This is a genomic window from Chitinophaga rhizophila (assembly GCF_019492185.1).
Taxonomy (GTDB): domain Bacteria; phylum Bacteroidota; class Bacteroidia; order Chitinophagales; family Chitinophagaceae; genus Chitinophaga; species Chitinophaga rhizophila.
The window spans coordinates 346,030-403,700 of record NZ_JAICCF010000002.1 but is presented as its reverse complement, the minus strand read 5'-3'; the positions used below and the strand labels follow the sequence as shown (position 1 = coordinate 403,700).

Here is a 57,671-nt window from a genome sequence, read left to right as displayed (position 1 = left end):
TGGTCTGGGACAACTCATTGCTACGCGGGATTGGAACGGCAATTATCAGAAGATATATGATATAAAGCTCCAGGTGCCCGTCAACCAATAACCCCTAACTAACAAGTTCTCTGTATGATCAAAGTAATACTAGGCAGCATACTAGCCGGACTGTTTTACATCCCGGTTTGTAATGCACAACATATACCACGTACAAAAGCAAGACAGCAGGCTACCCCTGTCGCATTGCCACCTAACTACACCAATACAACTATCAACTTTATCCGTATCTGGGAGCCTAACATCGCCAGTAATGATACTTCCTATATCAGATCATCCGCGAGAACGCCTGCTGAAGTAAGGCAGACAACTGAATACCAGGATGGCTTAGGCAGAAAGCTACAGGTAGTGGAGAAAGGTATTACCCCCGATGGCAGGGACTTTGTCACGCCCTTTTTGTATCACAGATCCGGTATGGAATACTTACGTTACCTGCCCTATGCGCACACCACCGGGAACGCCAGCAACGGCAGTTTCAAAGCGGATGCCTTTGCTGCACAGCGGACCTTCTACCAGGATACTATCTTGAATCCATCTGCAGCAGGGGAACAGATCTACTACAGCCGTATGCAATTTGAGCAGGCTCCCGGCGGCCGCCCGCTCAAATCTTTCGCTCAGGGAAACAATTGGGCGCTGGAAGGCGGCAACCGGCCTATCGCTACCAGATACCAGGTCAATACTGCCAATGACTCTGTGCGCTTGTATGTAATAGGTGATGGCGCACTACTACCTGTATCTACGACCGTATATCCTCCAGGAGCACTGTTCAAGGATGTATTAATCGGGGAAGATGGTATGCAGACAGTAGAGTTCAAAGATAAGATGGGCCGGGTTATACTTAAGAAAACACAAAGCAGTTATACGCCCGGTACAGCACACATGGGCTGGCATTGTACCTATCAGGTGTTCAACAGAAACGGAAAACTTGCCTTTATTATACCTCCGAGACTGGTAGAGATTATCCGTGGCAGCTGGGTGATCAGTCCCGTGATGGCGCAGGAACTGGCCTTCATATTCCGGTATGATCACCGCGAGCGGCTCATTATCAGCAAAGATCCTGGCGCAGACTCTATAGAGATGATATATGACCGCCGGGACCGTATGGTCGTTAGCAGAACGGGAAATCTCAAGAGAATGGGTATGGCCAAGGCGTATCTCTACGACTCCATTAACCGGCCTGCCGGCATCAATATGTGCTATTACGGAGGTACCAGAGAGCAGATGCAGGCGCTGATGGATACCTCTATGGTACGAGATCCGGATAATGCTACTCCCTGGATTCCGGCGGCTAACCTGCTGCCCCAACACAAGATCTATTATGATAACTACAATTTCCCGGGTAAAAGCAATTATGTAACCACCGATCTGGCTAATACAAGAATCGGAAACAATCCTTATGGTGAAGCTATGCCCCTCAGTCCCAGTTCACGTACCAAAGGCAAAATGACCGGTCAAAGCGTGTGGCTGGCTACTAAAGGTATCTGGTTAACTACCACCTACTATTATAATGATCGCGGTAGAGAGATCCAGACAATTGAAGAAAACTATGGTGGAGGCAAGGACATACTGAACAAAGTATATGACTTCTCAGGCAAGCTGCTGGCTACCTATCTCAGGCATACCAATCCAGGATCTGTTACAACGCCACAAACAACTGTACATCGCCTGTTCCACTATGACGGAGCAGGTAAACTGGATTCGCTGGTGATCACCCTGAATAATAACTGGGCACAACGTAGGGCTATTGCAGTGATTGATTATAATGAGACTGGTCAGCGGCTGAAGGAAAGGTTAAACCCATCTGTAACGTCACAATTAGAGACCCTTCATTTCGAGTATAACATCCGTGGCTGGAACCGGGGTATCAACCGGGGCTATGCAAATACTGCAGGTAGCAGTTCCAACTGGTTCGGTATGGACATCAGCTATGAACAAGGCTTTGATAGTTCAGTATACACCGGCAATATATCCGGTATTAAGTGGAAGGGGAGAGGAGATGGGCTCGGACGTGCTTACGGCTTTAGTTATGATCCGTCTCAACGTCTTTCTGGCGCTTATTTCAGTCAACAGAACGCAGGTACCGTTAACTGGGCGCAGGATAAAATGGACTTCTCCGTTAGCGGCATAAGCTATGATGCTAACGGAAATATGCTCACTATGAAACAACGGGGTATGGATGGACTGGCCAAAAAGACGATCGATAGTCTGAAATACGGATACATCGGTAACAGTAACCGCTTGTACTACGTCACAGACAAAGTCAACGATCCCAGTTTGGCATTGGGAGACTTCAAGGAGATCGTGAACAATGAGACGCAGGACTACTGGCAGGATCCTAACGGAAATATGGCCAGAGATCGTAACAAGGACATTGATACCATTACCTATGACCATAACAACCTCATTACCTACATGCGGGTAAAACATCGCGGTGATATCTATTGGGTACGTGGAGGAGACGGGAGACTGTTGGCCAAGGTCGTTGTAGATACCAGTAATACAGCGCGTACCGTTGTTACTCATTATGCAAATGGCTTTACCTATTACAATGGTACGCCCATTGGTGGATCAGATACGCTGCAGGAGATCACCCATGACAGAGGTAGAATCAGAGCGATTTACAAGGTCAATCAACCGGTACAATTCGCGTATGATTATTTCATCAAAGACCATCTAGGTAACACACGTATGGTCCTGACGACAAGAAGTGATACTGGTATATACGTTGCTACTATGGAAACTGCTGCAAGTATACAGGAAAATGCATTGTTCAGTAATATCGACAATACACGCAGTGCTAAACCATCTTCATACCCGGCCGATAACACCACCAATCCAAACGCTTATGTAGCCAGAACAAATGGCTCCACAGGACAGAAGATCGGCCCTTCCAAGATATTACGGTTAATGGCAGGCGATACTGTAGCTATTTCCTGTAAAGGATACTACGAGAACAGTGCCGCTACGCAATCGGTGAATAACGCACAGTCCATCGTTACTTCTTTCCTTCAAGCCATGACTGGTGTATCTCTGATGGACGGTGTACATGAAGCCACGGGAAGTACAAGTCCGTTGTCGGTATTTGATGGTAACATATACAATGCTGTGAAGAATCTTAATCCCGCACAGAACCAGTCAGTACAGCCGAAAGCCTACTTGAACTATGTCTTTTTTGATGATCAGTTTAATATGGTTCCTGAAAACTCTGGCGTCAGGCAGGTGCAGGGTTCTACAGGTCAGTTGATAAACCTGGTACTGAATAAACAGGCCGTGAAGAAAACAGGGTGGCTCTATATTTACACCAGTAATGAAAGCGCTGTGGATGTGTATTTTGATAATCTCGTCATTACCCATACCAGTGGTCCGCTGACGGAGGAACACCACTATTATCCGCATGGTGTAGAGATGGCTGCCATTAGTGCCAGCGCATTACGAAACAGCTATATTAAGAACAAGCATCTGTTCAACGGCAAAGAGTTGCACAGTGAAGAGTTCAATGATGGATGGTCCAGTCAGATATATGATTTCGGAGCCAGGATCTATGATCCGCAGATTGGCCGCTTCCACAGTATTGATCCGCATGCGGGTAGGTACGGCGCTATCTCTCCATATAACTTTGCTTTTAATAATCCTATCTCTTATGTAGATCCTGATGGCAAAGATGGTAAGCTATCCGGTAGCGGTACAAAGGAAGATCCTTATGTCATTACTGCCAACTATTATTACTATGACCTGTCTGGCGAAGAGGCCGATGCATTGCAGTCTGTCCTTACCATCTTCAACAATGCAGGGAATGCACGTGTTGTAGAAATTGACGGCAAGCAGGTATATGTAAAGTTCAATCTCTCTGCGAAGCAAACCAATGACCTGGAAGCGGCTAACGCAAAATCGAAGGAAGACCAGTTTCTCGATCTCAACTCTGTATGGGTATCAATGGGCAATACAGTGAAAAATGATAAAGACTACCAGATGCCGGATGGGTACAAGTTCAGACTCGCAGATTCTGACGCTAATATGATAAGGCTGAAAAAAAATGTTACTAACTATATTGCTGCTAACGGATACCCGACACCTAATGGGCATGTGAGACTGGATAACAAAAAGTTCCTCATGACAAACTGGATGCATGAGATTGGACATAACCTGGGACTGATCCATGGAGACCGTGGGATTATGCTCAACTTCAATATCAACAGTGGTGAAATTCAGTATGGTGGGGAGCTTACCAATGAGAATATCATCACATTGATTCAACGTGCTAACAAGCCTTATGGTACAGATAAAGACAAGGACATTGACGTTCGTGGAGGTGACAATCAACATGGGGAGGGTGGTACAAATGGTCGGATTGCAAATGAACTACCCTGATATAAAAAGAACAATCACATTCCAGCTTGTATGCATCCCATTTTTGGACATTGTAAAGGATTGCTCACAAAGTTTAAGGAAAAGTGGATGCGTAGTAACCTGTCATTCCAGGTTAAGTAATACTCCCGTTCATACTAATTGTTAAAACATGTCACATGAAGATATTAATCATTTATCTCTTTCTTAGTCTTCCGATGCTGGCCTACGCACAGCCCTGCCCGCAAATAGTTCAGAAAAGCGGATTCGTAGTGATCTCTCAATCTAAAGAGCAGGATACAGAGCGTCCTTATATACGTGATGGTGTAGTAGAATATCCTCCGGTGGAGCCGGATATCAACCGGATTATGTTTTTCATTCCATCAGACAGTGTTACTACTGACCGGCCACTGTCTTACTGGATTAAACGGAGAGAAGTATTTCCGGCTGCTTATGTGCTTTATTATGAGCGTGCGCTCAGAAGGGTGGTAAAAGAAAAATGCGGGCTGATTTTCGAATCTATAGACTTGCATCATGATCCGGCAAGACCTAAAGTGGGAAAAAATGGCGTGCCCTTGTATGAGATGGCAGGGGTAAAAAAGGGAAGAGTGTACTACAGAATATACTACCTCGATGCACTATGGTATAAAATATTGCTGACAGCGCAGGACAAAAAACAAATGATGTTCGGCATGTCCCCGCCGCTGCCAAAGGAAGGCGACAGTCCTTTCTTCTCGCTGCTAAAGATACTGGACTACCAGGCCGATGCTCAATTGAACGACAAAAGTCTGATTGAGTATAAGCTCCCGTAATGTTCCGGATATCATCATGCGGTATGGACGCACTGTGAAGTGTTAATAAGGTGTATATTAAAACACGTGACATGAAAATATTCATCATTTATCTCTGTATTAGTCTTCCGATGCTGGCCTTTGCACAGCCCTGCCCACAAATCGTTCAGAAAAGCGGATTCGTAGTGATCCGTCAATCTAAAACGTACGATACAGAACCCCCTTATATACGCAATGGGGTGGTGGAATATCCTCCGGTGGAGCCAAATGTCCACCGGATTATAGATTTTATTCCATCAGACAGTGTCACTACTGACCGCCCACTGTCTTACTGGATTGAGCGGGGGGAGACGTTTCCGGCTGCCTATGTGCTTTACCATGAGTATGCGGTCAGGTGGTTGGTACAACGAAAATGCGGATTGCGTTTCGATGCTATAGACCTGGACGATAATCCGATAAGGCCTAAAGTGGGAAAAAATGGCGTGCCCTTATATGAGATTGCAGGGGTAAAAAATGACAGGTTGTACTACATAATATATTACCTCGACGCGCTATGGTATAAAATATTGCTGACACCGCAGGACAAAAAGCACATGATGTTCCAAAAGTACTCGATGCTGCCGCAGGAAGGCGACAGCCCTTGCTTCTCGCTGTTAAAGATATTGGACTACCACGCCGATGCTCAATTCCATGACAAAAGACTGATTGAGTATAAGCTCCCGTAACGCCCCGGATACCATCATGCGGTATGGACGCACTGTAAGGCGGTAACCAGGTATAGGGTAATAGGTATACCGGTCTGGTTGCGGCGCGAGGGGTCTTATAATTGTCCTTGTTAACAGGCTTTTTTATATGCCTGTATTTTATATTATTTCGTCATCACGCCTTCGCTAAAAGGTCACTAGAAGGTCACTTCAATATCCCCGGGATATTGAGGTGACCTTCTAGTGACCTCTTGGTGATGTATTGGACTGGATATCAAAGCGATATCAGGTTGAGGCCTATTCAATGATTTTTAACCTGAGCGGCGCTTCAATTTGCCTGTTACCTGTTGATGTGGATAGCGACGGAAAAACAGGTATTATCCAGTTGGTGGATAACGGTTTTTCAGGCTAACAGTGTGTGGATAACGTGAGTTACTTATAAATGTGTTAAAGTTTGGAACACCCGCTGATTGTTCCAGGCATGTTGGATTTAAATGATTAAATTTATACTAAACCCCATCCATATGAAGTTTTTTGTTAATCAAAATGACATTGTACATGAGTTCTGGAGTAGAAAAGCTTATAACCCCGCTCCTTACCCGGAATTTAAATCGTTCTTCTTTACAGAGGAAGAAGAAGCTAACAATTTTGATGGTTTATTGCTCTTCAATCATCTGCTTGATCTGGCTCAGCGAGATGGTTATCTGGTCTATTCATCTCATGAATACACAAATCCTGACGGCAGTCCTATGAAGATTTATTCATTGACGCCATTAGGAAGAGAGTTAGGCAAGAGATTAGTGGAAAGAAAAGATTATGTTTAACGTTTAGATGCATTGAACGAATTAAAGCAGGTGTCGCAAATACTTTTGTGACACCTGCTTTGTTTTAAGCTGGCTGCTATCTCGTCCTGGATAGACAGTCACGTAAAAGTTTGTTTATCCGTAGCGATAACGCATATATGTTTTTTGATAAATGATTAAAAGACGTGATGCAGGATAGAGCAAGATGGCCAGATATGGTATATACACCCGGAATTATTTTTTTAAATTTCTCAGATCGCATTGAACAATCCCAGGAAAACCGGTGTTTAAAAGCATGATTGCAGTGAATGAGAGCCCTTCAGCATAACGACACCATATTCATTATACCAAAACAACATTCCACAACAAGTATCCTCTGAGTAACCAGACTCCAAAACTCCATCATATGACAACACAACAATTGGCGCAGGCAACGCGCCAGACCAGTGAGGATGTGATCGAACATGCATTCGACCAGACTACACGCTGGACACGCGACTATGTATTTGACATCCTGAAAGATCTCGGTATCCACTACATATTTGGTGTGCCGGGAACAAACGAAATCCCTATTATAGATGGTACATCATATCCGGAGAATGAGGTACGCTACATTGAATGTCTCCACGAGAACATTGCCATCGGAGCAGCCATGGGATCTGCCCGTATGACCGGTAAACCAGGTGTGATGGTTGTTCATGTTACGCCAGGTATTGCCCACAGCATTGGTAACCTGTTTAATGCATGCCGTTCCCAGGTACCTTTGGTAATTCTTTGTTGTCAGCAACAGAATGAGCTGGTTACACAAGAGCCTTTGCTGGCATCTAACCTGGTGGACCTTGCCAGGCAATATACCAAATGGGCGCATGAAGTGCGTACACCGGATGAGATTCCCATGGTATTACAACGTGCCTTCAAGGAAGCAATGGCACCACCGAATGGCCCGGTGTTTATATCCATACCCTGGGACTTTACGATGGTGGCTATTGAGGATGAGGACAAGATCAAAGGGGTGACCCGTATATCTCCACATTTTACAGGGGATGATGCGGCTATCAGGCAGGCAGCAAGTATCCTTTCAGCAGCAGAAAGGCCTATTATAGTGGCTGGCGACGCTGTAGGGTATGCGGATGCATGGACGGAATTGCAGGAGCTGGCAGCATTGCTGGGCGCACCCGTCGTATTACAAAGCTTCAGTAGTTTAGCTAACTTTCCTAATAACGATTATCATTGGCAGGGAGAATTGCCCGGTAGCCAGGCAGGTGTACAAGGCGTGTTTAAAGATCATGATGCGGCATTCCTGGTCGGATTTGGCGCACAGGCCCAACTGGCAGTCTATAAGTATTCCGATGGGCCGTTGTTCCCGCCTGAGTTGAAGCAGGTATATCTCACTAACAACACCTGGGATATTGCAAAGAACTATTACGGAGAAGCAGCCATCTTCGGCGATATTAAGGCTACATTGCCATTACTGAACGGCTATATCAAAGCTACGCCGCCCGCAGGGGCTGCAGCCAGAAATGAACAGATGCAGTTGTTGTCCAAACAGAGAACGGCAGACTGGGACGCTTATCTGCTTGAGGCTATGGAGCAGGAAGAAATATGGTCAGTGGTTATCGCAAAGGCATTGAAAGATGAGATTGAGGAAAGAAAGCTGGTTGACAACTTCGTATATGTTCATGAAGCAGTATCCGATGGCGCTCCATTCCAATATTATCTGCCATTCAGTACAAATGGTGCTAAACCGGTCAGCTATTATTGCGTGGCAGGAGGCTCACTGGGATGGTCAATGCCGGCATCACTGGGTATCAAACTGGAGAATGTCTCGGCACAAGGTACTGGTACGAAGCTGGTGGTAAATGCAGTTGGAGACGGATCTTCGCTGTTCTATCCACAAACATACTGGACGGCTGCCCATGAGCAACTGCCTATACTTTATATCATCACTAACAACCAGGAATATCATACCCTGCAACTTGGCTTACAACAGGTAGTAGATGCCTATGGCAGTGCCCCGGGATATGGCTGGAAGCCTAAATCTCTTGATCCTCCGTATCTGCGTCTGGAAAGGCCAAAACTGGACTTTGTGACCCTTGCAAAAGCATTTGGCGGAGAGCATGGAGAAGTTGTAGAAACGCCCGGTGCGGTAAAGGCAGCTATCAAACGAGGTATTGATCATGTACTTACTCAAACCACTTCTTATATATTGGACATGAGGATCGCCGGTAGTACCCCTGCAGCTCCATCTACATCAGACTGCATTCCTGCCCAATACAGCAAGCAACCTGTGTTGGATTATGTACACGAGGATACAGTGAAGGCGACCACATTATCCGCAGGTAACGCATATATACCAACCAACATTCCTTCTATATTCTAAAACCCTTATCATTATGGAAAACGAACAAATTGATATTGCCATCATCGGTGGCGGTGTTTCCGGGGTATATAGTGCCTGGAAACTAAAGAAGCAGTTCCCTGATCAGCGGATCGTGGTATTTGAGGGCAGCGATCATATTGGTGGACGTTTACTGTCAGTAAAACCACCCGAAATTCCTAATATGACAGCAGAGCTGGGAGGCATGCGGATACTGGAAAACAACCAGAAACTGATTGTCAGCCTTATTGAGACCTTGAATGCAGCATTACCACCTGCAGAGCAGATCCTGCTTTATGATTTTCCGGTAGATGAACCGCAGAACCTGGCTTATCTGCGAGGCGAATACCTGCGCCTGGTTGACTTTGTGACCAGTCCGGATAAAGTACCCTATAATATGTCATTCCTGGAAAAGGGGAATGGTCCGGGGGCCATTATTGTCAATGCAATAGAGCAAATTGTACCTGGTATTACCAATCCCGGGCTGACAGAGGAAGAGCGTCGTGAGATGACCAGAGAGGCTTATTTTGACGGAGTACCGCTATATCAATGGGGGTTCTGGAACCTGCTGTACAGGGTAATCAGCAGCGAAGGATACCAGTTCAGTATGGATGCCGGAGGCTATGATTCGACACTGATCAACTGGAACGCGAGCGATGCCATTCCCTGGTACCTGTCTGACTTCGGCATTTCTCCGAAGTACAAAGGTTTTACCAATGGTTTCCAGCAGGTACCTATTGCCCTGGCAGAACTATTTGAGAAGGACGGAGGGGATGTGAGGCTGGAGCATCAGCTACGTAATTTTGAGTACACGGACGGGCAGTTTACGCTCAACTTCAATACCGGACAGACTATTACAGCAGCAAAACTGATCCTGGCAATGCCCCGTAGGGCGTTGGATCTGATTACGCCTGGTAGTCCGCAGTTACAACAGATTCAGCCACTGATCAGCAGTGTAACGCCGCGGCCGTTGTTTAAGCTGTTCACAACATATGCTAATCCCTGGTGGAGAATAGCTGGTTTTACAAGCGCAGACGGGCAATTTGTGCCGGTACAATCAGGACGTTCAGTTACTGATCTGCCGGTAAGGCAAACTTACTATTGGCCTAACAGCGATGGTACGCCGGCTGTAAATGGCAGAGCGATGTTGCTGGCCAGTTATGATGATGGCAGTAATATCGGCTTCTGGGATGGGCTGAGACCTAAACGTACGGAAGCCTGGAAGACAGGGCGGTCACATGCAAAGATCAGTGATCCCTTTATAGGGGATGACGATCAACAAAACAATAGCAGGTATACAGCAGCACCAGACGATCAGCTGAACCAGACATGGGATGAATACCAGGCACCTCGCCGTATGGTAACCGAAGTGGCTCGTCAGCTGCAACAGATGCATGGTCTGGATTATACACCGTTGGTGAAGAGTGCTGCTTTCCGTGATTGGGGAGAAGATCCCTATGGCGGTGGATGGAATAGCTGGAATATTGGCGTGAAGAGTTGGGAAGTTAGAGACCAGATTACTTATCCTATATCCGGTGTACCACTATATATCTGCGGAGAAGCCTATTCAGATGCCCAGGGATGGGTAGAAGGAGCTTTGCAGACAGCCGAGATTATGTTAGGCAAGTTCTTACAGACACCATTAACGGAGGCCAGGCAAAACAATCATGTTAATCAACTACAACCCAGCTGATAACTGATGATGATAGTCTAATTCCTGACGGCAAAGCAGCTTGACTGTTTTGCCGTCTTTCTTTTTAGCAGGGGGGAAAGTTACATTTCGTATAGGTGATATCTTGTCCGAATTGGGTCAGGTGGTATTATTTTGCTTTTAAAAATCGGTTCTGTCATGTATATTTAGGGTATCAGCCAACATCTCTGTATCACAACCCAAATCAATGAAAAGAACCGTTATCTTAATTCTGATTCCATTAGTAGCAGTTGCCGCTTTATGGGCTTTGGTCCGTTTTATCAGAATGGACAGTTTATCATTTGCCTGGGTACTTAATTTCTTGTTGATGTTACTGGTGATGGCATTTACGGAGACACTGAGAGGTCCGTTTACATCACCCTATTACAATGCGAAACAATGGGAGCGGGGTGGGAAGGTATATGAAGCTTTAGGTGTAAATGTATTCCGGAAGCTATTAGTACTGGTAGGGTGGGAAAAACTCAATAAAAAGTCTAATCCGGTAGAAAAGGGTGCTGAAGCTTTAGCGAAGTTGCATAATCAGACGAAGAAGTCTGAGTTGGGCCATATTATTATCCTGTTTATAGTAGCAGGGTTTAATGTTTTTGTAGCTTTCCGGTTCGGGGTGCTGCACTCGATGTGGCTGCTTGTACTGAATATACTATTCAACTTCTATCCTATTGTCCTTCAACGATATAACAGGCCACGGATACAGCGAGCGCTTAGTCTGAGTAAAAGGGGGTGATATAGAGGGATGATGAGAGTAAGAAACCGGCGGAATTGACTTCCACCGGTTTGGAGGTAATACCTTATTTCTGGGCAAAGTTATCCAGGGAGCCCATTGCCGGAAGCTCGTTTAAAGAGGCTGCATCTGCCAATGTCATTTCAGTAACAAAAGCTTCTTTTGGCGTACGCACTTTTTTCATATTCACTAACCAGTCATTTTCAGACTCACGGTAGCCCAGCGGCAACAAAACGGTGCTCTTATACCCTGTGCCTTTTAATTGCAGCAATTCGTCCAGTTTGTCGGGCAGGAAGCCTTCTATAGGGGTAGCATCTACTTTTTGTTCTGCTGCCGCGGCAATAGCCAGTCCGAAGGAAATATAGCTTTGTTTGGCCGCATGATGTGCCTGCCATTCCTTGCCTAACGGACCATAAAGATTTAAGATCGTGTTTTTATAATCGTTCATGGTACTATGTGGAAGTCCGCGCTCGTCCATCATATGATTGAATACCTCGCTTACGCGTTCTTCGGTATAGCCGTCCCAGGCTACAAATACCAGCAGGTGTGAACAATCAGTTATCTGACTTTGATTGTAAGCAAGTGCTTGTATTTTTTCGAGTAAGGCTTTATCACTTATTACTATGACTTTGTATTGTTGTAAACCGGAAGAGGAGGGTGCCATCCGGGCCGCTTCTAATATGTAATCCAGTTTTTCCTTGGGTACGGTGGCTCCGTTCATCTTCTTGGTGGCGTAGCGCCATTGTAAATCGTCCAGTAAGCTCATTTTGTGCTAATTTTTGACAAAGCTAACCAAGGTTTGAGCAATTTAGTAAATTCGTGGGCAAAACTATCGGTGACATTCAAGTCACCTAAATGACAAAAAGGTAACCTGAAAGTGTATGCAGAAGTCAAATATCACATATCCCGGCGATAGCGATTGTGCAAAAAGAGTGAGAGCTATTGATGACACCATACATATCCTCAGTGGCAAATGGAAGGTGGCTATTATCTCGCATCTTTGTTTTAAGCAGATGCGGTATTCTGAGTTGCTGAAAGATATCAATGGCATAGCGGGCAAAGTGCTCAGCAGAGAGCTGAAAGACCTGGAGATGAATGGTCTTATTGTAAGAGAAGTAACCACAGGAACGCCTGTTGCGGTATCGTATGCGTTGTCTGAATATGGTAAGACATTGAAAGATTTAACGGATGCGATGGCAGAATGGGGGCAGCGGCACCGGGAAAGGATATTTGGAAAGCAGCTTACGGAATAGCAGTCTGTAAGCCTTTTTTATGTCCTTACACCTTTAATGCTTATATATGCCAGCCGTCATTATGCATTGGAGCGGCCCTGGCTATATAGAAATGTCATTTTGACATTGATATCTAACCGGATAGGGGATAGGTGCCACTGGCAATCACTTATGTATGTTTGCGAAAATTATTTGCATAAACCCTTTTGCATTTCATAGATTCTTCGCTATCTTACATAAAATGTTTCCCTCATGAACCCTGAATTTGTAACCCGTATTTCCACTCCTATACAGGTATTCACATATAAATTTGAGACAATGCTATTCCGCAAAGTGTAATGCTGTAGATTATCTGTTGTAATGTGTCTCACTTATAGTTACCGGCAGCTCAGATGATGCGCCGGCAGGGACAGTGTGCCATGTCCTGATTAGATATACTATTATGGTAACCGTAGTTATTACACGGTATTACCCGCCATATTTGAAAACCCAATTACAAATCAATATGAAATCACGCTCCCCTCCGGATGCTATTGTTTCTGACTTTAAGACAAATTTTATTTATCAGTTAACCATTTATTGTATGCGCAAACTTCATTATCTATTTTACTTAGCACTAATTATCTCATTAGCTATCGGTTGTTCTAAAGAGAACGCGACGGAAACAACTACCCCTGTTGCAAATTCCAGCAATGACCCCGTTCTGAAAAGGATTCTGGCAGAAGGTTATGAACTTTCTGATGTGGAAGAGTTTCCTGACCGTTATATCGTGCAGCACGATCTGATTTTCTACAAAAAAGAACCCGGACAGCAGCCCGGTAAGCCTACGACAGAACAGGCCCGTTCCCCTTATCTTGTTGCTCCTGCCTACCGTAACATTAATGTATATCTTGATGGCTCATTCAGCACGATTAACCTGAATGGTATACTGGATAATGTGATTGCTGCTTACAATGCAGTAGGATCTGGCTTACGTTTGAATAGAGTATACTCCTCCGGAAGCGCGAATATTACCATTACACAGAACAGTTTACAGTTGGGTATCTGCGGACAAGCAGGATTCCCGTTTTCTAATGGTCAGCCGTTTAACGTAGTCTACATCTCTGAATATACATTAAACTACTACGGCCTGACAAGTACAGCACAATTAACCATGCTGCTGGCACATGAGCTGGGACATTGTATTGGTCTGCGTCATACTAACTGGAGACCAAGCGGTGAAACTGCTGCTATTCCTATTCCAAGTACGCCTGCAACTGATGGTTCTTCTATCATGAATGGTGGTACCTGTGGCGCGAACTGGGCAGGCCTGTCATATTATGACCAGGTGGCATTATTATCCCTGTATCCTGCTACTTTAGGCGGTACTAACAACTTGCAGCCAGGTCAGCAGCTTGCACAGGGAGAATTGCTCCGTTCTGTCGATGGCCGCTTTGTACTGGTAATGCAGACAGATGGTAACCTGGTACTCTATTACTACAACGTTGCACTCTGGAGCTCCTCTACTGGAGGTAATCCGGCTATTAATCGTGCTATCATGCAGGGAGATGGTAACTTCGTACTGTATGATACAAATAATGCCCCTCGTTGGAGCTCAGGGACTGCAAGTTTTCCTGGCGGCGTCCTGGTGCTACAGGATGATGGTAATGCGGTGATCTACCAGAATGGAGCTGCTCGTTGGAGTTCATCTACCGGTGGTTACTAAATACAAATCACTATAAAAGGGAAGGTGTCTCATCATTAGCTGAGACGCCTTCTCTGTTTCTGTACGGTTTTATCCCTGTTACATTGCCAGCTGTATATGATTTAGAATGGAAGTCCAATTGCTGACCTGCTGTAATCTATCTTTAATCTGTCCCTTTTTAGTTAGCTCATAATGTGTTATCCCGACTCCTGAAAGAGTCATTGCAATAAGTTATTTCATTGTTTAACCCCTGATCAGATATGATCTGTATAATTATCCGTAATGAAAAATCATGAAGAGAAAATACATGTAATTTTAATAGGTTGTGGCCCGCATGCAAGGCGTGTTTACCTTCCCGCCCTGCGAACACTCAAAAATGTAAACCTGGCTTTAGTGATTGACCTGGAAAGTGAACAGTCAGTTGTGCAACATGCGCTAGGTAATGACCACGACACAGCACTATGGTTGATTCAGCCTTTTAACAGCCAATTGCCCCCGGAGCTTAGCACCAGGCTATCACAGTTTGTCAGAGAAAAGCAGATTAAAGGGGTAATTATTGCCACTGAGCCTTTGGTGCATCGCGCATACGCTGAATGGGCTTTGGCCAACAGCCTGAGTATATTAATGGATAAACCGATAACCACCCGGGTGAATGTTACAAGTAATATAGAGAATGCCAAAGGAATTGTTGATGACTACCAGACGTTGTATGCTGCTTATCAGGAATTGCAGAGAAAGGCAGAGACTGTATTTATGGTCAATTCCCATCGCCGGTTTCATAAGGGCTTTCAGTTTGTAAAAGAGCAGATTCATGAAGTGGCCATGCGTACGAACTGCCCTGTTAACTTTATTCAGGCTTATCATTCTGATGGCCAGTGGCGTCTGCCAAATGAAATTATCTCACAGAAATACCATCCTTACTGCTTCGGATATGGCAAGGCTTCCCATAGCGGATACCATATTTTCGATACGATATATCAATTTTATAAAGCTTCTGCATTGCGGGAGAAGCTGGCAGATGAAATGGAGGTTATAAGCTCTTTCATCAAACCTAATGGGTTTTTTACACAATTGAATGAGCATGACTACCGCAATATCTTTGGCGATGCGTATAAGCAGGAGAATACCTGGACAGAGGAACAGCTAAGGGAAACCTGCAAGGATTTCGGTGAGATTGATCTGTCTGCAATTATTGCCCTTAAGAAGTACGGGAATGTCATTGCTAACTTCAATGTGAATCTGGTACATAATGGATTTGCCGGAAGAACCTGGCTCAAACCTGGTAAAGATCTGTACAAAGGGAATGGAAGGATTAAACATGAGAGTTATCATATACAGCAGGGACCATTTCAAAGTATCCAGATACATGCCTATCAGGCATATGACAAACATGATCAGAATAATGGCAAAGAGGAGTTTTTAGGAGGAAAGAATCATTTTGACATATATGTGTTTCGTAATCCCTTCATAGCTGAAGGTAGCCCTCAACCAGCCGTGTATAAGTATTCTGATCTGGCAGATAGCCATACAGGAGAAACCGACGCTGCTATTACAATGGAGAAGGTGAAGTTTACTGTTGTAGCACAATTTGTCGATTATCTGACGGGGAAGATAACTAAAAAGGAAGTTGTTTCTCAGATAGAGGACCATCTTATGCCCGTGACAATGATGAGTGGTGTATATTGCTCAAACATCACTAAACAAAGAGCTTATTACGGTTTTAATGTGCCCGCGGCAGAGCAGGAGGTGGATATTTGTAGTTATTATGGTAGTTCTGATGCGATAGTATAGATATACCAGCGATAACCCCGCTTTTGAGGTGGGGTTATCGTTTAATACAGCTTTGAATTATTGTTTCGAGCCAATACTCAGATTGGCTTTTCTGCTTTCAGCAGCGATGGATGATGTTGCTTTACAGATACACTTGCAGTAACAGATAATTGCACGTTAGGAGCGCCAAGTAATGTAAGATATGTATTGTGATCATGCTGGTGCTCCATATTGGCAAACCAGGAGCTGTTTGGTAGTACTGTACCAGGCAATGCATTGCCAGCGGCATTTGTTTGAGCATAGGTGGCATCACTCACATACAGCCAATCCTGCACCAGCGATATCAGATCTTTCAATGCCCAGGGACAGGCAGGCCCGCCAGGAAACAACGCTTTTATACCATTCAGATTGTTCCATGCCATTGGTATAGCATCAATAGAATTGTAATAGCGATATGTAGGCGCAGGAAACGCCTGATTATACCAGGTTGCAAACGCCTGATTGCCAGCTGTAGGGGCAGCAAAAGAGCAGGGTACCACCAGCTGCCTGATATTATATTGTTCAAATTGATAGGCCAGCCAGGGTGCCAACACAGTTGTGAGACAACCGCCCAGGCTATGCCCTGTTACACAAACAGCGCTTCCTGGCTGGGAGGAGAGGAACTGCAGCAGTGTTTGTCCGGTATTATAATCCCGCATATCAGTAAGAATGTCCAACCCGGTTAGCGTACCATTAGCTACCAGCGCACCTGGTACATTGGGGTAGGTCCATGCATCCATAACAGAGACATCCAGATCCTCAAAAAGATCTACCAGGGTGCTCAGATCATAACTCAGTACTGTTCCCCTGATCACTACGGCGAAAATGTTACTATTGGGGCTATTGTATTTTACGACATACAGGAGGTTGTCCACATCCAGTCCGTCGAGGGTATATACCGGCCCCCATACTAAATTCCATTGGTTTTGGGTTGCATACTCCGGTACGGCAAGCTGTTGTGATATCTCGGAAGGGTTGGGGGTATATGCGATCGCGGCAAGCGTCATCATTACCTGTTCAAATGTGTACTTGGCGTCAAGTGTGAATGGTGTCATTGGGATTGTTATTAAGCGTTAGAGATAAGAAAATCGAGGGATGATAAATAGGCGTTAAGTCCTGTATAGCAAAGATGCCAGAAATTTAAGGTACGGTACAATTGCGACTACCTGTTTATTTCAAAAGAGGTATTTATACTTAATTTATCAAATTAGGTAAAGAATAGGGGTGTAGAAGGTGAATGGCGCTTTACTTCAAAGACAGGAGCGGTCCGGAGATTAGTCCGGACCTGCACTTAACAGGTATGAAAGAGGAATGATATAAAGACCTGTATATGGCTAACATATCATTAATAATCTTTTTTGTCCTGATTTCTCTATGGGGGCACGATGTAGACATGGTAGAACCTTACTTCCGGGATGATCTACCGCTAAGCGCCATAGGTGGCCCAGTCCCAGCGTGACGGGGTGCGCATCCGGTTCAGCCTGATAGTGTAAATCGAAAAAGTGTTCGCTGAGGAATGTTTCAAAATCTTCCGCTGCTCCGTCGAATAACTTCTTTAATTCATTACGTATTTCGGGGATAAGTACTTTCTTCCTGCCTTGTGAATTAGGCAATATTTCGCTTGAATCACCATGATAGGTGCACAGGAAGGTGTCTACCGGCACGGGCGATCGATCTACATGAAATGAGTAAACATCAGTTGGGAAAAACGGATAACTGTTATCACGGTCATAGTAATTGATCACATTAAGCATTGGCGATGCACCATGTGCTTTCAACAGTTGAAAGTCATTCAGCAGGATCTCACGGGCGAGTTCTCCTTGCTCAGTCAACTGAAGTGCGCAAAGTTCTTCCGGTTCAAGTGTTGTGATATTTCCTGTTACAGTTACCTTATCTACAATCTCTGAGAAATTACCTGCTAGTTGACGACTCCAGCAGATGGCATTGATTCTTCCTGAAAAAGGAGTGGAGACAAGGTCGTGAAAACTACCGACACATTGAATTTGACCCTCCGCATGAGATAGATCTATCATGATATTGATTATAATATTTAATCATTGGCAAGGGATGTTATCAGCAGCGGCCTGTATGGCGCTTACAAATAACGCTTGACCAGCTTGGGTGAAGATAGTAACAAAAGCTAACAAACATAACGCGCATACTTGATAAGGTGGGTAATATGGAAGAACTGTTGCTTAATTAACAATGGTTGCAAATTTAATAGCATGCAGGATTAAAGATCAGTTCGGAGTGCTGCTTTAAAGCAGGTAGCTAATGGACCAGGTAGATATATGCTGTTATGATCAGCCTTAAATTATTTGCAAAACTCAGAATAAAATATTTAAATTTGGTGGATATCACGTAAACCCAAACCCAAACATACCATAAGTAAAACTTCAGATTTCCCTAAGCACTAATTGGTCACATTAATATCCTATATGTAGCAATATATTGCCGTCAGGTGATCAGTATTACATATTGTAACAAATCCTCCGATAATAACCTATAGTTTTCACCCTATCAACAATCCCTCATGCAATTCAGACATGTAGTTAAACTTGCAACTTTTGCAGGTCTCTTGGCAACTGCCAGTTGCTCCAAGAACGAACAGGTATCCAAACCAGAACGCGTAGACCGGCCTGTTACCCAGCTTTCAGCTGGAGACGGGAAAAACGATCTTTTAGGGTATGGTTACGATGCAACCGGAGAATACGCCAACTCCAGCGCATCTAAGTTTTCAGTAATTAATGTAGACGCATTAAAAAATGCCGAACCGCTCAGGGTGGAGTGGGATCTTTCCAGTACACAGGAAGGTTTAATGACCTCTGGTGAGAATGCAAAGTCTTACCTGGAAAAACGATCTACAAAAGTTAAAGCCGGTGTAGATATGCCACTATTTAAAGCTTCAGTGGAGACATCGTTTAGCGGAACGGACGCGTTTAACACAAAGTTTATTTACAGCAGTTATGACCTGGTGATTAAACAAAAAAGAGTAAAAGTAAATGCTGATATAGCGCTGTTGAAGCAATATCTGCAGCCGACTTTTGTAGCGGATGTTCAGAGTAAGACGCCGGCTCAGATAGTGGCTGCTTATGGTACCCATGTGTTGACTGACATTATACTCGGAGCTAAACTGGAAGTAAAGTATCAATCTGAGTCAATAGCCAGTGAAAGAACAAGATCTTCGGAAATAGGTCTTGATGTCGGCTTGAAAAAGCTGTTTAATATAACCGCCGGACTTAACTACAGCTATAGTGAAGAAGAGAAAAATTCAAACATGAACCAGCGGCTTCATTTCAGAACAGTTGGTGGTGAACCTTCAAAAGCTATTCTCGGAACAGTTAATCTCACTACCGGAACACCAACTATTGATATTACGGGTTGGCAGGGCAGCTCAACACTGGACAATGCAGAATTAATTGACTTTGGAGAAAATGGCCTGTTACCGCTGTATGAGATGATAGAAGATCCCGTGAAGAAAGAGGCACTCAGGAGCTATATTATGCAGTATTTAAACGACCGTTCTGCAGTATTAGTACCTCAGAAAATTTACGTAAAGATTGAAGCTAATAATATTGTACCACATTTTTATTTCGACTCCTATTGGAATGACGTGAAAATAGGGGATCAGTACCTGGTATTCTACGGTGAAGATAGGGTTACACCTGCTGTATTCAGAGGTAATGTTAGTTTCCGGTACAATATAGTACACGAAGACGGCACAGATATCTGGAGACTCGGGGAGATACAAACCTGGTGGATTCAGAATCAGCACAGGGTATTTATTTCAAGAGCATTTATTTCAGCTGCCGGAAACAGAAGGCATCCTTGGGCTGAGATGATGTTTGAGATATTACCGGGAAATGGTTATGAGCCAATTAATATCCAGTTGGACCCTCGTCCTTAATATAGTTCTGGCAGTAAGCATGCAAAGCGATAAAGCGTCTAAGTCGTGCTTTGTGAGTGATATCAATAAAGCAGGGGATTCGTTATAACGGATCCCCTGCTTTATATTTTATGCTCGTGTATTAGCAGTGATAGCAGCTTCTGCTATTCTTCCAGGTAATGTGTGATAATCTTACTGATTGTATCTGCCTTATTAAATACCATCAGGTGTCCGCCACCCTTAATGCGGTAATCAGCATGTACAAGCCTGCCGGTTATTACTCTGTCAGCCGTGCCGTGAATTTGAATAGTTCTTTCCGGTGCAACTTTGTTATCCCAGTAGGCGATACTTTTCAGCGCCCAGCGGAAAAAAGATACGTCTGTATTCTCCAGTAGATGAGTTAATGTTTTTTTATCTTTTGGTGATTGTGCGCCAAAATACTTATAGGTGAGAAAGTTAGTTCTTTGTATCAATACACCAGGGATGATTCGATATAAGCCTAATTTCATGAAGAAGAACTGTGCTTTATTTAACTCGCTTTTTGTTCTGACAGAGGAGATCAGCACCATCTTATCCACCTTTATTTGCTTCGATACTTCGACAGCCACGATCCCTCCGAATGACAGCCCGATAATGGATGGTTTTTCAGCTGTGATCTGGCTTTTAATTCTACCAGCATACTGTCTTATTGATTCATTACGTAAGGCGGGGATCCAATTGATATAAACCTTTTGGTATCCCGGGAGTTCAAGATTATTGAATACACTTGAGTCTGCTCCTAAGCCACTAAACAGGTAAACTGTCCGCTGTTCTTTTTTTACTGTATCCTTCGTAGTTTGAGCGCCAACCACGAGGCTACTGAACATACATAAAATCCCAAAAATCACTTTCACGCTTTGCGTCATAAATTCTTCACATCCTGCCCGACAGGCATTTTTTACAATAGTTTAAGATATCTCACCCAATCCGCAACCTGGCTGTTGAACACTTTTGCTATATAGGTTTAGACCATTTGCTAAGGTGATTCGGTTTTTCTCAGACAAGAAGCACTGAGCACCGGCCAGCAGGCATGTGTATGGCAAGTTTAATACCACTTCTCTTTTCTGAGGCCGGAGAATCTGCAAAAGTAAGGCTGAAACTGCAATCAGGCATATTTTATATTGAAAATCTGTTATTTACATGGGTATACAAGGTATGCGACTCCAATATTCATAGCCGCATATATATCACAAATAGCTGGCGGTAACCGGGTTGTTATAGTTGCATTTTTGCCTGAAATATGTACCTTTATAGCGTATTCCTGCCGGTTATCAAACGTTAACCGTCCGGCAGGATACAAATCCCGTCCCGTTATAGCTTTAATACCCTTTTACCTATGCGTAATCTATATTGGTCTTTGGCCATAGTTTCAGTAATGTTATCTTGTAGTTCTAATGAGGTGATACCTCCGGTCCCCACGCCAGATCCGCCTCCTAACCAGCCTGTTGATACCGTAATCAAGGGTAAGGACTGGGTAATGACTTATGTAGACAGTGAGAAGAGCTCTGATAATAGAAGCGTGCAGCTTTTGTATGATGCTAACCGACGCTTGAAAACCTGGAAGCTGATTAATCCTGAAACTGACTTTTCTGTGCATTATGATGACGATACCATTCATCATGTCATATTTATAAGGACAGATGCAAATGGGGCATATATCGGTTCTTCAGCCATCTTTTTGTATACCCCTGACAAAAGGTGTTATAAAGTAATCTACAAAAAGCCGCTCGAAAGTTATGATGTACCCTATCAGGACGTTATGAATGAAAGTAATCCTTATTATTCACAGATACAGCCGGGGGATATCTTCGTTGTGGATTCGTTGGTATACTCGGCGACTAGTCAACTAACAGAAATATGGCAAAAGAGATCACAGGAGCTATTGCTTCATAAGTTTGTATATCCGGATTTACAGTCAAAGGTGCCGGTAAGATTACAGACATATACATCAAACGACCATGTTAACTTGAGTCTATCACAGGAAATAGTATTTACTACAAATGAGATGGATCAACCTGCCTATAAATCTTTATGGATTTCTGCTTTCATCTCAAATTTAGGGACGTTTTCCATTCCCCTGACGCCAATTAAGCCATATTCCTTTTCTGCTACCAAGTTGGCTTTGGTGTCCAAATGTATTACTAAGTATACTGCGTATATTTATGATAGCTCTACGCCAAGCGCTGATGAAAGTCCGGAGTTTACCTACTTCTATAATGCTGATTCAACCTCTTTCACAGGTCGGTTGGTAACACCGGGTGTTACTGATAGGTTCATTTACTATTTTGATAAACAGTAAACTAATAAGCTACAAGAAAATTAATACCGGATTTATTGCCTCATCTCCTGTTTAAGTTGCGGGGTCCCCGCCAATTGGAATAAGTAAATGAGGTATGTCTCTTTTTTTCCCGACAGAAGAGAGACCATGGGTTATTTCCCCTTAAAAATAAAATATTTTAATATTGTTGTCGCGTATACTATATTTGCGACAACAAATAATTTAATATGAGAAAATTGGAATTTGCGTCTCTCCAGGTGAGGAATCTTGAAGTTTCTAAAGCGTTTTATACTACGAAATTAGGCTTTGAGGAAGCTGGGATACCTAATCCGGAGGCATGCATCTTTAAATACAATAAAGGGGAGGCTAGTTTTGCGATTAGGACGCCTATTGGTAACCTGGAAGGCAAGGAGCTGGGTATTGGCACCTCTCTCTGGTTCGCGATTGACGGAGAAATAGAAGAGCTGCAAGACCGTCTATTGGCGGAGGATGTCACCTTGGTAGGACCAGTCAGAGAAACCCCTTTTGGGAAAATTCTGGTAGCAACAGACCCGGATGGATATAACATTACCTTTCTCCAGTCCAAATAATGCTACAGCAATATAATTCTTGAGCTTCCGGCTTCACTTAGAACTTATTCCTCTACAGACACTATAATAAGAGAATGCCTAAGAAAATTGAATTTCATTTCAAAAAGCCAGAGGATAGCCCAGGTTATCTGCTGGGACAGCTGACCATGTTATGGCAGCGGAAACAAAAACGTGTCCTGGATCCCCTGGATCTGACGCATACTCAGTTTGCACTGCTCTGTGCATTGGCGTGGTTATCCAGGGAGAGTGATCAGGTTACCCAGGTGGACATTGCAAATCAGGGAAATGCTGACAGGATGATGGTATCAAAGGTCTTAAGGACGTTGGAAGAGAAGAAATTCGTTACCCGTCACGAACATCCTACAGACACGAGAGCTAAGACTATCAGGCTGACTCATGAAGGAGAGAAGGTATTGCAAAAAGCTATTATCAGCGTAGAGACTGTTGACCTGGAGTTTTTTAACAAGGTAGGAATGGACCTGGAATCCTTTAATTCAACAATGTCAGCCTTGATTCGCCAGAATAATTTTGACTCAGAATAGTTAGCTTCCAGCATTTCATCGCCTTCTAATGGATAATGCCATCTCAATAGCTTTGAAATGGCATTATCTATTTATCCTCTTATGTCTACTTTTCCAGGCAGCCGGAAGTGGGATTATTCCGATATTTCTGCAGCACCTGATAATCTTTGGCTACGGAGTTAAACGTACCACATTTTATGTCTTTATTAGCAACTGTCTCTGGATCCGGATTTGTTGATGAAGTGGATTTAATAATGAACTTTTTCTCCAGACATTTGATAGGCTTCCCATCCACAATATACGAGCGTAGTTCCGTAACATTGTCTTTAGTAGCCCCGTTCGCACCATCATCAAAAGACCATAATACTGTATTAGTGTAAATGAAAAATATAGCGCTATCCTTGATGAAATATTGATCAACAGCATGGTGATGGTCATATTCACCATAACGGTGGACAATCATGCGCAGTGCACCACCCTTTGTGAAATAACTGACACTTCCCCGTTTTTCCTCATTACAGGAATAATTGAAAGATATTGAGTCCAGCATCCCTTGTTTCATTTGTTCAACGGTTGCCGTATACGCCTGACGTATGCTTTCAATATCAATAGGTATGCCGTCGGGTTCAGCTGCATTGCTAGCTTTTAATGAGCTCGCAGTATCAGAAGAAGGAAGTGCTTCCTGGCGATCTACCGGTTTTGTACTGTTGCTACAGGATAGGAGCATTGAGGACGTCAATGTAAACAATGCGCCGACAAGTAAACTTAAATTTTTCATAATGTTGTACTTTGCAATTAGCATGCCTATCGGTAATTTAAGTTTCTTTTTGCAGAGGTCTACGGCTTTTGTTAACTTCAATACTTCACAATATTCAAGGATCCATAAAGGTTTACAGCAGAATTAATATGGTCTACTTTAAATATTCACTGATTTCTCTTTTACTTCTGGTGGTTTATTATTGTCGTGCTCAGGAGCCATCTTCGCTAGTGCGTATTGATAGTGTGGCTATCAACGAAGCAGTAATGGTAAAAGAGGAACAGCAAAAAAGGATTGATTCCCTGGTGAAAGTTCAGTTAACGGAACAATTGGCGGCTGTATCAGGCAATGCAGCCCGTACCAGAGAACTGGAAGCCCAGCTTCGCAAAATATCTGTGAGTGATTCATTACGTAGTATTGCACAGCTGGAAAAATTAAAAGCATTAAAGAAAACAGCTACAGGCTATCCGGTAACTTTACTTCATGACACACTGTTTTTTATTTATACCCGTACCGGATCTTTCAATGCAAAAGATCGGGCTACTGCGGTGTCATCCAAGATTGATAACTTGTACAAGACTCCTTTTTTTGAGCCTGATTCTCTAACAATAGTTGAAAATGAAGGATATTATGACATCGTTTATAACAGTGCAGAGGTGATCTTAAGTGTAGGTAACCTGGATGGATTATGGTTTGGCAAGAGTAATGCGGCCTTGGCAGCGGAGTATCTGGAAGTAATTAAGCAGACCATCTCCAAGGAAAGAGAAATACATAGCTTTGTTAACCTGTTAAAAAGATTAGGTCTGGTAGCTATTATTATCACGCTGCTTGTGATAATAGTCTGGTTTGTGAATGTAATATTCAGGCGAATTAATACATTCATCTCAGGCAATAAAGATAGATATCTTACATTTTTCAGGCTTAAAAATACCAGAATTATTACAGCAAATCACCTGGAAAATTTGTTAATAAGGGTTAGTTTTTTTGCTAAGATAATCGTAATCCTGCTGCTTGTATATCTGTCACTGCCTCTGCTTTTTAGTATTTTCCCTGAAACGGAATCCTGGACCAGTACCCTTATCGGGTGGATAATAGCCCCGTTAAGGTCCTCAATTAGAGCAATTGTTGATTACCTGCCAGACTTGTTCAAGGTGATCGTAATATACTTTGTGTTTAAATATCTTATAAGAAGTGTCAGATATTTATTCTATGAAATAAAGCGTGGCAATATTCACTTGACAGGCTTCCATTCTGACTGGGCGATACCCACATTCAATATCCTGAGATTTATTATGTATGCGTTTATGCTGGTGATTGTATTTCCATTTCTTCCAGGCAGTGGATCTCCGGCTTTCCAGGGAGTATCAGTATTCCTTGGTATATTAATCTCCCTTGGATCTTCAAGCGCTACGAGTAACATCGTTGCAGGTCTGGTAATTACTTATATGCGCCCGTTTAAAGTAGGAGATAGGGTAAAGATAGGGGAGGTTGTAGGCGACGTCACCGAAAAAAGTATGCTTGTAACGCGTATAAAAACTATTAAGAACGAAGATGTCACTGTGCCTAATTCCACTGTGCTTTCCAGTTCAACTGTCAACTATTCCAGCCATACAAAAAATGAGCATCAGGGTTTGATTATTCATTACAATGTAACTGTTGGTTTTGATGTGCCTTGGCAGCTAGTCTATAAGCTGCTGGTGGAATCAGCATTGAGAACAGTTTATGTATTACAGGAACCCAAGCCATTTGTCTTGCAAATAAGTCTTGACGATTATTATGTCTCTTATCAGATTAATGCATATACAAAAGAAGCCAACAAGCAGGCGGCGATTTACAGTAACCTGCTGGAAAATATTCAGGACGTATTCAAACAGAATGATATTGAGATTCTGTCTCCTAGTTATCATGTGGTGAGAGAAGAGGGAAAGGAGAAAGATCCTATATAAAGAGCTCATTTTTATGTAAGGGTATCTATAAATGATATCAGCATCTATAGATACCCGCGGTCTTCCTTAAATATTTTTGATAAAACACATCACTCTGTTTACCTCTTCAAACCCCACCTTTTTATGAAAGTTAATACTGTCAGTATTGACTACCTCAGTATCCGAAGCTATTTGAGTACAGTTCTTCTGCTTGCTCCACTTTTCGGCCAGATCTAAAAGTAGTCTGCTTAATCCCGCATTTCTGAAATCTTCTTTTACAAACAAGCCCTCGATATATCCTGTAGGTGAATGCAATGCGCCTTCTACATAGTCCCTTCTGATAGCTACATGGATAAAAGCAACGTCGTTTTCAGATGCTCTCACTAAAAAGCAGGTGTCATCGTCTGAATGGAGAATACGTGCACACTCGTCGTATTCTTCATCAATATTACACTCTGGCCAAAGTGCTACAAATAATGCAGCTAAATTTCTCAGGTTGTCTTTGGATATTTCTTCAATTTCAAATTTATCCATGCGCTGTGTCCATTTTATAAGAAGAGAAGTATAGCTATAATTATCCTTATTACAGCTGTCTATAATGGTAGACTACATTAATACAGAAAATCGCATCAATAATGCGTAGACTGCCGGTATGCTTCCTCAGCAGCTATCACGGCTTTCCTTTCTTTAAAGAAAGTAACAATTTCTGCTACGAATTGAATTGCTACCATTAAAGATAACACGACCCACCCGATACTCCAATATAATTTGGATGTAGACGCTGCTGCTTCTTTTATTCGTTTAATGTCCAGTTCCGGCTCAAAAGAACTATAGGATGGCTCTGACTTAGCATAGTACAACGGCATTTCTGTAGTCGCAGGTGGAGATGACAGAATCCGCTCTCCGTTATATGGACCCCCGCCATTTAACTGGTAGCTGTAGGTTACCTCATAATACTTGATTGGTACGCCCATAATCTTCATAGTAACTTCTTTATAGCCGGGGTTTACCGTGGCAATTGCTACTGTGTTATCTTTCATCATGGCTTCCAGTAATGGCAGGTGCCGCATTTCTTTTTGCCTGTCCTTATAACTGGAAAAACATCCATTAGCGAAGAATAACATCAATGCGACGCTGATAATAGGAGCAATCTTGAATGGATTTTTTACTGTTGGCTGGGTCATAGGTATGGGAATTTGTGTCCAAAGATATATTAAAAATAAAATAATAATATGCGATACACCTGATTAAAGGAACATAGTCCTCAATTGGACCTGAAATATAACATATAAGTCGCGTTATATAGTAATTGTCCTTTGGAGATAAATAATAGCTATTACATTTGTAGTATGATTAAATTAGTAGTCACAGACCTGGACGGTACACTGTTGAATGATCAGCACGAAGTGCCGGAACGTTTTTGGGATATAGCCAACCGCCTGTTCAAAAAAGGTATTAAGCTCGGTATTGCCACCGGCAGACCACATTTTAGTATTACGGAGAATTTCCCTCCTCTTATGGCACATGTGTATGCCATCTCAGACAATGGCAGCTTTATTATGTATGATAAGAAAGAGATTTTGTCTAAACCATTGCCACAGGAGGAAATAATGGGTCTGGTGAAAACTGCCAGGGGAATTGACAACACTTATCCTGTATTGTGTGGAAAAGACTATTGGTTCCTGGAAAGCGAGGAGAAGGTGTTAATTGAAAAAGTATTGATTTATCAAAAGAATATCAGGATAGTAAAGGACCTCACAAAAGTAGATGATCCGATCTTAAAGATGTCTGTGCTCGATTTGAATGGAGCTGATCAGAACAGCTATCTTCACTATACGCAATTTGCAGATAGGCTGAAAGTTGCTTTGGGTGGTGCGCTTTGGGTAGATGTTACACGCCTGGATGCCAATAAAGGTGAGGCAGTTCAGATGTTACAGCAGTTGAACAATATTGGCCCTGATGAAACATTGGTGTTCGGAGATTTTATGAATGACTATGAAATGATGAGGGCGGCAAAATATAGTTACGCTATGAAAAATGCTTATCCTAAGATCATTGAGGTAGCTAACTTTGTGACTGAAAAGGACAATAATGAGGGCGGTGTTCTTGATGTGATAGAAGCATTGTGCTTACGATAATGATCTCTTATCAAGATGAGTAAATCCGCCTTCCGATATCATGCTTTATAAAAATGAGATCTCTTGATGCAAGAGGGAGAAGTTTTTTTGATAAGATAATCCATACCAGTTACAAGTAGAATATCTGATATCGGTCAACATTTATCGGCGCTTCGATAAAGTCCGGCGGTGTATGGTACTGCATAGTTAGTTCTATATCAACTAGCATTGTTAGCCGCAACATCAATACCTCTAAATTTTGTGATAGTTTCCGCAACTGCTTGCTGAACGCTGCCTTCAGTATTGATATCGATCTGAAGTGGAAGGCGATTTTCACCAGTGTGAGTCGCAGCTACGGCAAGAGATGCCAGTCTCTTGACGTAGCTGCGACTTTTTAGCCTTCAAAATGGCTAAATTGGATAATAAATATTTTTTTTAAAAGGCGGTATTAGGCATAAATTAGCTGTATAATAAATAACTTAGAAAGTAGTATCCCCAAATTTCCAGTGAGCCGTCAATGTAAAGCATACAGGTCTATATTATTGCTGGCAAGTTAATTATAATAAATATTGGTATCCCGTTAGCCCTCAATCTCCAAACTTATGTAACCCTATAATTTTAAAATATTTAATTAACACTATCTGCATGATTCAAATTCAAACGTTGCGTTAACCAACAGTTATGCCATACCTTTTTCTACAATGGCTGTTTGTTGATCAACCCTAATGGTAGCTATGTGCTCCCTCCTGTCGTAGCGTACTGGTTTTTATGCGCAACGCTGCTATAGAGGAGTGCTACAGATGGTACCAAAACACTGCTATTTCTTCCCGGAAGACAATGCTGTTACTATTGAATTTGACGGCAGTATTATACGCTAAAATCTTAGCGTATCACCCCTGGTATTTTCTCATTTAAATAATAACAATGTCCCCTCAACAAAAAGATCCCTCACCGGAACAGCTGCAGGAGAGCCGGCTGGTAGGCGTCCAGGCCTCTTCCGGATGTAGTGCCACGGAGGCAGTCCGCGCACTGATTAAAAATTTCGGTAGCTATTATGAAGATCCGATAAATGCCGGCTTACTCTTAAATACACACTATACATGGTCGGCTATTATTGACGCATTGCGCACAATTTTTCCTTCACAAACTAAAAAAGCACAAGATATGTTTACGCTTATAAAACAGATTTTTACGCATTGGCTCACGGCCGCGGAGATGGCAAGGGCGCTAGCTCCCTATTATCCGGCTACTGACGTAGCGACAGTCCTAAAAAGGAACTATCCTGAGAATACCGGTACCCCCGCTGACATGGCCGGTTTACTGTTACCTGCCTACAACGAAGCCTACAAACCATTGGATGTTAATGCACTCGCCGAGGTATTAGCCGGATTGTATGAAGTTCATGACGTGATACCAGTACTTAAATCAAATTTTCCGGAGGATTTATCTACTGGTACACAAATAGCCGAAGTACTGCGGATATACTTTGCTACCAGCGTCCAAAATGCCCTTGAACTTGCCATTCAACTTGCGGCTGCAGATATAGCTCCTGCAGAAACAGCTATCATTGTCAAAAATTGTTATCCACTTGAAGTCGCACTAGCTGCCGACATGATCTCAATTATTCAAACAGCCTATGCCTCGCTGAATATTGGCTTTGCGGAAATGGCATCGGTGCTTGCTTCGTCAGCCTATAATATTGTAGATGCTGCGCCGGCATTAAAGACTGCATATCCCGGCGATACCGGATCTGTTTTCGATATGGTGCAAACACTGATCGCTGCATATTCTGAATACTCTGTCACATATATTGACATGGCCAGCGCATTGAAAGCAAGTGAATACAATATAGGTGACATCGCGGCAGTGATCAAAGAATTTTATCCGGATCAGGTTCCTTCTGCACAGCCAATGGCAAAATTGCTCTCAGGATTAGGGTTCGGAGCTAACGAGACTGCAGCCACATTATTGTCAAACTATACTGCTGAAGTGAGCTCTCCACAATTAATGATTGACGCGCTGGCGCAGGCACCTTATACGGCCCTGGAAGCCGCTATTGCTGTAAATTATATTTTTCAGATCAGTGACCCGATGAATATGTATTACCTGTTGATATCGGTATATAACAATATCACAGTCAATGAAATGGCATTTATACTTAGCAGGATCGGAACATATGCCATGATCGAAGTCACTGCCGTACTGAGAAATTATGCCGCGGAAACAGCAACTGTTACAATGATGGCCAATATTCTGATTGGAGCATATGGTAGTATAGATATCAGACAGATGGCATCATCACTCGCCTGGGCGGGCTACTTTGCCTCAGATGTAGCTGCTTATCTGTACAACGATCCGACATATGCTGTTGACGCACGTGTGCCCGATGTAATGGCAGGCATAATTTACAGTGCATACAGGAATTACCTGATTTCTATGCAAAGCTTGCTTTATGTGATGGCGAATACTGGTTTTAGCGCCTACGAAAGCTTTAGCCCGGTTTGGTCCCTTTATTCTGAATCAAGACCCATGGAATGGGGTATTTTTCTCACAAATGCATACACAAGCAACCCGTTGTCACCCGTAATGGTAGCTATGGCTGTCAGCACAATATCAGCAGATGCCAATAGTATCGCGGAAGCTGTTATTACGGCCTTTTCAACAATTCCTGCCGGACATCTTGCTGTCATCCTTCTTATTGCAAGCGCTTCCTATGTAAACGATGCGCAACAGGTTGCACAAGCTGTCAAGCTGAGTAATGGTGACATTTTCGCTGGTGGTACTGCGGTTGTAAATAGTTATCCGCAAATTTATGCACCGGAATTATCTGCCGTTCTTGTAAGCGTTTTCACGCCGCCTAATACGACGGTTAACGATCTGGCACTAGCACTTTGCCGAAGCTATGCTTATGTTGCTCCCGGCGATGTTGCAAAAGGTATTATGATATCATTTTATGACACCAGCGCGGAACAGCTCGCAGATATACTTATTTATAGCTATGGAGAAATCGGCACAACGCTGACAGCTGCGGAAGCTGATATCGCCGCAGCCGAAGGGTTTGCGTATGTAGGAAAGGCTTGATAATTATCCCTTTAAGTAATTAAACAGAATATTAAAAGGAGTGTATCAAAGTTATGATACACTCCTTTGCTATTGCTGTAGATCAGATGTATTGCTGAGAAAGTATACTACCTGCATCATGTCTTCTTCCTCTTGTAACTTTGCCGTTTGACACGACTCAGGGTATCTTTGTTTAAACCTAAGTAGGACGCTATAATATGCTGCGGAAATCGCTTAAAAAGTTCAGGATAACACTCTATAAAGTCGGTATAACGTTTTTCCGCCGTCGCACCTATTGCGGATGCTAATCTCCGGTTATTGGCAATATGGTTTCTCTCATCCAGTTGCCGCATCATTTCACAAAATACCGGTACGTTTCTCATCAGATCAAGAGATCCTTCCCTGGTGATATAAAGTAGATCGCAGTTCTCCCATGCATCAATATGATAGCTACTGGCTGTGAGCATCGACCAGCTTTCCCTGTCTCCCATCCACCAGCCTTCTACACCCAATCTCACGATGTGTTCTATGCCCTTATCATCCACAGAATACATTCGCATTGCGCCCTTGACGATAAATGCGAAATTCTTACACAGGTCGCCTTCCTGCAACATAAATTGCCTCCTTCTCAATTTGGAAGGGACAAATGTCTGTATCATCAATGACTTTTCTTCTTCGGAAAGTGGGTCAGGACTGAATTTTTTCAAATAGTCAAAAAAAACTTCATGCATGGTAACCTCGCATATCTTAAGTATGAATATAACCGGTTGTAGATGCAAATATAAAATTAAAGCAATTGCCCACAGCATTATCTGGATAAACGGCAGTTAATGCATTGTCGCCCTGTGGTTTACGATTTTGCATGTTGTAGTCTCTGGGTATTTGTCAATCTCGTTCAAAGCTAAATTGACAAAATAATAGACAAATGTCTACAATTTTTTACGGCAAATGTCGTCATCGGATTTGTTTCAGAACGTGAAATTTGTTTCACCAAATATGAACTCGGTGTTACAGAAATCAGCCTGATGTTATCTGGCGATATTGAACACCTGAAGGTCTTAAGCACCTTGGGATATTGAAACGCAACGGAAGCCCGTTCGATTAAACTTTAAATAAGAAAGCTGAGATCGTTTTGTAACCCGACTTTCAGACTATTTAACCATAAAAACTATCAACGACATGTCAAACATTGTGAAAAAAGGCCTTGATGGCTTACTGCGTCCTGAAGACAGTATTGTAGTCCTGATCGATCATCAGCCATTTCAGTTTGCTAACCTCAATAGTCATGAACCAACCATGGTTATTAATGCAGCTGCCGGTCTTGCGAAAGCTGCAAAAATATTCAAAGTGCCAACTGTTCTTACTACGGTTGTTGAAGAACGGGGTGGTTTGATTATCAAACAAATCCAGGATGTTTATCCTGAGCAAAAGCCTATTAACCGTACTTGGGTTAATACCTGGCAAGATCCTGCGGTTACTGATATTGTCGCAAAAACCGGGCGTAAGCAATTGCTCATTGCAGGGCTATGGACAGAAGTATGTGTAGCGATGCCTGCTATTCAGGCTGCAGCTGAAGGGTATGATGTTTTCGTTGTCACAGATGCTTCCGGATCAATATCAAAGGAAGCGCATGATATGGCAGTGCGTCGTATGGAGCTGCATGGTATTACGCCGATTAATTGGGTCGCTGTTGTTTCTGAATGGCAGCGAGACTGGGCGCGTCTGGATACAGCGGCGGCTTTAGCCGGACTTATGGCGGAACATATCGGTGCAACCGGCGTTGCCTATGCCTGGGAGCAGCAATTATTGGCTACGCCTGTTCCAACAAAATAACACAACCATTCGTAAAGCAACATTCGGATGCATTCCGAATGTTGCTTTACGAATAATAGGATTACACAAACATCAATCCGTCACCCAATAGCGTAAAATTAATATGAATAAAAAGAGAAGCAGTTTTTCATCACAGGGAAGACGAGCAGATATAGGAGATCTTGAGATATACCGTATTCTGCCTAACCGATATGCAGAAGCCGTCGGACCATTTGTTTTTTTGGACCATGTTGCTCCGAGAGTCCAGGCAAAAGTCAATACGACAGGTACCGGAGCACATCCACACAGAGGCATCGCTACGTTGACCTACATTCTCAATGGAGAAGATGAGCACTTTGACAGCGCCGGAAATTATGCGATGGTGCATTCAGGCGGTGTTCAATGGATGAATGCTGGTAATGGGATCATCCATGATGAGACACTTAACTATGACTCCCATACCGACTCCAGAATAACACATGCCTTTCAATTCTGGATTAATCTGCCTTCGGCAATCAAAGCTCAGCAGCCAGCCTATTTCGCTATGGAAGGAAATGAAGTCCCCATAAAAGACCTGCCTGACGGAAATGGATGGATTAAAGTGATTACTGGCTCATTTCAGGAACTGAAGTCGCCAATTCCTGTGTATTCAGAGCAATTTCTTTATCATATACATCTTAATGCTGGTGCTGTGTTTACCATCTCATTTTCAGATAATGCCGAAGTTGCAGCCTATCTGCCGGTTCATCCAGCCATATTAAATGATGAATCCTTTGGTCCTGGAGACTTTATTGAATTTGATAGAAATACAGGGATCATTACGATATCAAATAATAACAACTACGAATCTGATATTATCCTCTTTGGCGGTGAACGATATGAAGAGCCGATTGTTGCAGAAGGGCCGTTTGTAATGAACTCCGATGTTGAGATTGCAAAAGCCTATAAGGATTTTTATAGTGGTGCATATGGCAAGATTGACTATGATAAGCAAAGAGCAAAGTCATCAAGCGAAAGTGCCTAAAGCCGTTTTTTTAGAACTGAGATCCTGTTCGTACAAGTATGAGTGAGTTTTTACCATATGGTAATTGACAGGCTTACAATAAATGCTATATTTCGATAATGGAAGCGTTGATTAATCTTTTATTGCAGTTTGGGGATCTGAATAAACAACAGATCGATCTCATTCTAAGTAAAGCTAGTGAACTTAGTCTCAGAAATGAGGAGTATTTCTCTGAGGCGGGAAAGGTACCAAGATATGTCGGATTCGTTCTGGAAGGAGTATTTCGGTTCTGCTATTATAACAACAAGGGTGAAGAGATTACAAATTATTTTATTGATGAGAATAATTTCGTTGTAGATAATCAAAAGTTTGAGTCACAGGTTGAGGCATCTGAATATATACAAGCAGTTACCGATTGTAGCATTCTTGTTTTTACGAAAAAGGATTGGGATGAAATATCCAATACAATTGTAGGCTTCGAGATGATCAAGGCCAATATCGTTAAGAAATGTCTTACAGTGGCGATGGAGCGAAGAAGTCCATTAGTATCTGAAGATGCGACTACACGATATCTCTCGTTCCTTGAAGCATTCCCGATGCTGATTAATCGAATACCACTCTCATACATAGCATCATACCTGGGTATCACACAGCAATCGCTTAGCAGGATCAGGAAAAATATCCGTTAGAAGGGATTTTACCAAATGGTAAATGTTTTTCGGACTGTATAGTCAACATTTGCATTAATCATTTAAATAACACAAGATGAACAAAAAGATAGTATTAATAACAGGAACAAATAGCGGATTCGGCTGGCTAACTGCCCAAAGTGCTGCCGCTGCAGGACACCAGGTGTATGCAACCATGAGAGATACTGCAGGGAAAAATGCAGAGCGAGCGAATGCCTTGTCAGCTGTAAATAACATTACCGTGCTGGATGTCGCCCTGACGAATGACGAAAGTATCAAAGCTGCTGTTGAAACCATTATCGCTAAAGAAGGGACTATTGATGTCCTGGTCAACAATGCAGGGTTCACCATGAATGGTGTAGCTGAAAGCTTTACTACTGCAGATGTGCAAGCTATATTTGACATCAATGTATTTGCCTCTTGGAGGTTGATCAGGGCAGTCTTGCCAACCATGCGTAAACATAAAGATGGTCTTATCATTAATGTGACCAGTGGCTTAGGAAGAGTCGCATTTCCTTTTGCAACTATATACAGTGCCTCCAAATTCGGCCTTGAAGGATTAAGCGAAGGCTTACATTATGAGCTGAAGCGATTGGGGATCGACGTCGCCATTGTGCAGCCAGGCGTATTTCCTACTGAAGCGGGTAATAAGACTCAGCCGGCCTCGGATGCGTCAATATTTGGGAATTACGGCGTAATTGCAGATATTCCTAACAAAATGGTGGGTGCAATTACACAAATACTTCAAACCAACAATCCTGATCCTCAAATTGTCGCCGACGCCATTGTCAAACTAATAAATGCTGAAAAAGGCAAAAGGCCGTTAAGGACGGTTGTTGATCCGACAACTGGCCAATACATTACAGCAATTAATCAATCAATTGAACCGCAGTTCGCAGAAACGCTGAAACTGTTTGGAATGGGGGAATTACTGAGTTAAGTCAAAAGGGCCGCCCGACATCAGGCACTTACGGCATTGTCAGCAAGCATTAAGAAAAGGTTTGAAACCAAAAATTTGCTATTTTTGCTTCAAACCTATATCAATGAGTGCAATAGCACATGTTATTACAGCAGCTTTAGAGATCCTGATTAATAAGGCGACAGTTAAGCATATAGAAAATGATTGGGAAGGACGATATACCCTTCGCATGCAGAAAGCCTATTACATTTTAGGATGGATCTGTGGACTGATTGCTATCACTCCTGTGTTGGTGCTTACTTTTGAGGTGCCTACTGACATTGCCGGATGGATTGCTTTTGGGGGTATCTTTCTAGGAGCCGGGTTCTTCGCAGTTCTTAGCATTTTATACTATCGCAATCACCAAGTAATTTTTGACAAAAAATATATTGAAGTAACTAGTCCGATACGAAACGTCACAACTACCACATGGGATAAGGTTGTCAAAGTCAAGTACAGCTACAATGCCGGACTTATAACGTTAATAGACCGCGATGGTCAAAAGCTAAAAATAAATCACCACCTGATAGGGCTCCATACATTTCTAAGTGTGCTGGAAAATAAAACCGGATTCCGGCCAAAATTGTAGATAGAGCGACAATATGAATGGAAATTTATGCATGGTTATATCTATTGCCAGTTTTTTCCGCCTATTGTACTAGAACGAATCGATCTATCCCTTCTGCCTATCGCCCTACAATGTATAAATGCTAAAGCAGCCATAGTCTGTACGTACACCTAGTTGTCGCGAGTTGATAAATTTTATTTGCGCTGTTTTTACACAATGTTGTATTGGAAAACTGTAAAGAAACGCTTTGTTAATGAAGTCAAATACAAATGCCGTTGTGCGTTGCTGGCACACGAGTAATGATTGATCTTCATTGAAGCAAAAGTTCCTTAGATCTTTCGTATACAATGGTATAGACAGGCCTTCATAAATTGCCTCTTTGCCGGTATCAATATTAAAGAAATGCAAGTGTTTGTATTGCTCGTGCACAATCAGCTCTCGGCCATCGCTAGCCCATGCAAGATGTTCTGCCATTCCAAAGGATAATTCCAATGTCTTGATTACCCTTCCCGAAATTGTGTCAATCAGATCGACCTTATACTCCTGATTGTGTAGGGCGAGTAGTTTCCCATCCGGTGACAGACTACCACAAAAGGGAATCGCGCCATTGATAATCTTTACCTCTAAAGGCATCTCAATTCGCTCATTATGGGGCCATTGGATATAATAGCGTGGATGAGTAGCATACGCTCTGACACCGGCTGTAACAGATATAAAACTGGCGGGTTGTTGCAGATGGTCTGTCAACTGGGTGAAAACTTCTGAATTTAATCATACTGATAAATGTAATGGTCCAGGTCCAGCAGGAGTTGGGAGGCCGTCGCATCATAAGATATTCCCCACGGCAACACTTTTGGTAAAGCCACAACTTTTATAATTGCTCCATTATTATCTATGAGCAATAATTCTTCCTGTGCCCCGATTTGGCTGCCTCCAGAACGATATACATAGATCCCCTGAGGGGTAGCTTCAAAAGAAAGACATCCTGTATATCCTCCACCTATAAAAAGATGAAGGAGTGGCTCCCCCGGATCCGTAGCGTCTACCTGCAGTACCGCGCCTTTCTTCAGTAATTCCCACTCTTTCTTGAAAAACAATTGCCGCGCAGCTGCCGCGTCGGCCGCAGCCTTAGTGGTTGTTTTGATCTTACCCGCTGCGTTAGTCTCCATTGTAAAAACAGTTTCGTCACAGCGAAGCAGGATTTCCTTACCTGCTTGTACGTCTGATAAAGTATGTTGCATGTAAGACATCATTGGTTAATTTAAATACCGGGTTTGAGTCGATAGTTTAAGATGCGACTCTTTCGTCGGCGTAATATAGTAATTATGACCGACTTCCCTTATTTCCAGATAATCAAGCAGCTTTTAAACAGAGCATGTTTGAGTTGCTGTCACGCGCCTGTTGTTGGTCGTAATGGATTTCACTAAGACGACCGCTGACATCTGTTGAATAGCCATGATCTTCGGCATTTGCATGTAAAGTGGCCTGGATATTGTCAGTATTTTTGTATGAACTGGGAAGATGTTTTTATCAAAGACCTTAGCTGGTTGTTTGCGCTCGAAATAGTCGTACGCACTTTCGTAATGTTTACACTTGTATTGCTGGTACTGCGACTTTCCGGCAAAAAGGGTGTACGACAACTTTCCGTATTCGAGGTCGCTATCATCATTGCCCTAGGTTCGGCGGCAGGCGATCCGATGTTTCAGGAAGACATATCGATCGTGCCTGCAGCTATTGTAATGGGCACAATTGTAGTGTTCTATCGTATTATTACCTGGTTAACCGCTAAGAATGAGAGGTTTGAAAGTGCGCTGGAAGGCGATCCTATAACGATTGTACATAACGGAGTCTTTGAGCTTGATAAAGTAAATAAGAATTTACTTGCAAAAGATGAGTTTTTTGCTGAAATGCGCCAGGCGAATATTGAACATTTAGGTCAGGTGCGGGAAGCGCTGCTCGAAACCAGCGGTAATGTTAGTTTCCTGTTTTTTGAAGATGATGAAGTAAAGCCAGGGTTACCTATATGGCCACGTTTGTATAGCCATAAATGTGACCAGGTGAATGTATCGGGGGATTTTGCATGCTGCCATTGCGGATATGTGGAAAAGCTGGATCCTGGTAAACATCAATGCACGCGTTGTAAAGGGGAGGAGTGGGTCGAGGCCATTAAAGTCACACGTAAGAGCTAAAACTGCTGCGGTAAAGATGATACAAAAGGGCTGGGTTAAATTTTGTCGTTTTTTTACAAAGTATTCAGGCGGACCATACCTAACTTTAATTGTATAGAAAGTATTATCATCTAGTACCGATTCGTCAGATCTGTGCTGGAAATCAGAACAAAATTCAAGTTAGTCATGGAGCAAAGAATGAGTGTAATTACTATCGGCGCATCAGATCTGCCGGCAATGAGGGCATTTTATGAAGAGAAACTGGGCTGGAAACCTGTGGCAGTTAACAAAGACATTGTCTTTTATAAAATGAACGGTTTTCTGTTCAGTATTGGTAAGGGTAAGGACCTTGCCAGCGTCATAGGCGTTAGTAATGAGGGTAGTGGCTTTCGTAGTGTGACATTTGGCTACAACGTCCAGACGGAAGATGAAGTCCAAGCCCTATACCGGCAGCTTCAGGAGAAAGGTGTAAAAATGTTGACCACACCTACCAACCCTCCCTTTGGGGGATTATTTTTTTACTTTGAGGATATTGAAGGTAATATATTGGAGGTTGCTTATAATCCTTTTGTTCCCATGGATGAAGAAAACAATGCCATAGGTCATGAATCGATCGCGCATCTTTGATAGTCAGCTCATGCAATGTTTACATCGCGCTAACGATTTGAGATGAGCGTCCTATCTGGATGCATATAACATTAACGCCGGAGATATTATCTCCGGCGTTAATGTTATATGTATCCATGTGGTAACTTCTAATCTGGCAGACATTGAAAGAAAAGGGCATACCACAAGTATTGATATCGCTGATCACTTAAATAACAGCTGAGCGAACTTGTATAGATTATTCCGCCATACTGGCCAGGTATGGCCCCCAGGATATTCGCTATAGTGATATTTGATCTGCATTTCATTAAACCTGGCCATCATATTCTGACAGTTTTTATAAGCTATATCTTCTTTGCCACCCATGGCGATCCAGAATTGTTTCAAATTGCTATTGATCTTGGCGGCCGAATCTTTCATAAATGCGTATTGCTGTTCCGCTATCGGCTGCTTGCCTCCAAGCCATCCAGAACTGAATACCCCCAGGTACGCGAATTGATCAGTGTGGTAAATGCCTGCATATAGCGTCTGTATTCCACCCATAGAAAGACCTGCCAATGCTCTGTGATCTGCGTCCGCTATCGTACGGTAGCTCTTATCAATTAAAGGAACAACGACTTGCATCAGTTCATTTTCAAAAGTCCGCAATGACTGCTCTTTAAAGTTATCTTTTGCAATATTGCCGTCCATCATTACAACAAGCATAGGTTGGGCTTGTTTATCAGCAATCAGATTATCAAGAATCAGGTCGGTTTTACCTTGTGCACTCCATCCTCTTTCATCTTCACCACCACCATGCAACAAATAGAGTACTGGATATTGCTGATCAGTAGCGCTATCATACCCTGGAGGCGTGTATACAAAGCAACGAAGCCAGGAGTTAGTAACCGGTGAAAAATAGCGTTTCATGCGTACGTCGCCGTGAGGAACATCCCTGAGCGCGTAAAAATCCCCATCAGCATAGGGAATTTCAATGCCAGCAGCCATTCGGCCCATTCCATAAAAGGTTTCACTTGCCGGATCAGCAACGGCGACTCCGTCTATCAATAGCGAATAGTAATGAAAACCTTCTCCGATTGAATCTGTTGTTCCCGTCCAATACCCTGCTGTATCTCTGGTGAGGTCGTACTTTTTACCCAGATCAATCTGCAGCTGTTTTGCCTGTGGCGCTTTTACACGAAACACCACACGGCTGTCAGGCAATACCTGAGGGTAACTGGCGTTACGTATATTGGTAGCTGCCGGCGTACCTAATACCGTATAGCGGATAAAAGTAGAAGGATCAACGGGCTTAAAAAGAAATTGAGAAAACGTATAGAGATCGTTTTTCCAGACATTGAAGTCATGCTTTCCGGGCTCTATATAATAAACGTGGGGAACCTTATTCTTAAATAAATAATCATGTGTGCGCCTGGTAAAGCCAATCAGGTTATCGCTGTCACCGCAGGAAATCCAAAGGAGCTTAAGCTGCTTTTTTACGGTTTCCGGATCAGGGACCAATAACTCAGGACTTTTGGTGTTGGGCGCTGAAGAAAAGCCGCCAACCCAGGCAAACCGATCCAGATTCCCCAGGCCAAAGTTAAGAGATTGTCCGCCTCCCATCGATAAGCCCGCAATGGCGCGGTGCTCCCTATCAGTAAAGACTGGAAAATGCTTTTCCACATAAGGAATAAGATCCTTAAGCAAATCCTGTTCAAAAGTAGCAAAAGCCTGAACCTTCTCCGGAGCCATGATGTTACCAGTAGCACGATCATCTTTCATTGCCCTTCCATTTGGCATCACTACAATCATGGATGCTAACTTGCCCTCAGCATACAGATTATCCAGAATCACCTGCGGAGTGCCATTTACAAGCCACTCCTTTTCATCGCCACCAATGCCATGCAATAAATATAACACCGGATATTTAGTTTTCTTGGAATAATCTGGTGGAGTATATATCAATGCGCTGCGTCTGGATCCTACTGTTTTGGATACGTACTGAATAGTATCAATCTTTCCGTGGTTAATACCATTGCGCAAGGTATCAAACCCATGAGGCGCCTGGGTAACAATCGGCTGAGTATTCCCGATCATATGGGCCATACACAAAGCTGCGATGGCAAGCATCTGCCTTTTCATAGTTATTATAAATTTAGTTTAACATTTGAGTGCTTGGTCAATACGAAGTGTAAACAATGGCGGGTGTCAGTCTTTCACTTAACAATAGTAGGGTATTTCCCACATAATTCCTTATTATTTAAACAGCAGGATTGACAGTAGTATATTAATCTGGCTTATGGCAACTTTACGCTACTTTTATTCGGATATCTTTCTTAATTTATACACTGTTAACTGTATTTATAACACTTAATTATTATGGGTGAATAGAAGGACGCTCTTAAAACAATTGGGAATGGCCTTACCTGCTACTGTGCTGGCAAACAAATTTGCAGGTGCAGCTGATATCAATTTATTGACAGGTGAGGAAATGATGACTGGACCATTTAAACCTGACTGGGGATCTTTAGCTCAATATCGAATACCGGAATGGTATCGTGATGCCAAGTTTGGTATATGGGCACACTGGGGGCCCCAGTGCCAGCCTGAACATGGTGACTGGTACGCCCGTGAGATGTATATGGAAGGGAATCACCATTATAATTACCACCTGAAAAAGTATGGTCATCCTTCCGAATTTGGATTCAAGGATGTGATAAATGAGTGGAAAGGTGAGCAATGGAATCCGGAAGAGTTATTATCGTTGTATCAAAAGGCCGGTGCCAAGTATTTTGTGGCATTGGCAAATCATCACGATAACCTGGATTTATTTGACAGCAAGTATCAACCAGCGTGGAATAGTGTTAAGATGGGACCCAAAAAGGACTTAATAGCAGGATGGGCAAAAGCTGCCAGAAACCAGGGTTTGCATTTCGGTGTTAGTGTACATGCTGCGCATACCTGGAGCTGGATGGAGACCGCACAACGATCTGATACAAAAGGACCCTATGCTAACATCCCTTATGATGGCAAGCTGAGGAAGTCTGACGGTAAGAATAAGTGGTGGGACGGCCTTGATCCCCAGGCGCTGTATGCGCAGGACCATCCTCTCAGCGAAAATAGCCTTGATAATGGCATGATACACCGTCAATGGAACTGGGGAAACGGCGTCTGCCCTCCGACAAAGGCCTATTGCGAACAATTCTATAACAGAACCATTGATCTTATCAACCGGTATGACCCTGATCTGGTTTATTTTGATGATACGGCTCTGCCACTGTGGCCTGTCAGCGACGCGGGCCTGAGAATCGCGGCCCACTATTATAATCGTAGCCTGAAAAACAGGAACAAGCTGGATGTAGTAATCAATGGTAAGATATTAAACGAAGAGCAGCGTAAATGTATGGTCTGGGACATTGAACGAGGACAAAGTAATAGTATCGAACCCTTGCCATGGCAGACGGATACTTGTATCGGAGGGTGGCATTATGACCGGAGTATCTACGAAAAGCACGGTTATAAAAGCGCCCAGACCATCATTCAGACTCTTGTTGATATTGTCAGCAAGAATGGCAACTTACTGCTTAGTATACCAGTACGTGGTAACGGTACCATTGATGAGGATGAACGAAGAATCGTGGAAGAGATAGGGCAGTGGATGCAGATAAACGGTGAAAGTATATACGGTACGAGACCATGGATAGTATTTGGCGAAGGCCCCTCCCTGGATAATGCTGTTCCTTTGAGTGCACAGGGCTTTAATGAGGGGAAAGGTCGTCCTTTTGAAGCCACAGATATAAGGTTCACTACAAAGGGACATATCTTATATGCTACATTTATGAAATGGCCTGAAAACGGTAAGGTAAATATCAGAAGTCTGGCAGAGAGTAATAACATCGATGCGCGTCAGATCCGGCATATCGAACTGTTAGGGCGGCCAGGCGAGCTGTCATTTAAGCGTTCTGCCAAAGACCTAGCAATTGTTCTCCCCGATAAAAATTCGTTACCGTCTTATGCTGGCGCGTTGAAAATAACTATGGATCGATCATTATAGTAACAATTATCAAACAATGCGGCCCCCCATTGCTATGAGGGGCCGTTCAAGTGCAACAAATGATTCAATCATCAATTCAGACCAAGAAATTTATTTTCGTACAAATATTGCTGGAATTGATAGTTATTATTGCATTTTCCCTGCTGGCGACCAGTATGAATGTTGCCGCTGAGCACCAAATTGGTTATTGAGGAATGGACAGTGTTTTCATGATTTTTGCTGAAGCAGCTTCGCAGAAGTCGAGGCCCGAATAGTCTGGATTGAATCCGCCGATAAAGGGAACTGCCATCACATAAATCCGGTCATTGGCCACATTAAACGCATCCAAAGCTTGAAAATAGTCATTAATAGCTACTCCCGGTACTGTTAGATAATAGCAATTATCCAATCCGCGATGTATATTCTTTTCATTATTCAGGTGCATTTTCTTTCCCAACTCCTGATCCCTGAATCTAATGAGTGCTTTGCTAAATGTTTGGTTGGCCAGCAGGCTTTGATAAGGAATCTCTTCGTACGCTAAATGTGGCTGACCGATACAATCTACAAATAGCTCGAAGTACTTTTCCTGATTAATCCCATCTTTATCCACATAAGAATATACCGCTCCCTTATCTTCGCCAGGATTTACTTCACTGTTGTCGCCAACTGCAATCACCTCAAGCCGTCCCGCATCATAGAGTGCCATAAGTGTTTCCGCAGAACTCTGGGGTACAAATGCGATGACAATGGAGATAAGCGGCATCAGCACTTTTTGCATTCTTATGGTGTCTTCCGCAGAAAAGTATTTTGCCGGGTAGTTTATTGTGAAGCTCAATACTGCCAGTAGTTCTTTCCAGTAAATTGACGTTCTTCTTTGTATCGACTTCTCCGCTTCCCTGTACTCCGCTTTTAACAATATAAAAGGATCTAGCTTCTCCCGTATTTCCATCACGTATTCTACAAAGCCTTCCATATTAAGATCTCTGATCTTTTCGTAATATATGGGATCTTGTTTGCGAATGAGCTCTTTAAAATTATGCTCGAATACATAGTCGAGCGAGAGAAAACCATTGTTCAGCGCTTTGTTTTCCTCAATTTGTTCCGCTGATAAGATAGTTCCTTTACCCAAGTGGGAATCTTCAAGATGAAACCGAACTGCAGGAAGTAGACCATTTCGCGACATCATTGAAATTTTGAATTGCTCGCTGGATTTATTAGCTGTATATACCAGCTTTCCGTCAGTTCCTCTTTCAAATACGCCATTGTGTTTAGATAATGTCCGAATAGCATCTATAGCTGTAAGAGACGATCCTCTGACGGCCACTGTATAGTTACATTCTATGGCTAATTTGTCGGGAGGGTAGGGGGAGTCAAACCAACCTTCTACTTTTCCCTCAAACTTTTTAGGCCATAAATGACCAGTACAAATTACAACCCTATCATGAATATATTTTTTGCCGTTAGTTAACACTACTTCCACCTTTTTTCCCTCAGGCAAATCAACAACGTCGTCAATTGAACTATTATAATAAATGGTGGTATTAAGACCCTTCAGCTTAGCCTTTTGACGCAGTAGTTCAAATTGATCTTTCAAATATTCTCCAAATAGAAGTCGGGGAAGCACCTTGTAATCATTAAACCGTTCAGGATCGATGTTATACCGATTAAGTATTGAAGAGGGAACAGTATCAATCCATTCTGAAATGGATGTAACCAAGTCAGGAATTTCATTTGCGGAAACATTTGTAATATGTTCATCCTCTGCGCCACTTGCACTATAGGGCATTCCGCAGCCCAAGCAAGGGCTTTTCTCATAAATTGTCACGTCGAAATGGTGTAGTTCTGCGTCCACCAATCGCTTGTACATAAATAGCGCACTTGGGCCGCCCCCAAGAATCCCCAAGGAGACTTTTGATTTCATCTTCACTGTTTAATGGTAACTTTATTAAAAATGATGTTTGTAGATTCTTTCCCCAATTTGACTAACGCAATATTGGTGCCGGTGCATTGTGGCATCATGTGCACTTTTGTTATCTAATTCTCTTACTGTCTTCACTTTTCACCCATTCATCCTCATTGCATCTATCGCAATCTCCTGGCGCTTTGAGTTGCTGTACATGGGCACACGAAGTACAGGCGTATAGGCCTGGTTCTGTTATTTCTCTGGACTTCTTCGAATAGGGTTTGGGCAATACCGGTAAACCAGGCTTGACGTCATCGTCTTCATAGAAGAAAAAGCTGATTTGTCCATTTGTCTCAAGAATCGCCGTTTTTACCTGACCGGTATGTTCAATACCCTGTACTCGCATTTCTGCAAAAAATTCATCTTTCGCGAAGGTATGTTCACCTTTATGCAAGGTGAACATACCATCTTCAATAATATATATTGCATTCCCCTCCAATACAGATTCAAATTTTTCACTTTTAGAGGCGATGTAGGTGATGATCCTATAGAAAAGCAGTATGAAGCCGAAGACCAGTAATGAAGGTAGAATGGCTGATTCCTTATCGAACATGGGGTCACCGGCGGCTGAGCCTAACGCAATAATAATTGCTACTTCAAAGATACTGAGTTGCCGGACGCCCTTTTTGCCGGAGAGACGCAGCAGCAATAATACAAATGCAAACATTAGGATAGTTCGCATGCCTATTTCAAATGCGAAAGAGATATCCAGATCTTTAATAAAGATCTCGTCCAGGTCGAATGCCATATCAATTGTATGACCAGTCCTTTTCCCGCAATACCTGCGGCGGCTAGTACCTATCCATAACCAAACTGGTGCCAGTTTTCTGGCGGCTAAGGCAATAATGCGGATAACCTAGCAACCTGTTCATCTTGAAGGCTATTTAGTTACATGGCGTTGCCCTGCTGTTGCTCTCAAAAAAAATTTTCTCTAACCTTGCAATGTTTCCTCCTCTCCGTATACTAATGAATAAACCCTTACTAAATGAGCACATTTCAGTTAATCAGGACACTATTATTCACCCTGGCATTAAGCATTACCTTATTAAAACATACATCTGCCCAAAAGCAGCGACAGACCGGATTGTTATGGGAAATATCTGGTAAGGAAATGACCAGTCCTGCCTATTTATTTGGTACTATTTATCTCTATAATACCAGCGTTTACGAGCTACCGCAAGCTCCTTTCGAGATTTTAGATAAGACTCGCAAGGTTTACTTCGAGCGGGATTTTGGGGTAGGAGTACATTATTGCAATATCTAGTAAGTACGGAAGCATTTTTGCAAACGGCTGGGAGAAATAGAAGTACTGATAGCAGAATTTACCTGATTACGTGAACATGTTGGTAAAAGCGAAACTTTTGCCGCCATATTATTCTCGCATCTTCTATGATTGACGGATCTTTTAACATAGGGCCTTATCTGGGTTACGAAGCACGAATGATTTCAAGCTGACCATTTTTTATCAAGGGAGTGATAACAGGCGGTCCTACTTCAATAACGTACAACAGCTCTAATAATACTGGAATAGTTAATAAAGAAAAATCTGAGACCGGTTTTGGGTTTCAATATTGAGGAGGGATAATTTTTGACTTATATAAAGTGCAGTTAGGGGTTATATTTGCTTGTGACCACGGAGTAGGTGAATTGTCGAAAACGTTTATCTACCAGAATAATTTATAGATGGCTTTTTCGTTGAGCTTTAATTTTTTAGCCCCTCATCCTAAGGATGGAGACGCAAAGAGTAAGTGATATCAATTATATTATACCGCAACAATCATAGGTGGTTGAAGTTATTGGCATGTTTTTTTTAGCTCTCTAGTCCTAAACCTGAATAAAAACATGAAAAATAAAGCCCGTAAAGTGCTGATTATTGAGGATGAAGGTGATCTGTGCCTGCTTTTGAACATATTACTGGAAGGTAAAGGAACGGAAGTTGAACATGTACAAAGTATTGCTGAAGCTGAGGAATTTCTTCTACACGAAAAGCCATCTTTGATAATATTAGATAACCGCTTGCCCGACGGTTTCGGAATTGACTTTTTGAGTTTTGTGAAAGAAGAACATCCATCCACAAAGGTTATCATGATCTCTGGTGTTGATGTAGCAGCTGAAGATGTAGCGCTGGAAAATGGTGCTGATGCGTTTCTTAAGAAACCATTTACCAAAGCACAACTGCACGAGAAGGTTACTAGGCTTTTGAATACGGAAGATACCATTGCATCACCGTTTTAAAGCGGCTTGTTCCTGCTACTGTACCGGTAATGTAACCTGAGAAATATGTGTGATAACTGCTTACGTGGGTCTTCGTAATAGCGCATTCCCTGACTAAGCAAAGAAAGATGGCTTTTGATTCGATCAATTATACACCGTCGAATGTCACAAAGAGTTTTTACGCCCTTCCCGACGTTAAGAACGCAGCGGCTTACTCTTAGGCAACTAAAGCTTAACGATGAGAAACAAGTTTTCAGCTTGCGTTCTGATAGTGCAATAAATAAATATCTTGACAGACAAATAGCGGAAACTATTGATGATGCGACTCATTTCATAAATAAAGTTAATGAGAATGTGACTAGAAACAATGCTTTGTATTGGGCGATAGTTTTTAGTGGAGACGACGTATTGATTGGAACAATTTGTCTGTTTAACTTTTCACAGGAAAAAGATAGATGTGAAATCGGTTATGAACTAGTGACGGCATATCAAGGAAAGGGCATAATGGCAGAAGCTATGGAAGAGGTTGTTAATTATGCATTTAACACCCTTAAACTCCATACAATTGAGGCGTTGTCTCATCGAGATAATCTGCCCTCTAAAAATCTGTTGGCAAAATTTCAGTTTAGAGATGTCAACCAACCCGACAAATTCGATACTGCGCTAGTATGCTATCACTTAACAAAACCTGATACTATCCAAAGTTTACATTGAGCATCAAGGATGAATAAGACAATGGGAAATCTATTTCCCGTTAGCAAATTTCGTCCTTGTTAAGTGAGATTTACATCCCACTGTCTTCAATTCGTGACAACGCTGTTTAACACAGAAATAGAGTTATCTTTACCATAAATGAAAATAAATGGCAAAGTTTTTCAACACTATCGAAGATCAACATGCAGCGTTCATACGTAAGCAAAAGATGTTCTTTGTAGCGACTGCGCCGGCAAGTGAACAAGGGCATGTGAATCTGTCTCCAAAAGGGCTTGACAGTTTTCAGGTGTTGTCACCCAACAAGGTCGCTTACGTTGATATTGTTGGTAGTGGTAATGAGACTTCTGCGCATATTCTGGAAAATGGACGTATAACTTTTATGTTTTGTGCCTTTGAAGGTGCACCGAACATTCTACGGCTATATGGTAAAGGATACGCAGTACTCCCTGATCAGAAAGACTGGAATGAATTATCTTCTTTTTTTACTTTGCCATTAGCCGTTCGCCAAATCATAGTTGCTGATATTTACGAGGTCTCAACTTCCTGCGGTTTCGGTGTCCCAATATACGACTATGTAGGAGAACGCGATCATGCCCAAAAATGGGCGGAGCGTAAAGGTCCTAAAGGGTTAGAAATATACAAACAGCAAAAAAACCTACGTAGCCTCGATGGTTTGCCTACTGCATTGGCTGCCAAAAAATGAATTACATCATAACTTACTTCAAAAATCATCTATGAACCGGCTTAATTATTCGACATCTGTTTGTCTTTAATATCAGCATGGGATTAACATGTAATAGCTGCGATTGATCTGATATGATGCAGTATTTAGGCAACTGGCGTTAATCTGGCTGCGTTTCTTCTTCGCCTGTGATAATGACAGCTGAAAATTCAAGTCTATAGCCTTTGCCGCGTATAACAACAATTCTGATGTTCGGATCTGATTCCAGTTTTTTCCTAAGTTTGGAAATGAACATATCCAGACTGCGACCGACTATTACACCTTCATCTTCCCATATTTCTTTCTGTAGCCGGCTACGCGCTATAATCTCGTTGGGTGATAATGCAAAGATGCGTAGTATCCGGGTTTCGGTCTTGGTCAGGTCTATGGTATTTCCGTTTATCAAGAGCTGACTAGCCTTCGCGTCGAATGACAGCGAGCCCAAATCAAATACTTCGGTAGGCTGATTTTGAGATAGAGCCTTACGCGGCTTAGCCGATTTTAAATAAATAAAGCCAACGAAGGCCAAAACTGTCAAACTGCCCAGAAAATATCCATTTTTTGCTGTAATTATTCCTGTAGGTCTGAATTTAATGTTAATCATGTAACATGCCTTTGGTAACCTTCTTCCTATGCATGTTATAATATCATCTTTTTTATTTTTTGACATAGCGTACCCATATGCTATACTTAAGTCTGAACAGTTTAGTACGCTAACTACATAATCGTCTGCGAGCGGATCTTTAGCTAACGAATGTTGAGTAGCATTCACCAGGGATTCCGGTTGAAACGTGAACGGATTTTCAAAACTGATTTGGTATTCATTCTCGTCGATCTTTTTTACTGGAAGCACCCGTGAGGTACTATCGCTGGAATAGCGCAGTAATTCATGTCCGATTTGGCGAAGTCGAACCTCCCTTCTGAAAGAATTGAACTTATCATTGGTGATCATACTAAACGCCAGGCAAATTATCGAGATAAATAATAGTATTATTAATCCGCCCACTTGCTTGCGTTTTATAGGTAGGAAACTTCTTATAACATGCATAATGTCAAGGTATTATTTACAAAATTTACACTATTATTTACAATCCTGGTCTCTTGGCCTGAGATAAATGAAGGTATTTTTGTTGCACTAAATTTAAGCGATATGAAGAATAAAAGAAATGCCTTAAACGGATCTAATCCATCGCGAGATAGGTCTGCGTTAACTAAACCTGTAAAAAACATAAAGAAAATTGTTTATGCGATGATCTTGCCGCTAATGGTGATAAGCGGATTAGTATTTGCTAAACGCGATATCAAAAACGACACTTCTGCTCGAGTAGCTCAAAAGCCGCTATCTGCAGCTGCTAGGAAAGCTGAACTAAAAAAGTGGGAGGCTACTCCGGAGGGCATAAAGTTCAAAAAATGGGAAGCGTCTCCCGAAGGTAAAAAAGTGCTTGCCGGTGCTGCGAAAATAAGGAAACAGGTGAGTGCCTCTAGCAATATGGAGGCTGTTGTAACCGCTATTTCTCTTCCGCCTGGCTCACGATTAGGTTTCGGAGTGATGGCCAGGATTAATGGAGAAGATTATATTCTTAGTTTTGGACCTGAAAAGCCTGACGAATTTCGGCAGTTGCATAACCTGAAAGTAAACGACAAGATAATTATAAGAAGCCATTTTGTATCATACGCACCTAAGTATTCATATCCAATAATATCGGGGGACTATGTAGAACGAGATGGTAAAATCATTTATAAACGTACCCCTGGCACAGGTGGCTGCTGAGTAAATTCTAATGAGATACCTGGGTGCTACTATGTTGCTAATTGGCGATATTAAGGGCTTACGATATTGCCCCATTCGTAGCTTAATTATGCTACAAGTGGGGCAATATACTTTTACATATAAGATATTTCCGAATATACCTTATCTTTCCCCTATGTCCCTATTGGCATGTACACATCAAAGCGGACAGAAAATGCAATTGAGTTCATCGTGAATATCACCGAACGCCGCTTACTAATCAATCCTGAAAAACATCATTTTATACTCAATTTCAGCCGAAATTAAAGAATGAAGCGAAAACAATTAATAAACTATTTTGAAAATATCCTTCCTTTAAATGAAGAGGAAAAAGCTATTGTGGAACGAGCTTTCACTGAGCGAAGAGTTAAACGAAGGCAATTTATCCTTCAGGAAGGCGATATATGCAAACACCACACGTTCGTAGTTGAAGGCTGTTTCAGAATGTACATGGTGGATGACAAAGGTAAAGAACATAACCTGCAATTTGCTATTGAGAATTGGTGGATTGCGGATATTGGAAGCTTCTATTCAGAGGAGCCAAGTCGGCTGTATATAGAAGCTATGGAAAATTCAATTATTCTTGAACTAAAAAAAGAGGATCAGATCAAGCTCTTCGATAATAATTCAACGTTCAACAGAATCTTTAGGGTTCTAACAGAAAAAGCTTTAGTAAATGCTCAACGTAGAATCCTGCAAAATATTAGCTCCACGGCAGAGGAGCGTTATCTCGACTTTTTAAAAATGTATCCCCACTTTTTTAATCGAATATCTAACGTTCAAATTGCGTCTTACCTAGGCATAACGCCAGAGTTCCTTAGCACCATCAGGAATAAGATTGCCAAATCTTAAACTACATTAAGGTTATTTCTTAAACTATCATATAAGTAAATGCCGTACATCACCACCATCTTTGTGTTGTCGTTAAACTTTAAAGACGTTCAAGATGGAAAAGAAAATAATTGCGGTCGTTGGTGCGACTGGGCTACAAGGAAGAGGAGTAGTAAATGCTTTAAAAAAGGAGGGCTCTTTTAGAGTTAGAAGCATTACCCGAAACCCGGATAAATATCAAGGGAAGGCTGATGAAGTGGTACAAGGTGATTTAATGGATATCGAATCATTAACTAATGCCTTCAGAGATGCTTACGGTGTATTCGTAGTGACAAATTTTTGGGAAGGCGCAGATGAATTAGCACAAGGGTATATAGCTGTTGAAGCTGCAAGAAAAGCCAATGTGAATCACTTTGTTTGGTCTACTTTACCAAACGTCGAAAAAATTAGCAGCGGTCGATTTAATGTTCCTCAATTTACAGGAAAAGCAAAAGTCGATGAGATTGTAAAAAATGCCGGATTTGCAAATTATACGTTCGTTCAGCCACCTTGCTACTTTCAAAATTTCCTGGGACAGATGGCACCACCACAACAACAAGATGGCACTATTGGCTGGAGTCTGCCGATTGACCCAACTAAGAAAGTAATCCATATGGCAGACATCAGCGACTTGGGTAAAGTAGTTGCAGGAGTGTTTTTAAACCCTGAAAAGGTGGGCAAAGGAAGCTATTTATCTCTGTCTGCAGAACTGAATAGTTTTAATGATATTTTGGAGGCTTTCAAGGCTAACGGAAAAGAATACAGTTTTAATCAGGTACTACCAGAAGTGTTTTCCAGTTTCTTTGAAGGTGCAGGAGCAGTTGCCGAGTTGTTAGGTTATTACGAAGCTTATACATATATGGGTCCAAATTCAGAAGCTCAAATTCAAATGGCTAAAGAAATTTCAATAGCGCCATTTATCTCGCTGAATGAATGGATTAAACTAAACTTGTTATAAAATGAAAAGATCAATATCGTACTGTTAGAAGGGTAGAAGATCAGCTCTATAAATCAGCATAGCGTAGAAACCTTATTGTATGAAAGGTATCCTTCACACAATAAGGTTTCACAGTTTATTGGCAAGTATCGGTCTGATTAGTGCCAACTGGTGTAACAAGTGCCGGATCTATTTCGTCCACACGCGCCCAAGAAAACTCGATCGGAATAATATAAAAACAGGCTGAGTTGCCCCCTGAGACGCAGCAGGTAGGATCATTGGGAGCACCACCATGTATACGGATGAACCATTCTCCGCTTCGATCCCTGGCATAATAAAATTCCTCTCTTCTTTCTTTAGCGGTGACAGCAGCTATACCCAGTAGCGAAGTGATCACCAGTACTACATTAGACAGTTTGATTTTCATAAACTTGATTTTTACAATGGATTAATATTATAATGCCATTACACTATTCGCGTGCGCATATTGCGCCAGATGAAAGCCGTGCTTACCATTCCTGGTATAAGTATGATCAGGTTAAGTGCTAATTGTTGCTCCCAGGTAATTGTTCTGAAAACGCCGGCACAGGCACAGGGCACTTTGCTGAACACCGTTGACAGGACCAATAAAATATAAATAGTAAAGCCCAGCATCAGAAACGTGCCGGCCACAATACCAGTGCTGTTCAGTGAAGGTATCAGCAACAGTATTACTATAAGCAGTTCTGCCAGCGGTATTCCCCATTTCAATGCAGGGATCATTGCACTGTGAAATACCTGTGCTTTAAGGCCATACTCAAAGGTGCTTATGTTAGACAGCTTGTCCAATGCCGTATAGGTAAATAGTAGCACCAGCATCAGGGACGTAACAAATGGGATAACTTTTTTCCAGTTCATAGGATTGATTTTTATGAGTAAAAGGTGATCAAGTCCTTCATTTGGGTTATAGCCATGTTCATTGTGGCTCTTTTTAAATGGTTGTTATCGGTCATTTTTATGATCAGATCTGACAGTCGGGACTCCACAGCATACTCCTGCAGTTTTCCTCTGACGGTATACATCTCGCCAAAAAAGATACGGTCAGGTAATTCTCCCGTCAGAAAGTAGGCAAGCAGGGCACCGAGCGAATACACATCGTCGCCGAAATGGGGTTTCATATAGTTCATTTGTTCCGGCGACATATACCCAATCGTACCTAATGTGAAAGGAGGATCTGGAAGTCCGTCGTGCAGGCAGCAGGCCATTTCAAAATCAATAATGTATGTTGTGCGCCGGCCGTCAATGATGAAATTCCTTTCATTAATATCACGATGCACGTAACCGGCATCATGCATGTCCTTTACAAGTACTAGTATCGATAGATATACCTCTAGTATGATCTTCTTTGTAACAGTCCTAAGGCCCTTCCAGGTTTTCCCTTGCCTGATCTGTTCCAGCCAATGGCCTGCATGTATCCCGTCTATGTATTCAAGGACAAGAAAGGAAAATGCCTCATATTCAGCGAGATCTATAAATTTGGGGGTTCTTATATGTGGTTCTAGTGCTTTGATCACCTTCTTCTGCCAGCGTAACTTATCTCTTATGTCCCTGCCAAAATGATCATCAGCTGTATGGCTGTTACCCTGTTTGATCAGGCACCATTTAAAGGGGCGTTTAAAGTTAAACCCTTTATAAATAGTGCCTTTGGGGCTATAGCTCAACTCTTCCACCGGCAGATAAAAAAGACCGACTAACTTCCTGGAGGCGGGCTTCCGGTATTTTTTCTCCACTGTAAATGGAAAGGTACCCTTTGTCAGTTCCGGTTTACTGTTACTGATCTCTTGTGCATAAATAATATTTGAGATCCGTATACAGTCCTGAATGACACATCCGGTATATGTCCTTGTGAGGGGTAACAATCTATTTATCAAATGCTGGCCCTTGTCTTCTGTCAGAGCATGAAACTGGATTCCTTTTCCGATCAGATGCGGTCCATACAAGCCTGCATTCATCCTGTAGGCCTCATGCTCGTTCCTGATGATCCTGAAAGGAGTATCACCGTCCTTTAGTATTGGAAGTAGGTCATGGAGCAGGGCTTGCAGACTTGCTGTTCTCACCGACAAACAAATCAGCCAGCCATGTATAGGCTTGAAATTACCGGACCTCAGCCAGATATGATCGTCTATGAATTTCACTCCGGCTGCTGTCAGCAGTTTATCATTTACCTTTAATGACAGCTCAAATGCCTTTTCCAGTCCGGGATATTGCAGCATTTCTTTGGGGATTTCAGTTTCAATGGGGTTATTACTAGTACCTGCAGGTGAACTTATCTCTAAGTTACAATTATCTACTGCAATTTACCTGCACTTGATGCCATCCTTTTCATTACACAGTCATTTATCCTATGAATATATACGCCACTGTTAAACCTCAATGAATGAAGGAGTGCACATCGCACTCCTTCATTCATTGAGCTATTCTTTCTCCCAGTTGTCACATGGTTACGTAGCGCATGCATTTAAAAATCGACAACGGCCTGAAAAGATTTTTTAGGCTGAAAATTCCTGTCAAACAACAAAGGATAATCCTTTCTGCCCCTTACAGGGAAATCGTCCAGCCAGCTATGCCTGTCTGATATATTCCAAAAGGTCACACCGGTCAGTAATGCTTTATACTTACGGAATATTTCAAAGCATACCTGATATTGAGCTGCCTGGGCAATATCCTTCTCCTTCGTAAAACTGGTATCATAGTCATTCGCACGCCTTGCCCGGGCTTCATGCTCTTTCGGATAAACGGAAATGTCAAGTTCTGTAATTTGCAACGGAATCTTTAAAGTAGCAAAATCGGCGAAGGTATTCTCCAACTGTTCGCGGGAAGGTTCGTTAATAGCCCAGTGCCCCTGTAATCCAACGCCCTGAACTGGTACACCCTTGTTCCGCAACTCCCTTATCATCCGGATGATCTTCGTCCGCTTAATGGGGTCTATCTCGTTATAATCGTTATAAAAAAGTACAGCCTGCGGGTCTGCGGCATGTGCCCATTCAAATGCTTTTTCAATGAACTCAGGACCACAGATCCGTAGCCATGCTGAGTTGCGATAAAATTCGTCATGGCTATCACTGATTGCTTCATTGACCACATCCCACGCGTATATCTTTCCCTTGTACCTTGTTACGACCGTTGTGATATGCTCCTTTAGACGCTGTAATAAGGTTGCTTTGGATACTGTATCCCCCTTATTATCTGTGAACATCCATCCGGCCACCTGACTATGCCAGCAAAGCGTATGACCTCTTATCTTCATCCCATTCCTGACCGCGAAATCAACAATTGCATCTGCTCTTTTAAAGTCATATTCGTGCTCCCGTGGATGAATAACACCCATCTTCATATCATTTTCCGGGGTGACGCTGTTGAATTGTGAAAGAATAAACTGCCCTTCATTTCCCTGTAACGCGCGCGAGGACACCGCTACGCCAATGGGAAACATGGTCCCATAGTAGTCTTTTAAGCCTTTTCCGGGTGTATGCTGGGCTAAAGAGGCGCCTGCAAAAAAAACGCCTGAGACACATATCAGCAGGTGTTTTGTTATCTTCTGAAAACCTGATTGTCTAAGCATGACTAAAAGTGAGCTATAATTTCCTAACTATCAAATTTTTCCGCGGCTATTTTATCCATTTCCAGGCTGTCTGTTAAAACAACGCCCCACCTTTTCTTTGCGCAGAACCACTGTGTAGCACCCTTGTATTAATGCCACCAATGAAAGACACTTCCCTTATGGGACATATTACATCACGTGTACTATTACTGTTGCTGGCAACAAAAGAGTGTCCGGCAGCGGGATCATTGCAAAGGAGAAAAGCGCATTTGGATTCTTTCAATTCCTGAAAACTACCGGCTCTGATACCAATATAACAATAGCAGGATTGGTATCGGGAGGAGAGACGGATCGCAGCACTTCATTACCAGACAACGTTACAGAAAATGAGTATTTTATCGATAACTTTGGCTCAGATTCGGTAACATATGAACTTACGTGATGAACTCCTAAGAGAGTATAGCAAAGCAAACTGCATGCGGATCGTAGCCTGGATCGGCCATTCTGAAGAAAGGTTTGCGCAGCTGGTACACTTGTTTATCCATGAGGAATACCGCGTAGTACAAATGGCCGCATGGCCATTAAGTTATGTATTGGAGGTTCATCCGGAACTCGCTAAAAAACACCTGCCTGTTTTGCTTGACAACCTGGAAAAACCGAATCTGATATCAGCAGTAAAAAGAAATACCGTTCGTGCTTTACAGTCAATCTCCATTCCAGAGGAATACCATGGAACTGTGATGAATCGATGTTTTAACTACATTAGTGACCCTACAGAGAAAGCGGCCGTAAAAGCTTTTTCACTGACTGTCCTGGAAAATCTCTCAAAGATCTATCCTGACATCAAGGGAGAACTCAAGCTCATTATCGAGAGTAACATAGAAAATGAAACTCCGGCATTTATCTCAAGAGCAAAGAAGATTCTTATCCGGATGTCCCGGACTTCATAGTAAAGAATATATTTGTATGGCTGACTAAAAGGTCGGCCACTTTCTTGTAACAAGAGGGCCAATAGTATTTTTACATAGGACAGCCTTGCTATCATAATTGTTTTGTGCCTCTATAAAACGCTGTACTACTTTTGGTAATTCCATGATGATGTGATGTGAGTTTTTAAATTGTTGGTATTGTTCCTCCGTCAATGACGAAATTTGTTCCTGTTAAGTAGGTAGCTCTTGGTGAAACTAAAAAGCCAACCAATTCTGCGACTTCTTCGGGTTGGGCAGGTCTGCCGTAAGGTATTCCACCCAATGCATCCATGACACTTTGCTGAGCTTCTTCCACCGTGCCATTTGCATTTCTTGCAATCTCGCCCAACCAGGCTATCGATGCTGTTGTATTTATCCATCCCGGCGAAACAGTTAGCACGCGGACACCTTTAGGCGTAACTTCATTTGATAAACTTTTACTGTAATTGATTAATCCTGCTTTTGAAGCTGCGTACGGCAGGGTAGAATCGTATAGCGGCAATTTACCTTGGATAGAAGCGATGTGAATAATTACACCACTTTTCTGGTCGATCATTTGTGGTAAAAATCCCCTATCAAGCCTGACAGGAGCAAGTAAATTTGCTTGTAAGGTTGATATCCAATCCTCATCGTTCAATGCTGCAAAACCACCGGCAGGTGTGGATGAACCGCCGAGGTTGTTTACCAGGATATCCAGCCTGCCAAAGGTTG

Annotated in this window: 53 protein-coding genes (2 of these 53 only partly in view); 34 read left to right on the top strand and 19 right to left on the bottom strand. The window is 42.5% G+C overall.

What is annotated here, in order from left to right:
* The 8 genes from K1Y79_RS10570 to K1Y79_RS10535 form a co-directional block, all read left to right on the top strand.
* Positions 1-91: the final stretch of an RHS repeat domain-containing protein gene (locus K1Y79_RS10570; protein WP_220249986.1), read on the top strand. 3,158 nt of this gene lie to the left of the window's left edge; 91 of the gene's 3,249 nt are visible here — the last part of the coding sequence; its start codon lies off the left edge, out of view; the stop codon is at positions 89-91.
* A gap of 23 nt (positions 92-114) precedes the next feature.
* Positions 115-4,407, top strand: a complete 4,293-nt coding sequence (locus tag K1Y79_RS10565) for a DUF6443 domain-containing protein (RefSeq protein ID WP_220249985.1) — start codon at positions 115-117, stop codon at positions 4,405-4,407.
* Positions 4,408-4,562: 155 nt separating this feature from the next.
* Positions 4,563-5,195 carry a hypothetical protein gene (locus tag K1Y79_RS10560; protein ID WP_220249984.1) on the top strand — a complete coding sequence of 211 codons (633 nt, stop codon included), beginning with the start codon at positions 4,563-4,565 and terminating at the stop codon, positions 5,193-5,195.
* Between the two features lie 71 nt (positions 5,196-5,266).
* Complete coding sequence (locus tag K1Y79_RS10555) at positions 5,267-5,899, top strand: hypothetical protein (protein ID WP_220249983.1); 633 nt, start codon at positions 5,267-5,269, stop codon at positions 5,897-5,899.
* A 503-nt stretch (positions 5,900-6,402) separates the two neighbouring features.
* Positions 6,403-6,702 carry a hypothetical protein gene (locus tag K1Y79_RS10550; RefSeq protein WP_220249982.1) on the top strand — a complete coding sequence of 100 codons (300 nt, stop codon included), beginning with the start codon at positions 6,403-6,405 and terminating at the stop codon, positions 6,700-6,702.
* 385 nt (positions 6,703-7,087) lie between these two features.
* Positions 7,088-9,061 carry a thiamine pyrophosphate-binding protein gene (locus K1Y79_RS10545; protein WP_220249981.1) on the top strand — a complete coding sequence of 658 codons (1,974 nt, stop codon included), beginning with the start codon at positions 7,088-7,090 and terminating at the stop codon, positions 9,059-9,061.
* Between the two features lie 13 nt (positions 9,062-9,074).
* Entirely contained in the window at positions 9,075-10,751 is a 1,677-nt protein-coding gene (locus K1Y79_RS10540; RefSeq protein WP_220249980.1) for a flavin monoamine oxidase family protein, read from the top strand.
* 205 nt (positions 10,752-10,956) lie between these two features.
* Positions 10,957-11,493: a glycosyl-4,4'-diaponeurosporenoate acyltransferase CrtO family protein gene (locus tag K1Y79_RS10535; protein ID WP_220249979.1), complete on the top strand. Its 537-nt coding sequence runs from the start codon at positions 10,957-10,959 to the stop codon at positions 11,491-11,493.
* Between the two features lie 64 nt (positions 11,494-11,557).
* On the opposite strand, the gene K1Y79_RS10530 is transcribed toward K1Y79_RS10535, so the two are convergent.
* Positions 11,558-12,256, bottom strand: a complete 699-nt coding sequence (locus K1Y79_RS10530; RefSeq protein ID WP_220249978.1) for an NAD(P)H-dependent oxidoreductase — start codon at positions 12,254-12,256, stop codon at positions 11,558-11,560.
* 115 nt (positions 12,257-12,371) lie between these two features.
* Between K1Y79_RS10530 and K1Y79_RS10525 the strand changes: the two genes are divergently transcribed.
* The 3 genes from K1Y79_RS10525 (at position 12,372) to K1Y79_RS10515 (ending at position 16,197) form a co-directional block, all read left to right on the top strand.
* Positions 12,372-12,743 carry a winged helix-turn-helix transcriptional regulator gene (locus K1Y79_RS10525; RefSeq protein WP_220249977.1) on the top strand — a complete coding sequence of 124 codons (372 nt, stop codon included), beginning with the start codon at positions 12,372-12,374 and terminating at the stop codon, positions 12,741-12,743.
* A gap of 562 nt (positions 12,744-13,305) precedes the next feature.
* Entirely contained in the window at positions 13,306-14,427 is a 1,122-nt protein-coding gene (locus K1Y79_RS10520) for a M57 family metalloprotease (protein ID WP_220249976.1), read from the top strand.
* Between the two features lie 261 nt (positions 14,428-14,688).
* On the top strand, positions 14,689-16,197 hold the full coding sequence (locus K1Y79_RS10515; RefSeq protein ID WP_220249975.1) for a Gfo/Idh/MocA family oxidoreductase: 1,509 nt from the start codon (positions 14,689-14,691) through the stop codon (positions 16,195-16,197).
* 77 nt (positions 16,198-16,274) lie between these two features.
* On the opposite strand, the gene K1Y79_RS10510 is transcribed toward K1Y79_RS10515, so the two are convergent.
* Both K1Y79_RS10510 and K1Y79_RS10505 read right to left on the bottom strand, forming a co-directional pair.
* Positions 16,275-17,270, bottom strand: coding sequence for a lipase family protein (locus tag K1Y79_RS10510; protein WP_220249974.1), 996 nt, complete (start codon positions 17,268-17,270; stop codon positions 16,275-16,277).
* Positions 17,271-17,549: 279 nt separating this feature from the next.
* Positions 17,550-18,248 carry a DUF1826 domain-containing protein gene (locus K1Y79_RS10505; RefSeq protein ID WP_220249973.1) on the bottom strand — a complete coding sequence of 233 codons (699 nt, stop codon included), beginning with the start codon at positions 18,246-18,248 and terminating at the stop codon, positions 17,550-17,552.
* 500 nt (positions 18,249-18,748) lie between these two features.
* Between K1Y79_RS10505 and K1Y79_RS10500 the strand changes: the two genes are divergently transcribed.
* Positions 18,749-20,122, top strand: coding sequence for an MAC/perforin domain-containing protein (locus tag K1Y79_RS10500; RefSeq protein ID WP_220249972.1), 1,374 nt, complete (start codon positions 18,749-18,751; stop codon positions 20,120-20,122).
* Positions 20,123-20,265: 143 nt separating this feature from the next.
* Here the strand turns inward: K1Y79_RS10500 and K1Y79_RS10495 are convergent, their stop codons facing one another.
* Positions 20,266-20,967, bottom strand: a complete 702-nt coding sequence (locus K1Y79_RS10495; RefSeq protein ID WP_220249971.1) for an alpha/beta fold hydrolase — start codon at positions 20,965-20,967, stop codon at positions 20,266-20,268.
* A gap of 509 nt (positions 20,968-21,476) precedes the next feature.
* Between K1Y79_RS10495 and K1Y79_RS10490 the strand changes: the two genes are divergently transcribed.
* The 3 genes from K1Y79_RS10490 to K1Y79_RS10480 all read left to right on the top strand — a co-directional run bounded on the left by K1Y79_RS10490 (position 21,477) and on the right by K1Y79_RS10480 (position 23,550).
* Positions 21,477-22,439 carry a hypothetical protein gene (locus K1Y79_RS10490; protein ID WP_220249970.1) on the top strand — a complete coding sequence of 321 codons (963 nt, stop codon included), beginning with the start codon at positions 21,477-21,479 and terminating at the stop codon, positions 22,437-22,439.
* Between the two features lie 206 nt (positions 22,440-22,645).
* On the top strand, positions 22,646-23,008 hold the full coding sequence (locus K1Y79_RS10485) for a VOC family protein (RefSeq protein ID WP_220249969.1): 363 nt from the start codon (positions 22,646-22,648) through the stop codon (positions 23,006-23,008).
* Positions 23,009-23,082: 74 nt separating this feature from the next.
* Positions 23,083-23,550 (top strand): MarR family winged helix-turn-helix transcriptional regulator, encoded by a 468-nt coding sequence (locus K1Y79_RS10480; RefSeq protein WP_220249968.1) that lies wholly within the window; start codon positions 23,083-23,085, stop codon positions 23,548-23,550.
* Positions 23,551-23,635: 85 nt separating this feature from the next.
* On the opposite strand, the gene K1Y79_RS10475 is transcribed toward K1Y79_RS10480, so the two are convergent.
* The gene (locus K1Y79_RS10475; RefSeq protein WP_220249967.1) at positions 23,636-24,388 is read right to left on the bottom strand and encodes a hypothetical protein; all 753 of its coding nucleotides are present in this window, start codon (positions 24,386-24,388) and stop codon (positions 23,636-23,638) included.
* A 47-nt stretch (positions 24,389-24,435) separates the two neighbouring features.
* On the opposite strand from K1Y79_RS10475, the gene K1Y79_RS10470 reads away from it, so the two are divergent.
* Positions 24,436-26,232, top strand: coding sequence for a mechanosensitive ion channel family protein (locus K1Y79_RS10470; protein WP_220249966.1), 1,797 nt, complete (start codon positions 24,436-24,438; stop codon positions 26,230-26,232).
* Positions 26,233-26,298: 66 nt separating this feature from the next.
* On the opposite strand, the gene aac(6') is transcribed toward K1Y79_RS10470, so the two are convergent.
* Together aac(6') and K1Y79_RS10460 are read right to left on the bottom strand one after the other, a co-directional pair.
* On the bottom strand, positions 26,299-26,745 hold the full coding sequence (aac(6'), locus tag K1Y79_RS10465; RefSeq protein WP_220249965.1) for an aminoglycoside 6'-N-acetyltransferase: 447 nt from the start codon (positions 26,743-26,745) through the stop codon (positions 26,299-26,301).
* Between the two features lie 95 nt (positions 26,746-26,840).
* Positions 26,841-27,395 carry a hypothetical protein gene (locus tag K1Y79_RS10460; protein ID WP_220249964.1) on the bottom strand — a complete coding sequence of 185 codons (555 nt, stop codon included), beginning with the start codon at positions 27,393-27,395 and terminating at the stop codon, positions 26,841-26,843.
* 165 nt (positions 27,396-27,560) lie between these two features.
* Here K1Y79_RS10460 and K1Y79_RS10455 point away from each other — a divergent pair, with 165 nt between their 5' ends.
* Positions 27,561-28,349: an HAD family hydrolase gene (locus K1Y79_RS10455; RefSeq protein ID WP_220249963.1), complete on the top strand. Its 789-nt coding sequence runs from the start codon at positions 27,561-27,563 to the stop codon at positions 28,347-28,349.
* Positions 28,350-29,252: 903 nt separating this feature from the next.
* Positions 29,253-31,409: a hypothetical protein gene (locus K1Y79_RS10450; protein WP_220249962.1), complete on the top strand. Its 2,157-nt coding sequence runs from the start codon at positions 29,253-29,255 to the stop codon at positions 31,407-31,409.
* A gap of 116 nt (positions 31,410-31,525) precedes the next feature.
* Here the strand turns inward: K1Y79_RS10450 and K1Y79_RS10445 are convergent, their stop codons facing one another.
* On the bottom strand, positions 31,526-32,119 hold the full coding sequence (locus tag K1Y79_RS10445; RefSeq protein ID WP_220249961.1) for a Crp/Fnr family transcriptional regulator: 594 nt from the start codon (positions 32,117-32,119) through the stop codon (positions 31,526-31,528).
* Between the two features lie 448 nt (positions 32,120-32,567).
* Here K1Y79_RS10445 and K1Y79_RS10440 point away from each other — a divergent pair, with 448 nt between their 5' ends.
* From K1Y79_RS10440 to K1Y79_RS10420, 5 genes are all read left to right on the top strand, one after another.
* A complete protein-coding gene (locus tag K1Y79_RS10440) occupies positions 32,568-33,221 on the top strand; it encodes an isochorismatase family protein (protein WP_220249960.1) in 654 nt (217 codons plus the stop codon).
* A 103-nt stretch (positions 33,222-33,324) separates the two neighbouring features.
* On the top strand, positions 33,325-34,224 hold the full coding sequence (locus K1Y79_RS10435) for a pirin family protein (protein WP_220249959.1): 900 nt from the start codon (positions 33,325-33,327) through the stop codon (positions 34,222-34,224).
* Positions 34,225-34,322: 98 nt separating this feature from the next.
* A complete protein-coding gene (locus tag K1Y79_RS10430) occupies positions 34,323-34,892 on the top strand; it encodes a Crp/Fnr family transcriptional regulator (RefSeq protein ID WP_220249958.1) in 570 nt (189 codons plus the stop codon).
* 76 nt (positions 34,893-34,968) lie between these two features.
* Complete coding sequence (locus K1Y79_RS10425; RefSeq protein ID WP_220249957.1) at positions 34,969-35,832, top strand: SDR family oxidoreductase; 864 nt, start codon at positions 34,969-34,971, stop codon at positions 35,830-35,832.
* A 103-nt stretch (positions 35,833-35,935) separates the two neighbouring features.
* A complete protein-coding gene (locus K1Y79_RS10420; protein WP_220249956.1) occupies positions 35,936-36,439 on the top strand; it encodes a hypothetical protein in 504 nt (167 codons plus the stop codon).
* Between the two features lie 105 nt (positions 36,440-36,544).
* On the opposite strand, the gene K1Y79_RS10415 is transcribed toward K1Y79_RS10420, so the two are convergent.
* On the bottom strand, positions 36,545-37,165 hold the full coding sequence (locus K1Y79_RS10415) for a hypothetical protein (RefSeq protein WP_220249955.1): 621 nt from the start codon (positions 37,163-37,165) through the stop codon (positions 36,545-36,547).
* 20 nt (positions 37,166-37,185) lie between these two features.
* Positions 37,186-37,659, bottom strand: coding sequence for a hypothetical protein (locus tag K1Y79_RS10410; protein WP_220249954.1), 474 nt, complete (start codon positions 37,657-37,659; stop codon positions 37,186-37,188).
* 267 nt (positions 37,660-37,926) lie between these two features.
* On the opposite strand from K1Y79_RS10410, the gene K1Y79_RS10405 reads away from it, so the two are divergent.
* Positions 37,927-38,607, top strand: coding sequence for a DUF421 domain-containing protein (locus K1Y79_RS10405; RefSeq protein ID WP_220249953.1), 681 nt, complete (start codon positions 37,927-37,929; stop codon positions 38,605-38,607).
* A 165-nt stretch (positions 38,608-38,772) separates the two neighbouring features.
* On the top strand, positions 38,773-39,213 hold the full coding sequence (locus K1Y79_RS10400; RefSeq protein WP_220249952.1) for a VOC family protein: 441 nt from the start codon (positions 38,773-38,775) through the stop codon (positions 39,211-39,213).
* 183 nt (positions 39,214-39,396) lie between these two features.
* Here K1Y79_RS10400 and K1Y79_RS10395 read toward each other — a convergent pair whose 3' ends face one another.
* Positions 39,397-41,313 (bottom strand): alpha/beta hydrolase, encoded by a 1,917-nt coding sequence (locus K1Y79_RS10395; RefSeq protein ID WP_220249951.1) that lies wholly within the window; start codon positions 41,311-41,313, stop codon positions 39,397-39,399.
* Between the two features lie 274 nt (positions 41,314-41,587).
* Here K1Y79_RS10395 and K1Y79_RS10390 point away from each other — a divergent pair, with 274 nt between their 5' ends.
* Positions 41,588-43,225, top strand: coding sequence for an alpha-L-fucosidase (locus K1Y79_RS10390; protein ID WP_236059563.1), 1,638 nt, complete (start codon positions 41,588-41,590; stop codon positions 43,223-43,225).
* Positions 43,226-43,409: 184 nt separating this feature from the next.
* On the opposite strand, the gene K1Y79_RS10385 is transcribed toward K1Y79_RS10390, so the two are convergent.
* Positions 43,410-45,125: an FAD/NAD(P)-binding protein gene (locus tag K1Y79_RS10385; protein ID WP_220249949.1), complete on the bottom strand. Its 1,716-nt coding sequence runs from the start codon at positions 45,123-45,125 to the stop codon at positions 43,410-43,412.
* Positions 45,126-45,234: 109 nt separating this feature from the next.
* Positions 45,235-45,915, bottom strand: coding sequence for a DUF421 domain-containing protein (locus K1Y79_RS10380; protein ID WP_220249948.1), 681 nt, complete (start codon positions 45,913-45,915; stop codon positions 45,235-45,237).
* A gap of 237 nt (positions 45,916-46,152) precedes the next feature.
* On the opposite strand from K1Y79_RS10380, the gene K1Y79_RS10375 reads away from it, so the two are divergent.
* From K1Y79_RS10375 to K1Y79_RS10360, 4 genes are all read left to right on the top strand, one after another.
* Entirely contained in the window at positions 46,153-46,431 is a 279-nt protein-coding gene (locus K1Y79_RS10375) for a TraB/GumN family protein (protein WP_220249947.1), read from the top strand.
* Positions 46,432-47,009: 578 nt separating this feature from the next.
* Positions 47,010-47,402, top strand: coding sequence for a response regulator (locus K1Y79_RS10370; protein WP_220249946.1), 393 nt, complete (start codon positions 47,010-47,012; stop codon positions 47,400-47,402).
* A 141-nt stretch (positions 47,403-47,543) separates the two neighbouring features.
* Positions 47,544-48,095 carry a GNAT family N-acetyltransferase gene (locus K1Y79_RS10365; protein ID WP_220249945.1) on the top strand — a complete coding sequence of 184 codons (552 nt, stop codon included), beginning with the start codon at positions 47,544-47,546 and terminating at the stop codon, positions 48,093-48,095.
* A 148-nt stretch (positions 48,096-48,243) separates the two neighbouring features.
* Positions 48,244-48,798: a pyridoxamine 5'-phosphate oxidase family protein gene (locus tag K1Y79_RS10360; RefSeq protein WP_220249944.1), complete on the top strand. Its 555-nt coding sequence runs from the start codon at positions 48,244-48,246 to the stop codon at positions 48,796-48,798.
* A gap of 139 nt (positions 48,799-48,937) precedes the next feature.
* Here the strand turns inward: K1Y79_RS10360 and K1Y79_RS10355 are convergent, their stop codons facing one another.
* A complete protein-coding gene (locus K1Y79_RS10355; RefSeq protein ID WP_236059562.1) occupies positions 48,938-49,768 on the bottom strand; it encodes a winged helix-turn-helix domain-containing protein in 831 nt (276 codons plus the stop codon).
* 90 nt (positions 49,769-49,858) lie between these two features.
* Here K1Y79_RS10355 and K1Y79_RS10350 point away from each other — a divergent pair, with 90 nt between their 5' ends.
* The 3 genes from K1Y79_RS10350 (at position 49,859) to K1Y79_RS10340 (ending at position 52,433) form a co-directional block, all read left to right on the top strand.
* Positions 49,859-50,587, top strand: coding sequence for a hypothetical protein (locus K1Y79_RS10350; RefSeq protein ID WP_236059561.1), 729 nt, complete (start codon positions 49,859-49,861; stop codon positions 50,585-50,587).
* Between the two features lie 288 nt (positions 50,588-50,875).
* Positions 50,876-51,457 carry a Crp/Fnr family transcriptional regulator gene (locus tag K1Y79_RS10345; protein WP_220249942.1) on the top strand — a complete coding sequence of 194 codons (582 nt, stop codon included), beginning with the start codon at positions 50,876-50,878 and terminating at the stop codon, positions 51,455-51,457.
* Positions 51,458-51,551: 94 nt separating this feature from the next.
* A complete protein-coding gene (locus K1Y79_RS10340) occupies positions 51,552-52,433 on the top strand; it encodes an NmrA/HSCARG family protein (protein WP_220249941.1) in 882 nt (293 codons plus the stop codon).
* Positions 52,434-52,548: 115 nt separating this feature from the next.
* Here K1Y79_RS10340 and K1Y79_RS10335 read toward each other — a convergent pair whose 3' ends face one another.
* The 4 genes from K1Y79_RS10335 to K1Y79_RS10320 form a co-directional block, all read right to left on the bottom strand.
* Entirely contained in the window at positions 52,549-52,839 is a 291-nt protein-coding gene (locus K1Y79_RS10335) for a hypothetical protein (protein ID WP_220249940.1), read from the bottom strand.
* 38 nt (positions 52,840-52,877) lie between these two features.
* Complete coding sequence (locus K1Y79_RS10330) at positions 52,878-53,309, bottom strand: MauE/DoxX family redox-associated membrane protein (protein ID WP_220249939.1); 432 nt, start codon at positions 53,307-53,309, stop codon at positions 52,878-52,880.
* Between the two features lie 11 nt (positions 53,310-53,320).
* Positions 53,321-54,664 (bottom strand): protein kinase domain-containing protein, encoded by a 1,344-nt coding sequence (locus K1Y79_RS10325; protein ID WP_220249938.1) that lies wholly within the window; start codon positions 54,662-54,664, stop codon positions 53,321-53,323.
* A gap of 245 nt (positions 54,665-54,909) precedes the next feature.
* On the bottom strand, positions 54,910-56,013 hold the full coding sequence (locus K1Y79_RS10320) for an endo-1,4-beta-xylanase (RefSeq protein WP_236059560.1): 1,104 nt from the start codon (positions 56,011-56,013) through the stop codon (positions 54,910-54,912).
* A 455-nt stretch (positions 56,014-56,468) separates the two neighbouring features.
* Between K1Y79_RS10320 and K1Y79_RS10315 the strand changes: the two genes are divergently transcribed.
* Entirely contained in the window at positions 56,469-56,942 is a 474-nt protein-coding gene (locus K1Y79_RS10315; RefSeq protein WP_220249937.1) for a hypothetical protein, read from the top strand.
* Between the two features lie 163 nt (positions 56,943-57,105).
* On the opposite strand, the gene K1Y79_RS10310 is transcribed toward K1Y79_RS10315, so the two are convergent.
* Positions 57,106-57,671, bottom strand: the 3' portion of a protein-coding gene (locus K1Y79_RS10310) for an SDR family oxidoreductase (protein WP_220249936.1). Its footprint extends 229 nt past the window's final position; only the last 566 of its 795 coding nucleotides appear in the window; its start codon lies off the right edge, out of view; the stop codon is at positions 57,106-57,108.

Bases quoted from the DNA above. Each gene is read 5' to 3' on its own strand.
- K1Y79_RS10320 (WP_236059560.1), bottom strand. From the start codon at position 56,013: ATGCTTAGACAATCAGGTTTTCAGAAGATAACAAAACACCTGCTGATA.
- K1Y79_RS10360 (WP_220249944.1), top strand. From the start codon at position 48,244: ATGGCAAAGTTTTTCAACACTATCGAAGATCAACATGCAGCGTTCATA.
- K1Y79_RS10445 (WP_220249961.1), bottom strand. From the start codon at position 32,119: ATGCATGAAGTTTTTTTTGACTATTTGAAAAAATTCAGTCCTGACCCA.
- K1Y79_RS10410 (WP_220249954.1), bottom strand. From the start codon at position 37,659: ATGCAACATACTTTATCAGACGTACAAGCAGGTAAGGAAATCCTGCTT.
- K1Y79_RS10440 (WP_220249960.1), top strand. From the start codon at position 32,568: ATGTCAAACATTGTGAAAAAAGGCCTTGATGGCTTACTGCGTCCTGAA.
- K1Y79_RS10385 (WP_220249949.1), bottom strand. From the start codon at position 45,125: ATGAAATCAAAAGTCTCCTTGGGGATTCTTGGGGGCGGCCCAAGTGCG.
- K1Y79_RS10370 (WP_220249946.1), top strand. From the start codon at position 47,010: ATGAAAAATAAAGCCCGTAAAGTGCTGATTATTGAGGATGAAGGTGAT.
- K1Y79_RS10400 (WP_220249952.1), top strand. From the start codon at position 38,773: ATGGAGCAAAGAATGAGTGTAATTACTATCGGCGCATCAGATCTGCCG.
- K1Y79_RS10405 (WP_220249953.1), top strand. From the start codon at position 37,927: ATGAACTGGGAAGATGTTTTTATCAAAGACCTTAGCTGGTTGTTTGCG.
- K1Y79_RS10495 (WP_220249971.1), bottom strand. From the start codon at position 20,967: ATGTTCAGTAGCCTCGTGGTTGGCGCTCAAACTACGAAGGATACAGTA.
- K1Y79_RS10490 (WP_220249970.1), top strand. From the start codon at position 21,477: ATGCGTAATCTATATTGGTCTTTGGCCATAGTTTCAGTAATGTTATCT.
- K1Y79_RS10375 (WP_220249947.1), top strand. From the start codon at position 46,153: ATGAGCACATTTCAGTTAATCAGGACACTATTATTCACCCTGGCATTA.
- K1Y79_RS10455 (WP_220249963.1), top strand. From the start codon at position 27,561: ATGATTAAATTAGTAGTCACAGACCTGGACGGTACACTGTTGAATGAT.
- K1Y79_RS10555 (WP_220249983.1), top strand. From the start codon at position 5,267: ATGAAAATATTCATCATTTATCTCTGTATTAGTCTTCCGATGCTGGCC.
- K1Y79_RS10510 (WP_220249974.1), bottom strand. From the start codon at position 17,270: ATGACACCATTCACACTTGACGCCAAGTACACATTTGAACAGGTAATG.
- K1Y79_RS10525 (WP_220249977.1), top strand. From the start codon at position 12,372: ATGCAGAAGTCAAATATCACATATCCCGGCGATAGCGATTGTGCAAAA.
- K1Y79_RS10350 (WP_236059561.1), top strand. From the start codon at position 49,859: ATGCATAATGTCAAGGTATTATTTACAAAATTTACACTATTATTTACA.
- K1Y79_RS10380 (WP_220249948.1), bottom strand. From the start codon at position 45,915: ATGGCATTCGACCTGGACGAGATCTTTATTAAAGATCTGGATATCTCT.
- K1Y79_RS10435 (WP_220249959.1), top strand. From the start codon at position 33,325: ATGAATAAAAAGAGAAGCAGTTTTTCATCACAGGGAAGACGAGCAGAT.
- K1Y79_RS10485 (WP_220249969.1), top strand. From the start codon at position 22,646: ATGAGAAAATTGGAATTTGCGTCTCTCCAGGTGAGGAATCTTGAAGTT.
- K1Y79_RS10565 (WP_220249985.1), top strand. From the start codon at position 115: ATGATCAAAGTAATACTAGGCAGCATACTAGCCGGACTGTTTTACATC.
- K1Y79_RS10345 (WP_220249942.1), top strand. From the start codon at position 50,876: ATGAAGCGAAAACAATTAATAAACTATTTTGAAAATATCCTTCCTTTA.
- K1Y79_RS10335 (WP_220249940.1), bottom strand. From the start codon at position 52,839: ATGAAAATCAAACTGTCTAATGTAGTACTGGTGATCACTTCGCTACTG.
- K1Y79_RS10480 (WP_220249968.1), top strand. From the start codon at position 23,083: ATGCCTAAGAAAATTGAATTTCATTTCAAAAAGCCAGAGGATAGCCCA.
- K1Y79_RS10520 (WP_220249976.1), top strand. From the start codon at position 13,306: ATGCGCAAACTTCATTATCTATTTTACTTAGCACTAATTATCTCATTA.
- K1Y79_RS10340 (WP_220249941.1), top strand. From the start codon at position 51,552: ATGGAAAAGAAAATAATTGCGGTCGTTGGTGCGACTGGGCTACAAGGA.
- K1Y79_RS10560 (WP_220249984.1), top strand. From the start codon at position 4,563: ATGAAGATATTAATCATTTATCTCTTTCTTAGTCTTCCGATGCTGGCC.
- K1Y79_RS10540 (WP_220249980.1), top strand. From the start codon at position 9,075: ATGGAAAACGAACAAATTGATATTGCCATCATCGGTGGCGGTGTTTCC.
- K1Y79_RS10500 (WP_220249972.1), top strand. From the start codon at position 18,749: ATGCAATTCAGACATGTAGTTAAACTTGCAACTTTTGCAGGTCTCTTG.
- K1Y79_RS10425 (WP_220249957.1), top strand. From the start codon at position 34,969: ATGAACAAAAAGATAGTATTAATAACAGGAACAAATAGCGGATTCGGC.
- K1Y79_RS10390 (WP_236059563.1), top strand. From the start codon at position 41,588: ATGGCCTTACCTGCTACTGTGCTGGCAAACAAATTTGCAGGTGCAGCT.
- K1Y79_RS10530 (WP_220249978.1), bottom strand. From the start codon at position 12,256: ATGAGCTTACTGGACGATTTACAATGGCGCTACGCCACCAAGAAGATG.
- K1Y79_RS10420 (WP_220249956.1), top strand. From the start codon at position 35,936: ATGAGTGCAATAGCACATGTTATTACAGCAGCTTTAGAGATCCTGATT.
- K1Y79_RS10430 (WP_220249958.1), top strand. From the start codon at position 34,323: ATGGAAGCGTTGATTAATCTTTTATTGCAGTTTGGGGATCTGAATAAA.
- K1Y79_RS10535 (WP_220249979.1), top strand. From the start codon at position 10,957: ATGAAAAGAACCGTTATCTTAATTCTGATTCCATTAGTAGCAGTTGCC.
- K1Y79_RS10395 (WP_220249951.1), bottom strand. From the start codon at position 41,313: ATGAAAAGGCAGATGCTTGCCATCGCAGCTTTGTGTATGGCCCATATG.
- K1Y79_RS10365 (WP_220249945.1), top strand. From the start codon at position 47,544: ATGTCACAAAGAGTTTTTACGCCCTTCCCGACGTTAAGAACGCAGCGG.
- K1Y79_RS10355 (WP_236059562.1), bottom strand. From the start codon at position 49,768: ATGATCACCAATGATAAGTTCAATTCTTTCAGAAGGGAGGTTCGACTT.
- K1Y79_RS10515 (WP_220249975.1), top strand. From the start codon at position 14,689: ATGAAAAATCATGAAGAGAAAATACATGTAATTTTAATAGGTTGTGGC.
- K1Y79_RS10460 (WP_220249964.1), bottom strand. From the start codon at position 27,395: ATGACCCAGCCAACAGTAAAAAATCCATTCAAGATTGCTCCTATTATC.
- K1Y79_RS10315 (WP_220249937.1), top strand. From the start codon at position 56,469: ATGCGGATCGTAGCCTGGATCGGCCATTCTGAAGAAAGGTTTGCGCAG.
- K1Y79_RS10330 (WP_220249939.1), bottom strand. From the start codon at position 53,309: ATGAACTGGAAAAAAGTTATCCCATTTGTTACGTCCCTGATGCTGGTG.
- K1Y79_RS10470 (WP_220249966.1), top strand. From the start codon at position 24,436: ATGGTCTACTTTAAATATTCACTGATTTCTCTTTTACTTCTGGTGGTT.
- K1Y79_RS10505 (WP_220249973.1), bottom strand. From the start codon at position 18,248: ATGATAGATCTATCTCATGCGGAGGGTCAAATTCAATGTGTCGGTAGT.
- K1Y79_RS10325 (WP_220249938.1), bottom strand. From the start codon at position 54,664: ATGCTGCAATATCCCGGACTGGAAAAGGCATTTGAGCTGTCATTAAAG.
- K1Y79_RS10545 (WP_220249981.1), top strand. From the start codon at position 7,088: ATGACAACACAACAATTGGCGCAGGCAACGCGCCAGACCAGTGAGGAT.
- K1Y79_RS10450 (WP_220249962.1), top strand. From the start codon at position 29,253: ATGTCCCCTCAACAAAAAGATCCCTCACCGGAACAGCTGCAGGAGAGC.
- K1Y79_RS10550 (WP_220249982.1), top strand. From the start codon at position 6,403: ATGAAGTTTTTTGTTAATCAAAATGACATTGTACATGAGTTCTGGAGT.